At 71.2% G+C, this 54,613-nt stretch carries 59 protein-coding genes, 3 pseudogenes and 1 riboswitch (2 of these 63 only partly in view); of the genes and pseudogenes, 32 read left to right on the top strand and 30 right to left on the bottom strand.

All coding sequences use genetic code 11. From position 1 onward, the window contains the following. Positions 1–294, bottom strand: partial view of a beta-N-acetylhexosaminidase gene (locus ACO0M4_RS00525; protein WP_430367518.1) — the 5' portion only. 1,416 nt of this gene lie to the left of the window's left edge; only the first 294 of its 1,710 coding nucleotides appear in the window; its start codon is at positions 292–294; its stop codon lies off the left edge, out of view. A 134-nt stretch (positions 295–428) separates the two neighbouring features. Here ACO0M4_RS00525 and ACO0M4_RS00520 point away from each other — a divergent pair, with 134 nt between their 5' ends. From ACO0M4_RS00520 to ACO0M4_RS00500, 5 genes are all read left to right on the top strand, one after another. Next, positions 429–1,247 carry a 2-oxo-4-hydroxy-4-carboxy-5-ureidoimidazoline decarboxylase gene (locus ACO0M4_RS00520; RefSeq protein WP_430367517.1) on the top strand — a complete coding sequence of 273 codons (819 nt, stop codon included), beginning with the start codon at positions 429–431 and terminating at the stop codon, positions 1,245–1,247. Between the two features lie 182 nt (positions 1,248–1,429). Further along, entirely contained in the window at positions 1,430–1,810 is a 381-nt protein-coding gene (sdhC, locus tag ACO0M4_RS00515) for a succinate dehydrogenase, cytochrome b556 subunit (RefSeq protein WP_016574684.1), read from the top strand. 6 nt (positions 1,811–1,816) lie between these two features. Further along, on the top strand, positions 1,817–2,296 hold the full coding sequence (locus ACO0M4_RS00510; RefSeq protein WP_430367516.1) for a succinate dehydrogenase hydrophobic membrane anchor subunit: 480 nt from the start codon (positions 1,817–1,819) through the stop codon (positions 2,294–2,296). Positions 2,297–2,327: 31 nt separating this feature from the next. Beyond that, positions 2,328–4,082, top strand: a complete 1,755-nt coding sequence (gene sdhA / locus ACO0M4_RS00505; protein WP_430367515.1) for a succinate dehydrogenase flavoprotein subunit — start codon at positions 2,328–2,330, stop codon at positions 4,080–4,082. After that, positions 4,082–4,855 (top strand): succinate dehydrogenase iron-sulfur subunit, encoded by a 774-nt coding sequence (locus ACO0M4_RS00500; RefSeq protein WP_430367514.1) that lies wholly within the window; start codon positions 4,082–4,084, stop codon positions 4,853–4,855. The genes sdhA and ACO0M4_RS00500 overlap by 1 nt, the downstream gene beginning before the upstream one ends. A 78-nt stretch (positions 4,856–4,933) precedes the next feature. Here the strand turns inward: ACO0M4_RS00500 and ACO0M4_RS00495 are convergent, their stop codons facing one another. Continuing rightward, on the bottom strand, positions 4,934–5,371 hold the full coding sequence (locus ACO0M4_RS00495; RefSeq protein WP_430367513.1) for a MerR family transcriptional regulator: 438 nt from the start codon (positions 5,369–5,371) through the stop codon (positions 4,934–4,936). A gap of 74 nt (positions 5,372–5,445) precedes the next feature. Between ACO0M4_RS00495 and ACO0M4_RS00490 the strand changes: the two genes are divergently transcribed. After that, positions 5,446–6,267 carry an alpha/beta fold hydrolase gene (locus ACO0M4_RS00490; RefSeq protein WP_430367512.1) on the top strand — a complete coding sequence of 274 codons (822 nt, stop codon included), beginning with the start codon at positions 5,446–5,448 and terminating at the stop codon, positions 6,265–6,267. Positions 6,268–6,372: 105 nt separating this feature from the next. On the opposite strand, the gene ACO0M4_RS00485 is transcribed toward ACO0M4_RS00490, so the two are convergent. The 7 genes from ACO0M4_RS00485 to ACO0M4_RS00455 all read right to left on the bottom strand — a co-directional run bounded on the left by ACO0M4_RS00485 (position 6,373) and on the right by ACO0M4_RS00455 (position 11,515). Further along, entirely contained in the window at positions 6,373–6,882 is a 510-nt protein-coding gene (locus tag ACO0M4_RS00485) for an FBP domain-containing protein (protein WP_430367511.1), read from the bottom strand. A gap of 70 nt (positions 6,883–6,952) precedes the next feature. Further along, positions 6,953–8,386, bottom strand: coding sequence for a hypothetical protein (locus ACO0M4_RS00480; protein WP_430367510.1), 1,434 nt, complete (start codon positions 8,384–8,386; stop codon positions 6,953–6,955). 61 nt (positions 8,387–8,447) lie between these two features. Next, positions 8,448–8,759, bottom strand: a complete 312-nt coding sequence (locus ACO0M4_RS00475) for a hypothetical protein (protein ID WP_430367509.1) — start codon at positions 8,757–8,759, stop codon at positions 8,448–8,450. A 167-nt stretch (positions 8,760–8,926) separates the two neighbouring features. Then, positions 8,927–9,685 (bottom strand): serine hydrolase, encoded by a 759-nt coding sequence (locus ACO0M4_RS00470; protein ID WP_430367508.1) that lies wholly within the window; start codon positions 9,683–9,685, stop codon positions 8,927–8,929. Between the two features lie 95 nt (positions 9,686–9,780). Continuing rightward, positions 9,781–10,524 (bottom strand): isocitrate lyase/PEP mutase family protein, encoded by a 744-nt coding sequence (locus ACO0M4_RS00465; RefSeq protein ID WP_430367507.1) that lies wholly within the window; start codon positions 10,522–10,524, stop codon positions 9,781–9,783. Further along, positions 10,521–11,006 (bottom strand): carboxymuconolactone decarboxylase family protein, encoded by a 486-nt coding sequence (locus ACO0M4_RS00460; RefSeq protein ID WP_430367506.1) that lies wholly within the window; start codon positions 11,004–11,006, stop codon positions 10,521–10,523. The genes ACO0M4_RS00465 and ACO0M4_RS00460 overlap by 4 nt, the downstream gene beginning before the upstream one ends. A gap of 5 nt (positions 11,007–11,011) precedes the next feature. Further along, the gene (locus tag ACO0M4_RS00455) at positions 11,012–11,515 is read right to left on the bottom strand and encodes a carboxymuconolactone decarboxylase family protein (protein WP_430367505.1); all 504 of its coding nucleotides are present in this window, start codon (positions 11,513–11,515) and stop codon (positions 11,012–11,014) included. Between the two features lie 47 nt (positions 11,516–11,562). Between ACO0M4_RS00455 and ACO0M4_RS00450 the strand changes: the two genes are divergently transcribed. Further along, a complete protein-coding gene (locus ACO0M4_RS00450; RefSeq protein WP_430367504.1) occupies positions 11,563–13,002 on the top strand; it encodes a PLP-dependent aminotransferase family protein in 1,440 nt (479 codons plus the stop codon). A 30-nt stretch (positions 13,003–13,032) separates the two neighbouring features. Here the strand turns inward: ACO0M4_RS00450 and ACO0M4_RS00445 are convergent, their stop codons facing one another. Together ACO0M4_RS00445 and rocD are read right to left on the bottom strand one after the other, a co-directional pair. After that, entirely contained in the window at positions 13,033–13,947 is a 915-nt protein-coding gene (locus ACO0M4_RS00445) for a hypothetical protein (RefSeq protein ID WP_430371167.1), read from the bottom strand. A gap of 168 nt (positions 13,948–14,115) precedes the next feature. Beyond that, positions 14,116–15,321 (bottom strand): ornithine--oxo-acid transaminase, encoded by a 1,206-nt coding sequence (gene rocD, locus ACO0M4_RS00440; RefSeq protein WP_430367503.1) that lies wholly within the window; start codon positions 15,319–15,321, stop codon positions 14,116–14,118. A 374-nt stretch (positions 15,322–15,695) separates the two neighbouring features. After that, positions 15,696–15,788, top strand: a riboswitch (ZMP/ZTP riboswitch). Between the two features lie 40 nt (positions 15,789–15,828). On the opposite strand from rocD, the gene glyA reads away from it, so the two are divergent. From glyA to ACO0M4_RS00420, 4 genes are all read left to right on the top strand, one after another. Next, positions 15,829–17,106: a serine hydroxymethyltransferase gene (gene glyA / locus ACO0M4_RS00435; RefSeq protein WP_430367502.1), complete on the top strand. Its 1,278-nt coding sequence runs from the start codon at positions 15,829–15,831 to the stop codon at positions 17,104–17,106. A 187-nt stretch (positions 17,107–17,293) separates the two neighbouring features. Then, entirely contained in the window at positions 17,294–18,307 is a 1,014-nt protein-coding gene (gene trpS, locus ACO0M4_RS00430; RefSeq protein ID WP_430367501.1) for a tryptophan--tRNA ligase, read from the top strand. 104 nt (positions 18,308–18,411) lie between these two features. Further along, positions 18,412–19,002 (top strand): 2'-5' RNA ligase family protein, encoded by a 591-nt coding sequence (locus ACO0M4_RS00425; protein WP_430367500.1) that lies wholly within the window; start codon positions 18,412–18,414, stop codon positions 19,000–19,002. Positions 19,003–19,326: 324 nt separating this feature from the next. After that, the gene (locus ACO0M4_RS00420) at positions 19,327–20,241 is read left to right on the top strand and encodes a YihY/virulence factor BrkB family protein (RefSeq protein WP_430371166.1); all 915 of its coding nucleotides are present in this window, start codon (positions 19,327–19,329) and stop codon (positions 20,239–20,241) included. Positions 20,242–20,431: 190 nt separating this feature from the next. On the opposite strand, the gene ACO0M4_RS00415 is transcribed toward ACO0M4_RS00420, so the two are convergent. From ACO0M4_RS00415 to ACO0M4_RS00405, 3 genes and pseudogenes are all read right to left on the bottom strand, one after another. Beyond that, positions 20,432–21,718 (bottom strand): D-alanyl-D-alanine carboxypeptidase family protein, encoded by a 1,287-nt coding sequence (locus tag ACO0M4_RS00415; RefSeq protein WP_430367499.1) that lies wholly within the window; start codon positions 21,716–21,718, stop codon positions 20,432–20,434. A gap of 480 nt (positions 21,719–22,198) precedes the next feature. Continuing rightward, positions 22,199–22,655: pseudogene (locus ACO0M4_RS00410) on the bottom strand (branched chain amino acid aminotransferase); the annotation flags it as partial. Between the two features lie 13 nt (positions 22,656–22,668). Next, the gene (locus ACO0M4_RS00405; RefSeq protein ID WP_430367498.1) at positions 22,669–23,616 is read right to left on the bottom strand and encodes an amidohydrolase family protein; all 948 of its coding nucleotides are present in this window, start codon (positions 23,614–23,616) and stop codon (positions 22,669–22,671) included. Between the two features lie 133 nt (positions 23,617–23,749). Here ACO0M4_RS00405 and ACO0M4_RS00400 point away from each other — a divergent pair, with 133 nt between their 5' ends. The 6 genes and pseudogenes from ACO0M4_RS00400 to ACO0M4_RS00375 all read left to right on the top strand — a co-directional run. Beyond that, complete coding sequence (locus tag ACO0M4_RS00400; protein WP_430371164.1) at positions 23,750–24,241, top strand: MarR family winged helix-turn-helix transcriptional regulator; 492 nt, start codon at positions 23,750–23,752, stop codon at positions 24,239–24,241. A gap of 484 nt (positions 24,242–24,725) precedes the next feature. Beyond that, positions 24,726–25,283, top strand: coding sequence for an RNA polymerase sigma factor (locus ACO0M4_RS00395; RefSeq protein WP_430367497.1), 558 nt, complete (start codon positions 24,726–24,728; stop codon positions 25,281–25,283). A 471-nt stretch (positions 25,284–25,754) separates the two neighbouring features. Further along, positions 25,755–26,237 (top strand): peroxiredoxin family protein, encoded by a 483-nt coding sequence (locus ACO0M4_RS00390; protein WP_430367496.1) that lies wholly within the window; start codon positions 25,755–25,757, stop codon positions 26,235–26,237. 357 nt (positions 26,238–26,594) lie between these two features. Further along, entirely contained in the window at positions 26,595–27,308 is a 714-nt protein-coding gene (locus ACO0M4_RS00385) for a DJ-1/PfpI family protein (protein ID WP_430367495.1), read from the top strand. A 74-nt stretch (positions 27,309–27,382) separates the two neighbouring features. Then, positions 27,383–27,826: a MarR family winged helix-turn-helix transcriptional regulator gene (locus tag ACO0M4_RS00380; protein WP_430367494.1), complete on the top strand. Its 444-nt coding sequence runs from the start codon at positions 27,383–27,385 to the stop codon at positions 27,824–27,826. A 195-nt stretch (positions 27,827–28,021) separates the two neighbouring features. Next, positions 28,022–28,294: pseudogene (locus tag ACO0M4_RS00375) on the top strand (aminoglycoside phosphotransferase family protein); the annotation flags it as partial. 336 nt (positions 28,295–28,630) lie between these two features. Here ACO0M4_RS00375 and ACO0M4_RS00370 read toward each other — a convergent pair. Then, a complete protein-coding gene (locus ACO0M4_RS00370) occupies positions 28,631–29,125 on the bottom strand; it encodes an anthrone oxygenase family protein (protein WP_430367493.1) in 495 nt (164 codons plus the stop codon). Positions 29,126–29,163: 38 nt separating this feature from the next. After that, complete coding sequence (locus tag ACO0M4_RS00365) at positions 29,164–29,814, bottom strand: maleylpyruvate isomerase family mycothiol-dependent enzyme (protein ID WP_430367492.1); 651 nt, start codon at positions 29,812–29,814, stop codon at positions 29,164–29,166. 71 nt (positions 29,815–29,885) lie between these two features. On the opposite strand from ACO0M4_RS00365, the gene ACO0M4_RS00360 reads away from it, so the two are divergent. Both ACO0M4_RS00360 and ACO0M4_RS00355 read left to right on the top strand, forming a co-directional pair. After that, the gene (locus ACO0M4_RS00360; protein WP_430367491.1) at positions 29,886–30,803 is read left to right on the top strand and encodes a LysR family transcriptional regulator; all 918 of its coding nucleotides are present in this window, start codon (positions 29,886–29,888) and stop codon (positions 30,801–30,803) included. 186 nt (positions 30,804–30,989) lie between these two features. Next, positions 30,990–31,145 (top strand): annotated as a pseudogene (locus tag ACO0M4_RS00355) (ATP-binding protein); the annotation flags it as partial. 129 nt (positions 31,146–31,274) lie between these two features. Here the strand turns inward: ACO0M4_RS00355 and ACO0M4_RS00350 are convergent. Then, the gene (locus ACO0M4_RS00350) at positions 31,275–31,685 is read right to left on the bottom strand and encodes a RidA family protein (protein WP_430367490.1); all 411 of its coding nucleotides are present in this window, start codon (positions 31,683–31,685) and stop codon (positions 31,275–31,277) included. 424 nt (positions 31,686–32,109) lie between these two features. Between ACO0M4_RS00350 and ACO0M4_RS00345 the strand changes: the two genes are divergently transcribed. From ACO0M4_RS00345 to ACO0M4_RS00320, 6 genes are all read left to right on the top strand, one after another. Next, on the top strand, positions 32,110–32,301 hold the full coding sequence (locus ACO0M4_RS00345) for a hypothetical protein (RefSeq protein ID WP_430371163.1): 192 nt from the start codon (positions 32,110–32,112) through the stop codon (positions 32,299–32,301). Further along, on the top strand, positions 32,285–32,809 hold the full coding sequence (locus tag ACO0M4_RS00340) for a DUF6879 family protein (RefSeq protein ID WP_430367489.1): 525 nt from the start codon (positions 32,285–32,287) through the stop codon (positions 32,807–32,809). The genes ACO0M4_RS00345 and ACO0M4_RS00340 overlap by 17 nt, the downstream gene beginning before the upstream one ends. A gap of 189 nt (positions 32,810–32,998) precedes the next feature. Further along, positions 32,999–33,205: a hypothetical protein gene (locus ACO0M4_RS00335; RefSeq protein WP_430367488.1), complete on the top strand. Its 207-nt coding sequence runs from the start codon at positions 32,999–33,001 to the stop codon at positions 33,203–33,205. Beyond that, on the top strand, positions 33,189–33,713 hold the full coding sequence (locus ACO0M4_RS00330) for a DUF6879 family protein (protein WP_430367487.1): 525 nt from the start codon (positions 33,189–33,191) through the stop codon (positions 33,711–33,713). Before ACO0M4_RS00335 ends, ACO0M4_RS00330 begins: the two co-directional genes overlap by 17 nt. Continuing rightward, positions 33,694–34,098: a helix-turn-helix domain-containing protein gene (locus tag ACO0M4_RS00325; RefSeq protein ID WP_430367486.1), complete on the top strand. Its 405-nt coding sequence runs from the start codon at positions 33,694–33,696 to the stop codon at positions 34,096–34,098. The genes ACO0M4_RS00330 and ACO0M4_RS00325 overlap by 20 nt, the downstream gene beginning before the upstream one ends. A gap of 178 nt (positions 34,099–34,276) precedes the next feature. Continuing rightward, positions 34,277–34,471, top strand: a complete 195-nt coding sequence (locus ACO0M4_RS00320) for a hypothetical protein (protein WP_430367485.1) — start codon at positions 34,277–34,279, stop codon at positions 34,469–34,471. 105 nt (positions 34,472–34,576) lie between these two features. On the opposite strand, the gene ACO0M4_RS00315 is transcribed toward ACO0M4_RS00320, so the two are convergent. The 4 genes from ACO0M4_RS00315 to ACO0M4_RS00300 all read right to left on the bottom strand — a co-directional run bounded on the left by ACO0M4_RS00315 (position 34,577) and on the right by ACO0M4_RS00300 (position 36,181). After that, complete coding sequence (locus tag ACO0M4_RS00315) at positions 34,577–34,852, bottom strand: SCO4848 family membrane protein (RefSeq protein ID WP_430367484.1); 276 nt, start codon at positions 34,850–34,852, stop codon at positions 34,577–34,579. 92 nt (positions 34,853–34,944) lie between these two features. Then, complete coding sequence (locus tag ACO0M4_RS00310; RefSeq protein WP_430367483.1) at positions 34,945–35,370, bottom strand: hypothetical protein; 426 nt, start codon at positions 35,368–35,370, stop codon at positions 34,945–34,947. Then, positions 35,355–35,729 (bottom strand): hypothetical protein, encoded by a 375-nt coding sequence (locus ACO0M4_RS00305; protein ID WP_430367482.1) that lies wholly within the window; start codon positions 35,727–35,729, stop codon positions 35,355–35,357. Before ACO0M4_RS00305 ends, ACO0M4_RS00310 begins: the two co-directional genes overlap by 16 nt. Then, on the bottom strand, positions 35,726–36,181 hold the full coding sequence (locus ACO0M4_RS00300) for an ATP-binding protein (protein WP_430367481.1): 456 nt from the start codon (positions 36,179–36,181) through the stop codon (positions 35,726–35,728). The genes ACO0M4_RS00305 and ACO0M4_RS00300 overlap by 4 nt, the downstream gene beginning before the upstream one ends. A gap of 208 nt (positions 36,182–36,389) precedes the next feature. Here ACO0M4_RS00300 and ACO0M4_RS00295 point away from each other — a divergent pair, with 208 nt between their 5' ends. Together ACO0M4_RS00295 and ACO0M4_RS00290 are read left to right on the top strand one after the other, a co-directional pair. Further along, complete coding sequence (locus ACO0M4_RS00295) at positions 36,390–37,268, top strand: helix-turn-helix domain-containing protein (RefSeq protein ID WP_430367480.1); 879 nt, start codon at positions 36,390–36,392, stop codon at positions 37,266–37,268. Next, on the top strand, positions 37,265–37,462 hold the full coding sequence (locus ACO0M4_RS00290; RefSeq protein WP_430367479.1) for a DUF397 domain-containing protein: 198 nt from the start codon (positions 37,265–37,267) through the stop codon (positions 37,460–37,462). The genes ACO0M4_RS00295 and ACO0M4_RS00290 overlap by 4 nt, the downstream gene beginning before the upstream one ends. Before the next feature lie 74 nt (positions 37,463–37,536). Here the strand turns inward: ACO0M4_RS00290 and ACO0M4_RS00285 are convergent, their stop codons facing one another. Continuing rightward, positions 37,537–38,727, bottom strand: a complete 1,191-nt coding sequence (locus tag ACO0M4_RS00285; protein ID WP_430367478.1) for a trypsin-like serine peptidase — start codon at positions 38,725–38,727, stop codon at positions 37,537–37,539. A gap of 352 nt (positions 38,728–39,079) precedes the next feature. Between ACO0M4_RS00285 and fabV the strand changes: the two genes are divergently transcribed. Next, positions 39,080–40,300: an enoyl-[acyl-carrier-protein] reductase FabV gene (gene fabV / locus ACO0M4_RS00280; protein ID WP_430367477.1), complete on the top strand. Its 1,221-nt coding sequence runs from the start codon at positions 39,080–39,082 to the stop codon at positions 40,298–40,300. Between the two features lie 46 nt (positions 40,301–40,346). On the opposite strand, the gene ACO0M4_RS00275 is transcribed toward fabV, so the two are convergent. Beyond that, positions 40,347–40,559, bottom strand: a complete 213-nt coding sequence (locus ACO0M4_RS00275; protein WP_430367476.1) for a hypothetical protein — start codon at positions 40,557–40,559, stop codon at positions 40,347–40,349. A gap of 239 nt (positions 40,560–40,798) precedes the next feature. On the opposite strand from ACO0M4_RS00275, the gene ACO0M4_RS00270 reads away from it, so the two are divergent. Continuing rightward, complete coding sequence (locus ACO0M4_RS00270; protein ID WP_430367475.1) at positions 40,799–45,025, top strand: Pls/PosA family non-ribosomal peptide synthetase; 4,227 nt, start codon at positions 40,799–40,801, stop codon at positions 45,023–45,025. Between the two features lie 6 nt (positions 45,026–45,031). Then, a complete protein-coding gene (locus ACO0M4_RS00265; protein ID WP_430367474.1) occupies positions 45,032–45,781 on the top strand; it encodes a BPL-N domain-containing protein in 750 nt (249 codons plus the stop codon). A 172-nt stretch (positions 45,782–45,953) separates the two neighbouring features. Here the strand turns inward: ACO0M4_RS00265 and ACO0M4_RS00260 are convergent, their stop codons facing one another. Continuing rightward, complete coding sequence (locus ACO0M4_RS00260; protein ID WP_430367473.1) at positions 45,954–46,232, bottom strand: hypothetical protein; 279 nt, start codon at positions 46,230–46,232, stop codon at positions 45,954–45,956. A 400-nt stretch (positions 46,233–46,632) separates the two neighbouring features. Between ACO0M4_RS00260 and ACO0M4_RS00255 the strand changes: the two genes are divergently transcribed. Both ACO0M4_RS00255 and ACO0M4_RS00250 read left to right on the top strand, forming a co-directional pair. Further along, the gene (locus ACO0M4_RS00255; protein WP_430367472.1) at positions 46,633–47,688 is read left to right on the top strand and encodes a tetratricopeptide repeat protein; all 1,056 of its coding nucleotides are present in this window, start codon (positions 46,633–46,635) and stop codon (positions 47,686–47,688) included. Positions 47,689–47,710: 22 nt separating this feature from the next. Further along, positions 47,711–48,253, top strand: coding sequence for a UTRA domain-containing protein (locus ACO0M4_RS00250; RefSeq protein ID WP_430367471.1), 543 nt, complete (start codon positions 47,711–47,713; stop codon positions 48,251–48,253). A gap of 114 nt (positions 48,254–48,367) precedes the next feature. Here ACO0M4_RS00250 and ACO0M4_RS00245 read toward each other — a convergent pair whose 3' ends face one another. From ACO0M4_RS00245 to ACO0M4_RS00220, 6 genes are all read right to left on the bottom strand, one after another. Continuing rightward, positions 48,368–49,381: an ABC transporter substrate-binding protein gene (locus ACO0M4_RS00245; RefSeq protein ID WP_430367470.1), complete on the bottom strand. Its 1,014-nt coding sequence runs from the start codon at positions 49,379–49,381 to the stop codon at positions 48,368–48,370. 2 nt (positions 49,382–49,383) lie between these two features. Beyond that, entirely contained in the window at positions 49,384–51,378 is a 1,995-nt protein-coding gene (locus tag ACO0M4_RS00240; protein ID WP_430367469.1) for an ABC transporter permease, read from the bottom strand. A gap of 73 nt (positions 51,379–51,451) precedes the next feature. Beyond that, positions 51,452–51,622: a hypothetical protein gene (locus ACO0M4_RS00235; protein WP_390025435.1), complete on the bottom strand. Its 171-nt coding sequence runs from the start codon at positions 51,620–51,622 to the stop codon at positions 51,452–51,454. Then, the gene (locus ACO0M4_RS00230; protein WP_430367468.1) at positions 51,622–52,764 is read right to left on the bottom strand and encodes a quaternary amine ABC transporter ATP-binding protein; all 1,143 of its coding nucleotides are present in this window, start codon (positions 52,762–52,764) and stop codon (positions 51,622–51,624) included. The genes ACO0M4_RS00235 and ACO0M4_RS00230 overlap by 1 nt, the downstream gene beginning before the upstream one ends. Continuing rightward, complete coding sequence (locus tag ACO0M4_RS00225) at positions 52,764–54,305, bottom strand: GMC family oxidoreductase (RefSeq protein ID WP_430367467.1); 1,542 nt, start codon at positions 54,303–54,305, stop codon at positions 52,764–52,766. Before ACO0M4_RS00225 ends, ACO0M4_RS00230 begins: the two co-directional genes overlap by 1 nt. Positions 54,306–54,376: 71 nt before the next feature. Next, positions 54,377–54,613, bottom strand: the end of a protein-coding gene (locus ACO0M4_RS00220) for an aldehyde dehydrogenase family protein (RefSeq protein ID WP_430371162.1). The gene runs 1,239 nt beyond the window's last position; only the last 237 of its 1,476 coding nucleotides appear in the window; the start codon falls outside the window, past its right edge — the gene reads right to left on this strand; it ends in the stop codon at positions 54,377–54,379.

Here is a 54,613-nt window from a genome sequence, read left to right as displayed (position 1 = left end):
GCCGTTTCCGTCCGCCGGGCGGAAGTCCTGTACGGCCGGCACGATGTGCGGCGGGCCGGTCACCCTGGCCCAGCTGGGGATGGGTGCGGCGGGGCTGGAGGAGCTGGGAGCGGCCCCCGGGGGCTGGGAATCGGCCCCTTGTGCGCAGCCGCCGAGCACCAGCGCACCGGCCAGTACCGGGGCGGCCAACAGCGCACGGCGGGCCGCCGGGCCGGCGGCCGGTGCGGCCTGGAGCGGGGGCCGTGGGGAGGCCGAGGGCCGCGAAAGACGCGGCGGCCGCATCGGGTTCGACATCGTGCAATCCTCACTTTTCGGGGCGAAGGTATTGCCAGGAGTGCGGGATAGGTCGTCCACCGAGCGCGCGAAAGCTCTCTCATCCGGGTGAAAATCGCGCATCCGTCGGACAGTGGCCGGCGAGCGTCGTTAGCGTGGCCTCGCCGTCGCTCACTCCCTTCCGGGGCGCGTGGACCGCGGGAAATCCGCCGGGTGCCACCTCATGTGACGTATCACCACTTCTGCCTCATATTCCGTACATATCAGACTTTTCATCCATTTCGCCCCACCCGCCGCGCGGTTTCCGCCAGTCGCCCAGCGCCCGCCCACACCCTCCGCACGCACCCCGTCCCTTCCGATCCGTTCCGGCCCGATTCCGTCCGCCCGAGGAGCCCACGCTGTCCGGTGACACTCCGGCCGCCCGTCCGCCGGCGCGACCCCACCCGCCCGCTCCGCGGTGCGGCATACCTTGGCAGAACCGGCTCACCCGGCCGTCGACGGCCGGCCTCGACCGCTTCAACGCCCTCCCCCGCGACCGGGCCGTCGCCACCCTGCTGACCTGCTGCGGCTGCCTCCGCTGGGCCGAGCGGATCGCCGCCCACCGCCCCTATCCGGACCCGGAGTCCCTGCTGGCCGCCGGCGACGAGGCCGGCTACGACCTCACCCCGACCGAACAGGCCGAGGCGCTGGCCCAGGAGGCGCCCGCACCGCTGCCGCCGGCCCGCCCCGGCCCCGGCACCCTCGCCGCCCACACCGCACTGCGCGCCGCCCACGCCGCCTACGAAGTCCGCTTCCGGTACGCCTTCGTGATCTGCCTGGACGGCTACCGCGACGACGAGCTGATGGACCAGACGCTGCACGCCATCCGCACCCGTTTGGCGCACGAACCGGACGAGGAGCGGTCGGTCGCCGCGGACCACTTACGACGGCTGGCCCGCGTCAGGCTGGGGCAACTCGCGACGACTTGTCCCTGATGGGCTGGTTCGTGCTTGTGTGATAGCCCGTTGGTGCCTGTTTGATCACACCTAAGGACCCCCGCGCGAGGAACCGACAGCTCGTCGATACGATGACGAGCGGCCGGTGGACCGTACCCGGCCGGGCCCGACCGACAGAGAAGCCGGCGCGGCCCTAATCCCCGCTCCCGGAGGGTTCTTCCGTGCCGGCTGGAACGCTGTACCGCGGCCGGGAAGGCATGTGGTCCTGGGTGGCTCATCGAGTCACTGGCGTCCTCATCTTCTTCTTCCTGTTCGTACACGTCCTCGACACCGCTCTCGTTCGTGTCTCCCCCGACGCGTACGACAACGTCGTTGCGACTTACAAGACGCCCATCGTCAATGTGATGGAGTACGGCCTGGTGGCCGCCATCCTCTTCCACGCGCTCAACGGCCTGCGAGTCATCGCGGTGGACTTCTGGTCCAAGGGCCCGAAGTACCAGAAGCAGATGCTCTGGACCGTCGTCGGCGTCTGGGTCGTGCTGATGGCCGGTGCCTTCTACCCCGTGCTGCAGCACACGCTGCGCACGCTGTTCGGGAGCTGACGCGAGATGTCTGCTGAATCCACCACCGCGGGCACCACCGCCGCGGAGAACGTCGCGCTCTACGACGCGGACAACCCGGCACCGGTCATCGAAGCGCCCCGCAAGCGCACCGGGAAGACCCCCAAGTCGACCCGCACCAACTTCGAGCTGTACGGCTGGCTGTTCATGCGGCTGTCCGGCATCGTCCTGGTCGTCCTGGTCCTCGGCCACCTGCTGATCCAGCTGGTGCTCGACGGCGGCGTCTCCAAGATCGGCTTCGCCTTCGTCGCAGGCCGCTGGGCCTCGCCCTTCTGGCAGGTCTGGGACCTGCTGATGCTGTGGCTGGCCATGCTGCACGGAGCCAACGGCCTGCGTACCGTCATCAACGACTACGCGCAGCGGGACAACACCCGCTTCTGGCTGAAGATGCTCCTCTACACCGCCACGGTGTTCACCGTCCTTCTGGGCACGCTGGTGATCTTCACCTTCGACCCGAACATCCGCTAGGCCCCGGGCTGAGGGACTGAGGTATCCACCCATGCAGATCCACAAGTACGACACCGTCATCGTCGGCGCCGGCGGCGCCGGCATGCGTGCCGCCATCGAGGCGACCAAGCGCAGCCGGACCGCGGTCCTGACGAAGCTCTACCCCACCCGCTCCCACACCGGTGCCGCCCAGGGCGGCATGGCGGCGGCCCTCGCCAACGTCGAGGACGACAACTGGGAGTGGCACACCTTCGACACCGTCAAGGGCGGTGACTACCTGGTCGACCAGGACGCCGCCGAGATCCTGGCGAAGGAGGCCATCGACTCGGTCCTCGACCTGGAGAAGATGGGCCTGCCCTTCAACCGCACGCCGGAGGGCCGGATCGACCAGCGCCGGTTCGGCGGGCACTCCCGCAACCACGGTGAGGCCCCGGTCCGCCGGTCCTGCTACGCCGCGGACCGCACCGGCCACATGATCCTCCAGACGCTGTACCAAAACTGCGTCAAGGAGGGCGTGGAGTTCTTCAACGAGTTCTACGTCCTGGACCAGCTGATCACCGAGGTCGACGGCGTCAAGAAGTCGGCCGGTGTGGTCGCCTACGAGCTGGCCACCGGCGAGATCCACGTCTTCCAGGCCAAGTCGGTCATCTACGCCTCCGGCGGCACCGGCAAGTTCTTCAAGGTGACGTCGAACGCCCACACGCTGACCGGTGACGGCCAGGCCGCCGTCTACCGCCGCGGGCTGCCGCTGGAGGACATGGAGTTCTTCCAGTTCCACCCGACGGGCATCTGGCGGATGGGCATCCTGCTGACGGAGGGCGCCCGTGGTGAGGGCGGCATCCTCCGCAACAAGGACGGCGAGCGCTTCATGGAGAAGTACGCGCCCGTCATGAAGGACCTCGCCTCCCGTGACGTCGTCTCCCGCTCCATCTACACGGAGATCCGCGAGGGCCGCGGCTGCGGTCCCGAGGGCGACCACGTCTACCTGGACCTGACCCACCTGCCGCCGGAGCAGCTGGACGCCAAGCTCCCGGACATCACCGAGTTCGCGCGGACGTACCTCGGCATCGAGCCCTACACGGACCCGATCCCGATCCAGCCGACCGCGCACTACGCCATGGGCGGCATCCCGACCAACGTCGAGGGTGAGGTGCTGGTCGACAACACCACCGTCGTGCCGGGCCTGTACGCCGCCGGCGAGGTCGCCTGCGTCTCCGTGCACGGCGCCAACCGCCTGGGCACCAACTCGCTGCTGGACATCAACGTCTTCGGTCGTCGGGCCGGCATCGCCGCGGCGGAGTACTCGGCCACCGCGGACTTCGTCGAGCTGCCCGAGGACCCGGCGTCGCTGGTCGCCGAGCAGGTCGAGCGGCTGCGCAACGCCACCGGCGGCGAGCGGGTGGCCGAGCTGCGCAACGAGCTCCAGGAGACCATGGACGCCAACGTCATGGTCTTCCGCACCGAGCAGACCATCAAGACCGCGGTCGAGAAGATCGGCGAGCTGCGCGAGCGCTACCGCAACGTGTCCATCCAGGACAAGGGCAGGCGCTTCAACACCGACCTGCTGGAGGCCATCGAGCTGGGCAACCTGCTCGACCTGGCCGAGGTCATGGCGGTGTCGGCACTGGCCCGCAAGGAGTCCCGCGGCGGTCACTACCGCGAGGACTACCCCAACCGCGACGACGTCAACTTCATGCGGCACACCATGGCGTACCGCGAGGTGGGCGCAGACGGCTCCGAGTCGATCCGCCTCGACTACAAGCCGGTCGTGCAGACCCGCTACCAGCCGATGGAGCGTAAGTACTGATGAGCACCCCGACTCTCGACAAGCACTCCGCGGCGCTGGACGCGGCCGAGAACGACGCGTCGCACCTGATCAGCGTCACCTTCCGGATCCGCCGGTTCAACCCGGAGGTCTCCGAGGACGCCAGCTGGCAGGACTTCCAGCTGGAGATCGATCCCAAGGAGCGCGTCCTGGACGCCCTCCACAAGATCAAGTGGGACCAGGACGGTTCGCTGACCTTCCGTCGCTCCTGCGCCCACGGCATCTGCGGCTCCGACGCCATGCGCATCAACGGCCGCAACCGCCTGGCCTGCAAGACGCTGATCAAGGACATCAACCCCGAGAAGCCGATCACCGTCGAGGCCATCAAGGGCCTGACGGTGCTGAAGGACCTTGTCGTCGACATGGACCCCTTCTTCCAGGCGTACCGGGACGTGATGCCGTTCCTGATCACCACCGGCAACGAGCCGACCCGCGAGCGTCTGCAGTCCTCCGAGGACCGCGAGCGCTTCGACGACACCACCAAGTGCATCCTGTGCGCGGCGTGCACCAGCTCGTGCCCCGTGTTCTGGAACGACGGCCAGTACTTCGGCCCGGCGGCGATCGTCAACGCGCACCGCTTCATCTTCGACTCGCGTGACGAGGGCGGCGAGCAGCGGCTGGAGATCCTCAACGACAAGGACGGCGTCTGGCGCTGCCGGACGACCTTCAACTGCACCGACGCCTGCCCGCGCGGTATCGAGGTCACCAAGGCGATCCAAGAGGTCAAGCGAGCCCTGATCACCCGGCGGTTCTGAGCGCGCCCTTTGTGCCCGAACCGGCCCCGCTTCCTTCTACGGAGGCGGGGCCTTCGCCGTTTCCGGGTGCCGGGCCGCTCAGCCCGACCGCAACGCCATCGCGGCCAGCGCTTCGTCCTGGGCGCGCCGTTCCCGCATGGTCTGCGCATACGCCCCCAGGGCTGCCCGGCGCTGCTGCAACTCGGTTATTTCGGCGTCGAGTTGGGCCATCTGCCGCTCCACCACACCGCACGAGAACGTGCACGGGTTCAGCCCGGGGCCGCCCTGGGCGCAGGGCAGCAGGTCGCGGATGGACTCGGTGTTCAGACCGGTGGCGAGCAGTTCGCGGATGCGGGTGACGGTCTCGACCGCGTCGGTGTCGTAGGTGCGGTAGCCGTTGGCGTCGCGCCCGGCGCAGAGCAGGCCGCGCTGCTCGTAGTAGCGCAGGACGCGGGCGCTGGCGCCGGTGCGGCGGGCCAGTTCGCCGATCCGCATCCGGCCTGCCGGGCCCAGGTCCGTCCGTACCCCGTCCCCCATGTGATGCTCCTCTCCCCGTTTCTCCCCGTTCCGGCTTGACCTTGACACCGGTGTCACACGGCAACCTCGTGGGCATGACGCAGATTCCCGTAGCGCAGACCCGGTCCGTTTCCCTTCCACCGCTTTCCACCACCGTCGCGGGTCCGGCCGACGGCCCCGGCGTCCTGCTGGCGCACGGTGCGACCGGCAGCGTCCGCGACAATTACGGCACGCTGATACCGGCCCTGACCGCCACCGGCCACCGGGTGGTGGCACCCGACTACCCGGGTTCGGGCGACTCCCCGCGCGCCACCGGCCCGTTGGAGCTGGACGCACTGGCCGACGCGCTGGTCGCCGAGGCCGTCGCGGCCGGGTCGGAGACCTTCACCGTGATCGGCTTCTCGTTGGGGACCACGGTGGCCGTACGGGCCGCGGCCCGCCATCCGGAGCGGGTGCGCGGGCTGGTCCTGACCGCCGGGCTCGCCAAGGCGGACGCCCGCGCCCAGGTCTGGCTGGACCTGTGGCTGCGGCTCCTGGACCGCGACGACTACCAGGGCTTCGCCCAGGTGCGGGCGCTCAGCGGGCTGTCGGCGGAGCGTTTCAACGCGCTGCCGCCGGCCGAGTTGGCCGCCGTCCTGGACCCGGACCCGACGCTGCCGCCGGCCGGCTCGGCGGAGCAGGCGGCCCTGGTCAAAACCGTGGACACCACCGCCGACCTGCCGGGCCTCACGGTCCCGACGCTGGTCATCGCCACCACCTTGGACATGCTGCTGGCCCCGGCCAACTCCCGCTATCTGGCGGAGCACATCCCGGGCGCGGAGTACGTGGAGATCGCCACCGGGCACCTGCCGATGGTCGAGCGGAACGCGGAGTGGCTGGCGTTGATCGGGGAGTTCCTGGCCGCGCGGGGGCTCTGACCGGCCCGGGGATGCGGCTGCCTGGGGCGGCAGCCGGCGGGGACTGGTCCGCGGCCGGCTGCCGTCGCCTGGTCCGCCGCCGGGCCCGCCGCCGGGTCCCTCGCCTCAGGCCGGCTCGCCGTCCAGCACCTTGTCCAGGAAGGCGTCCAGATTCCGCACGGTGCGCGCGATCCGGTCGTCCAGCGGGAGGGTCTCCTCGTGCCGGCCGGCGAGTTGGGAGGTCTTGCGGCCGCGGACGTAGAGGGAGCAGGCGAGGTCGGCGCACAGGTAGGTGCCGACGGTGTTGCCCTGCCGGCCCGCGGGCCCGGCGCGGCGGGCGGCGAGCAGGCTGACCCCGGAGCCCGGGTGCCCGGTCAGACAGACCGAGCAGACCGTCGTCTTGGTGAAGCTGCGCCGCACGCCCTGCGGCACCCGGAGGGTCACGCCCATCAGGCCGTCGCCGCGCGGGGCGACCAGGTAGCTGCGGTCCGGTGCGCCCGGGTCGCGCCATCCCAGGAAGTCGAGGTGCGGCCACGGCAGTTCGGCCAGCCCCGCGGGGAGGTGGAGCCGGCTCGCCTCCCCCTTGGAGCAGTTCACGAAGGACGCGCGTATCTGTTTCTCACCAACCGGATCCATGGTTCCGGACGCTAACAGCGGGCGGCGGGGCGCGTCGTCTGGTTTTCCCGCGCCCCGCCCCCGCGCTGCCTCACTCGATCACGGACGGCGGGATCTCCCGCCGCGGGGGCGAGGTGTCCTCGTCCTCGTCGAGGTACCGGGACCGCTGGGCTCCGGGGCGGCCCCGACCGCCCTTGTCGGCCTGGGTGCCCTTGCCCTTCTCCTGGCCGGCCGTCGGGTCCGCCGGGGTGGCCCGGGCGCCGCCGCGGCTGCGGTGGAGTCCGGCGCCGCCCTGGTGGTTGCCGCCGGCCGGGCCGGTCGCCGGGCCGGTCGGCCGCACGGCCGGGGCGCCGGGGGTGCGGGGCGGCAGGGCCGCGCGGGCGGCGACCGCGTCGGGGTTGCCCGATCCGCCGTTGGCGCTGCGGCGTGCCCCGCCGGAGCCGCGGGCCGGACCGCGCGTGCCGCCGGCGGGCACTCCGCCGCCCGTCACACCGATGACGCCGGGCATGACCGCGCCGCCCGGGAAGCCGCTGCCCGCGGGGGCGGGGCCGCCCTGGCCGCCGGACGGCAGCGCACTGCCGGCGGTGTGGCCGGCGGGGGGCGCGGCGAGGGTGCCGCCGCCCAGGCTCTCCAGCCCGGTGGTCACCGGCCGGTCGGCCCGGGGGCTGTCGAAGCCGGCCGGGACCGCGCCGCCGCCCGCGCCGTTGGGCTGCTTGGCCGTGGGCGGGTGGTGCGGCTGGGGGCCGCCGGTCACCGCGGCGTTCACCGGTGGCGGGGCCGGGCTGCTGGTCGGCGCGATCGGCCAGTCCCCGGCGATACCGGGTCCGATGCCCTCCCGGAGCCGCTTCCCCTGCGCTTCGTAGTGGGCGGCCAGTTCGTCCATCACGACGACGGCCTCGATCTGGCGCTCCTTGCTGGGCGGGAGGTTGCCGCGGTTGAGCTCCAGCGCCATCCGGGTGTCCAGCTTGGGGTTGGCCATGTCCCGCTTGAACTGGCTCTCGTCGCCGGTCGGCGCCACCGGGTCGGGGGCGCCCCCGGCGAGCCGGAGCGTCACCATGGCCTTCTTGGCCTCGCGGAGGTTGTGCGCGACGCCGACCTCCGGGCCCGAGGCGCGCGAACCGATCAGGGTGGACTCGACGTTCCGGGCGTGCTGGTAGCTGCGGTCGAGCTTCGAGAGCACCTTGGCGGCCTCCCGGCGGAACGCCTCGGCCGCCGTGCCCTCCCAGTGCGCCGCGGCGTGGTCGATGGCGTCCTTGAACGCCTTGCGGATCCCGCCGTGGCCGTCGTCGCCGCCCAGCCGGTCGGCGGAGGCACGCCAGTGCCGGCCGGAGTTCTCGATCGTCTCGGGGCTGGCGTGCTCGATCATCGACCGGAGCGCGGCCAGGTCGTGCTTCTGGAAGTCGGAGGGGGACCGCGGGGTCAGCCGGTGTCCCTTGAGCGACTTCAGCTTCTCCGCCCGCTCCTGCTCGGCCCGCCGACGCTCCATCTCCTTGGAGCCGTCGTGCTCCTGCCCGGCCTCCGTCATACCGGTCCCCCTCCCTCGTCCTCGCCGTCGTCACGCCCGCCCGGGCCGGGCGGTGGACCCGTCAGTCGTGCCTCGGCTGCCGGGCCGCGTGCTCCTCGTCCTCGTAGGCTCCGCGGCTGGCCTCCGTCTTCTCGCCGAAGGTGTGGAGGAGGTCCTGGAGTGCGCCGAGCACGTCCGCCAGGTACGTCTGCATGCCGTCGTGGGCGCCGGCGAGCTTGCCGGCCTCGATGAAATCGACTCCGAACGCCGACTTCGGGATCGACGTGCTGTATTTGACGGTTTGACTGGGGTCATCCATATCGCGCTGTAGACGTCGCAGCTGTCGCACGACGACGTCCAGCTCTTCCAGGTCGACCCTGAATTGCTCGGCCATGTACCGCTTCTCCCCGTTCCCCCGCGGGCCTTGACCACCAAGCTATCAAGCCCGCCGGGCTCCCCGTACGTCCGTTCTCCTCATACCCGTACCGGGGCTGCTTCTAGCGTGACCAGAACGGTCTGGAGCGGGCAATTCGCCAACCCGAAAAGAAATCTGACGATGCGTCAGCGATGGTGGGGGGCGAGACGGTGGCGGCAGTCCCAGACGCGGGACGAGATACCGGCCAGCAGCCGGGCCGCGGGGTCGTCGACGTCCTGGCCGTTGGCGAGCGGGCCGGTGTAGCAGACGGCGAGGACGTAGGGCGGGGCGTCGTGCGGGTGGACGACGGCGACGCCGTGCCGCACCCCGGTGATCCAGCCGTTCTTGCTGGCCAGCCGGGTGCCGGGCGGTAGGCCGGCGGCCAGGTCGACGCGGTGCGCGTTGTGTTCCAGTCGGGCCAGCACCTCCGGTTCCAGCGACGTCAGCAGCCGGACCAGGTCGTGGGCGGTGACGTGGTTGGTGAGGCCGGCGGCGCGAGCCGGGGCGTCCTCGATCCCGCGCGGGCTGCCGGAGGCGGCGGACGCCCCGGCCCGCCGCCACACCTCGGCCACCGCGGCCGGGCCCACCTCGGCCAGGCAGAGGCTGCTGGCCAGGTTGGAGGAGTGGCTGACCATCCGGTCGGCGAGCCAGCCGAGCGGCGCGGTGCAGCCCAGCAGCTCCCAGGGCTCCGGGTCACCGTCGTCGGCCCGGGAGTGCGCGTAGCTGCCGCCGACCGCCGAGGGGAAGGCGTTGACGACCGGGACCTCCCGGTCGAGGTCGAGTCCGCTGCGGTGGACGGCGGCGAGCACGGCGACCTTCATGGTGCTGGCCGCGTAGTGCGGGACGTCGGCGTTCCGCAGGATCACCGGGGGGTGCTGCCAGGGGGCTACGGCGACGGAGAGCATGGCTCATCGTAGGGCGGCGGGGTGGCCGGGCCCGGGCGCGAACGCCCCCGTGCGCCCCGCACGGGCCCGACCCCACCGACACATCCGACGCTCCGTCAGTTGCCGCTCTCGGCCCGCAGCCGTTCCGCGACCGCCGTCAGGGCCGCCATCGCCTCGTGCTGGAGGCCGCCGCCGAAGGTGATCCGGGTCGCGCCCAGGGCGCCCAGTTCGCGCGGGGACGGGCCGCCGGTCTTCGCCAGGGCGTTGAGCGGGAGGGTGACCGCCGCGGCCAGTTCGGGCAACAGCTCGGGCGGGGCGAGGATCGGGTAAAGGCAGTCGACGCCGGCCGCGGTGTAGTGGCGGGCCCGCTCCAGGGCCGCGTCGACGCCCGGCGTACCGCGCAGGAAGGTGTCGATCCGGGCGTTGATGACCAGCGCGTCGCCCGCCTCGGCCCGTACGGCGGCCAGCCAGTCGGCCTGCTCCCGTACGTCGCGGAGGGCGCCGGTGGTGTGGTCGGAGTCCTCCAGGTTGCAGCCGACCGCGCCGGCCTCGGCGAGCCGGCCGACCAGTTCCTTGGCGGACAGCCCGTACCCGGCCTCCACGTCCGCCGTCACCGGGACGTCCACGGCCCGCACGATCCGGGCGACGGCGGCGAACATCTCGTCGGCCGGGGTCTGGCCGTCCGCGTACCCCAGGGACGCCGCGATGCCCATGCTGGGGGTGGCCAGCGCCGGGAAGCCGGCGTCGGCGAAGACCCGGGCGGAGGCGGCGTCCCAGACGTTGGGGAGGATCAGCGGGTCGCCCGGCCGGCGGCCGTGGTGGAGGGCGCGCAGCGTCGCCGCGGGGCCGGTGGCGGTCACAGCTCCGACCCCGGGGGCTGGCGGACCGTGACGTTGACCCGGTTCCAGTTGTTGATGGCGACGATCACGGCCAGCAGGTGGGCGAGTTCGACCTCGTTGAACTGGGCGGCGGCCCGCTCGTAGACGGCGTCCGGGACGGAGCCTCCCCCAGTCTCGGCTCCGCTCGACCGGGGGGACCCCCACGTCAGCACGGTGACCGCCTCGGTGAAGGCCAGGGCCGCCCGCTCCCGCTCGGAGTAGAGGTCGCCGGCCTCCTCCCAGGCCGGCAGCAGGTCGATCCGCCGCTGCTCGACGCCGGCCTCGCGGAGGTTGGTGACGTGCATGTCGACGCAGAACGCGCACTTGTTGAGCTGGGAGGCGCGCAGTACGACCAGCTCCGCCAGCACGGCGTCGCCCAGGCCCTTCTTGGCGGCCATGGTGAGCCTCAGCTGGGCCTGGAAGAAGGCGGGGACCTGGCTCCAGAACTTCATGCGGTGGGTCATCGCGCTCACACCTGCCCCGGGACGAGGCGGGTGGTCACGCCGAACCGGTTCCACGCGTTGATGGTGGTGATCAGGGCGATCAGCTGGGCCAGTTCGGCCTCCTCGAAGGCGGCCTCGGCCTGCGCGTAGACGGCGTCGGGGACGAAACCGTCGGTGAGTACGGTGATCGCCTCGGTGAGGGCCAGGGCGGCGCGCTCCCGGTCGGTGAAGAAGCCGACGGCCTCCTCCCAGGCGGCCAGGAGGGCGAGGCGCTCCTCGCTCTCGCCGGCCTTGCGGGCGTCGTTGGTGTGCATGTGGAGGCAGAAGGCGCACTTGTTGAGCTGCGAGGCGCGGATGTTGACCAGTTCGATCAGGGTCGGGTCGAGGCCCTTCTTGGCGGCCGCGTCCAGCCCGATCATGGCCTTGTAGACCTCGGGGGCGAGCTTGGCCCAGCGCATCCGGGGGCCGTGCTGGTGACCGGCGGCGGCCGGGGCCTGGTGTCCTGCGGTGGGTGTCGTCGCGTTCGTCATGCCCTTGACGCTACGGGGTGAGTGGCGCAGCGGTATGGTCCACTTCCATGGAGAAATCGCGGGCCACTTTCGGTCGGGATCTCGGGCGGGACCTGCACCTGGACCTGGACGGTCCGGGCGGGCTGCGGGTCGCCCTGATGACCGCACTGCGCGACGCCGTTCGGTCCGGGCGGCTGACCCCCGGCACCCGGCTGCCGTCCTCCCGGTCGCTCGCCACCGACCTCGGCATCGCCCGCAACACCGTCGCCGACGCCTACGCGGAGCTGGTCGCCGAGGGCTGGCTCTGCGCCCGCCAGGGCTCCGGTACCGAGGTCGCCGAGCGCGTCCTGCCACGCGCCACGGCGCCCCGGCGCGCCCCAGGCCCGCCGTCGCCGGCCGCCGCCGGGCCGCGCTTCGACCTGACCCCCGGCACCCCGGACGTCTCGTCCTTCCCCCGGACCGCCTGGCTGGCGGCGGCCCGCCGGGCGCTGACCGCGGCGCCCAGCGAGGCGTTCGGGTACGGCACCCCGGCCGGCCGGCCCGAGCTGCGCGCGGTGCTCGCCGACTACCTCGCCCGGGCGCGGGGCGTGCGGGCCGATCCGGACCGGATCGTGATCTGTGCGGGGTTCATGCAGGGGCTGGGGCTGCTGAGCCGGGCACTGAAGGCCCGCGGCGGCACCCCCGGCCGGATCGCCACCGAGTCCTACGGGCTGCACTTCCACCGCGACGTGATCACCCGCGCCGGGCTCGGCACCGTCCCGCTCCCGGTCGACGCGCACGGCGCGGACACCGGCCGGCTGGCGGGCCTGGACCACCTACGGGCCGCCCTGTTCACCCCCGCGCACCAGTTCCCCACCGGCGTCCCGCTGCACCCGGACCGGCGGGCCGCGGCGGTCAACTGGGCGCGCGCCACCGGGAGTTACATCCTGGAGGACGACTACGACGGCGAGCTCCGCTACGACCGGCAGCCGGTCGGGGCCCTCCAGGGGCTGGACCCCGATCACGTCGTCTACCTCGGTACCGCGAGCAAGAGCCTGGCCCCGGCGCTGCGGCTGGCCTGGATGGTGGTGCCGGACCGGTTGATCGACCGGGTGTTGGAGATCAAGGCGACCGGCGAGTGGCAGTCCGGGTCGCTGGACCAGCTCACCCTGGCCGAGTTCCTGTCGTCGGGGGCGTACGACCGGCATCTGCGCGGGATGCGGCTGCGCTACCGACGGCGGCGCGACCAGTTGGTGGCCGCGCTGGCCGAGGCGGCGCCGCATGTGCACGTTTCGGGGATCGCCGCCGGACTGCACGCGGTGCTGGAGCTCCCGCCCGGCACCGAGCAGTCCATCGTCCAGGCCGCGCTGTGGCAGGGGCTGGCGGTGCACGGCCTGCGGGAGTTCACCGACCCGGCGGCCCCCGCGGTCGCCCGCGACGCCCTGGTCATCGCCTACGGCCGCCCGCCGGACCACTCCTTCGCGGCCGTCCTGGACGCCCTGCTGCGGGCACTGCCGCCGGGGGACTGACCCGGCGGGCCGGGCACCCGGCCCGGTGCGTCAGGGGCGTTCCGCGACCTCCGCGGCGGGGCCGGGTTCGGCCGCCGGCGCGTCGGGGTGCGCGACCGGCGCCTCGCCGAACCGGGCCAGGGCCAGCGCGCCCGCGACGGCCAGTGCGAAACCGGCGACGGTCAGCGGGGTCAGGCCCTCGCGGGTGCGGTCGCCGAGCCAGGCGACGCCGACCACGGCCGGGCCGAGGGTCTCGCCGATCACCATGCCGGCGGTGGCGGTGGTGACCGAGCCGCGCTGGAAGGCGGAGGTCAGCAGCAGGAAGGCGGCGGCCCCGCCGATGAGCAGCGCGTAGGTGGCGGGGTTGGTGAGCAGGTCGGCCGGCCCGAACCCGTCGATGAGCCGCACCGCGACCTCGACGACGCCGAAGCCGAGGCCCGCGCCGAGGCCGAGGGCGGCGGCGCGGGCGCGGTCCGGGAGCCGGCCGGCCAGGGCGCCGACGGCCAGTACGGCGACCGCGAAGACCAGTACCCCGATCCGCAGTGCGGGGGTGCCGGCGCGGTGCCCTTCGGTGCCGGAGGACAGCGCCAGCAGGGCCAGCCCGCCGCAGACCACCGCGACGGCGAGCCATTCGGCGCGCTGGAGGCGGGTGCCCAGGACGGGCGCGGCGACCACCGCGGTCACCGCGAGGGTCGCCGCCAGTGCCGCGCCGACCGTGTAGATCGGCAGCGTGCGCAGCGCCACCAGTTCCAGCAGGAACCCCAGCCCGTCCAGCGCCAGCCCGAGCAGGTACCGCCACTGCGTCAGCACCCGCAGCAGCAGTCGGGCGTCGACCCCAGAGCCGCCGGAGCCGCCGGACCCGGAGCCGGAGCCGGAGCCGGAGCCGGCCGTGGTGCCCCGGGCCGCCACGGCCTGGAAGACGGAGGCGGTACCGAAGCACACCGCGGACGCGAGGGCGCAGATCATCCCGAGCAGCATGGGCTCGACTGTACGGGGGCCGCGCGCGGCGGGGCAGGGGGCTTCCCCCGGGGGCGGGACGGCGGGACCGGCCGGGGCTACGGATACAGCCGGGGCCGCGGGGCCGGGGGCGGGGCTACGGGGACGGCGGGGACTGCCGGGGCTACGGGGGCGGGGCTACGCGCCCAGGACCTCGCGGAGTTGGTCCAGGCCCCAGTCCAGGTCCTCCTTGCTGATCACCAGGGGTGGGGCGATCCGGATCGTCGCGCCGTGGGTGTCCTTGACCAGGACGCCGCGGTCCAGCAGCCGTTCCGAGACGGCCCGGCCGGTGCCGCGGGAGGGGTTGACGTCGATGCCGGCCCACAGGCCGCGGCCGCGGACCGCGTCCACCGCGCCGCCGCCCACCAGCGGCGCCAGTGCGCGGTGCAGGTGGTCGCCGAGTTCCGTGGCCCGCCGCTGGTACTCGCCGGTGCGCAGGATCGCGATGACCTCCAGGCCGACCGCGCAGGCCAGCGGGTTGCCGCCGAAGGTCGAGCCGTGCTCGCCGGGGCGGAAGACGCCCAGTACCTCGCGGGACGACACCACCGCGGACACCGGCACCACCCCGCCGCCCAGCGCCTTGCCCAGGACGTACACGTCGGGCACCACGCCCTCCTGCTCGCAGGCGAAGGTGGCGCCCGTGCGGCCCAGCCCGGACTGGATCTCGTCGGCGATGAAGAGCACGTTCCGGGCCCGGGTCAGCTCGCGCACGCCGGCGAGGTAGCCGGGCGGCGGCACCAGGACGCCGGCCTCGCCCTGGATCGGCTCCAGCAGCACGGCGACGGTGTCCGCGTCGACGGCGGCGTCCAGGGCGGCCAGGTCGCCGTAGGGGACGACGGTGAACCCGGGGGTGAACGGGCCGAAGTCGGCGCGGGCCTCGGGGTCGGTGGAGAAGGAGACGATGGTGGTGGTCCGGCCGTGGAAGTTGTTCTCCGCGACGACGATCCGGGCCCGGCCGTCGGGGACGCCCTTGACCTGGTAGCCCCACTTGCGGGCGGTCTTGACCGCGGTCTCCACCGCCTCGGCGCCGGTGTTCATGGGCAGCACGAGTTCCATCCCGCACAGGTCGGCGAGTTGGGTGCAGAAGTCCGCGAAGCGGTCGTGGTGGAACGCCCGGGAGGTCAGGGTGACCCGCTCCAACTGGGCCCGGGCCGCGTTCAGCAGGCGGCGGTTGCCGTGGCCGAAGTTGAGCGCGGAGTACCCGGCGAGCATGTCCAGGTAGCGGCGGCCCGTCACGTCGGTCATCCAGGCGCCCTCGGCGGTGGCCACGACGACGGGGAGCGGATGGTAGTTGTGCGCGCTGTGGGCCTCGGCGGCGGCGATGAACTTTTCCGTGGATGTCACGGGTGACTCCGTCCGGCGGGTCGGACCACCCGGTCCGACCGGGTGGGCGATTGCCGGCCCCCTCCGTCGTGCGCTCCGGCCTCTTCTCGCGGTCTGCCCTCATTCTCACGCCGGGGCACCGCCATCCGCAGGGCACGCGCCGGCACGGTCCGCCGGAGCCCCCCGAGCGGCCCCCGAGCGGCCCCTCCGGCCGGCGCCGGGCCGCTCCCGGCGCCGAGCCGCGTGACGGCAGGACCTGTAGGGCGTGTAGGGCTGTAGGGCCCGTAGGAGCTATCCGGTGGATCAGGGTCGGACAGGCGCTGGGCCCGTCCGGTGGATCAGGGCCGGATGCGTCGTGGGCCCGGCGTGATCCACCGGGCAGGCCCTAGACTTCCGGTGCGCACCGCGACTGGCGTACGGGGAACGGACCCCGAGGGAGCGGTGCGCGGCCACACGCCTACGAGGTGCCGCCCGCCTGGGTACCCCGGGACCACGACCGACCATCGATCGATCGCCCCGGAGGACGCCATGACGGCACAGCCCACCGCCCATCCCGCCCTGCACGCCGCCGACCCCGAACTCGCCGCACTGGTCGGCGCCGAGGAGCAGCTCCAGGCGGACACCCTGCGGCTGATCCCCAGCGAGAACTACGTCTCCGCCGCCGTCCTGGAGGCCACCGGAACGGTCCTCCAGAACAAGTACAGCGAGGGCTACCCGGGTCGCCGCTACTACGAGGGCCAGCAGAACATCGACCTCGTGGAGACCCTGGCCGTCGAGCGAGCCAAGGCCCTCTTCGGCGTCGAGCACGCCAACGTGCAGCCGTACTCCGGCTCGCCGGCCAACCTCGCCGTGTACCTCGCCTTCGCCTCCCCCGGCGACACCGTGCTGGGCATGTCGCTGCCGATGGGCGGGCACCTCACGCACGGCTGGGGCGTCTCGGCGACCGGTACGTGGTTCAACGGGGTGCAGTACGGCGTCCGGGCCGACACCGGGCGGATCGACTTCGACCAGGTGCGCGACCTGGCCCTGAAGGAGCGCCCGAAGATCATCTTCTGTGGCGGTACGGCCGTCCCGCGGACCATCGACTTCGCCGCCTTCGGCGAGATCGCGCGGGAGGCCGGCGCGGTCCTCGTCGCGGACATCGCGCACATCGCGGGCCTGGTGGCGGGCGGCGCGCACCCCTCCCCCGTGCCGCACGCCGACGTCGTGGCGACCACCACCCACAAGACGCTGCGCGGTCCGCGCGGCGCCATGCTGATGTCCCGCGCCGCGCACGCCAAGGCGATCGACAAGGCGGTCTTCCCGGGCCTCCAGGGCGGCCCGCACAACCACACCACGGCCGCCATCGCGGTGGCGCTGCGCGAGGCGTCCGCGCCGTCCTTCCGGGAGTACGCGCACGCCGTCGTCGCCAACGCCAAGGCGCTCGCCGAGGCGCTGCTGGCGCGCGGTTTCGACCTGGTCTCCGGCGGCACCGACAACCACCTGGTGCTGATCGACCTGACCTCGAAGGACGTGCCCGGCAAGGTCGCCGCCAAGGCCCTGGACCGGGCCGGGATCGTGGTGAACTACAACACCGTGCCGTTCGACCCGCGCAAGCCGTTCGACCCGTCCGGCATCCGGATCGGCACCCCGTCGCTGACCTCGCGGGGGCTGGGCACGGCGGACATGCCGAAGGTCGCGGAGTGGATCGACCGGGGCGTACGGGCCGCGGGCAGCGGCGACGAGGAGGCGCTGACGGGGATCCGCAAGGAGGTGGCGGAGCTGATGGCCGCCCACCCGGCCCCGGGTCTGCCCCTCAGCGACTGAGCCGCGGGGAATACCCCCGCCGCCCCCACGTCGGGAATACCCCCGCCGCCCTCACGTCGGGAATACCCCCCACCACCCCCACGTTGTGGCCCCGCAGGGGGCCTTGCCATCCCCTACGGGATGTGTTCGGCCACCCCCTGCGGGCCTCCACGCCCGGGCTCCCCGCGGACCTGAGAGAATGCATGCCATGGCTCTCGAACGTCCTCGTGTGCTCTCCGGTATCCAGCCCACCGCCGGCTCCTTCCACCTCGGCAACTACCTCGGTGCGGTGCGCCAGTGGGTGGCGTTGCAGGAGTCCCACGACGCCTTCTACATGGTGGTCGACCTGCACGCGATCACCGTCCCGCAGGACCCCGCGGAGCTGCGCCGCAACACCCGGGTCGCCGTCGCCCAGCTGCTGGCCGCCGGCCTCGACCCGGAGCGCTGCACGCTCTTCGTGCAGAGCCACGTGCCCGAGCACTCCCAGCTCGCCTGGGTCATGAACTGCGTCACCGGCTTCGGTGAGGCGTCCCGGATGACGCAGTTCAAGGACAAGTCGGCGAAGCAGGGGACGGACCGGACGACGGTCGGCCTGTTCACGTACCCCGTCCTGATGGTCGCCGACATCCTGCTCTACCAGGCCGACCAGGTCCCCGTCGGCGAGGACCAGCGCCAGCACCTGGAGCTGACCCGCGACCTCGCGGACCGCTTCAACACCCGGTACGGCAACACCTTCACCATCCCGAACCCGTACATCGTCAAGGAGACGGCGAAGATCTTCGATCTTCAGGACCCGTCGATCAAGATGAGCAAGTCGGCATCCTCGCCCAAGGGCATCATCGACCTCCTCGACGACCCCAAGGCCACCGCGAAGAAGATCAAGAGCGCCGTGACGGACACCGACACGGTGATCCGCTTCGACCGCGAGGCCAAGCCCGGCGTCAGCAACCTCCTCACCATCCTGTCCACCCTCACCGGCGAGGACATCCCGTCGCTGGAGCGCTCCTACGAGGGCAAGATGTACGGCGCGCTCAAGACCGACCTGGCCGGGGTGATGGTCGACTTCGTCACACCGTTCCGGACCCGTACGCAGGAATACCTCGACGACCCGGAGACGCTGGACACGATCCTGGCCAAGGGTGCCGAGAAGGCCCGCGCGGTGGCGGCCGAGACGCTGGCCACCGCCTACGACCGGCTCGGGTTCCTGCCGGCCAAGCGCTGACCGTCCGCGGAGGGCCGGGACGTGCCCGTCAGGGTCCGTCCCGGCACACTGAGAAGGGTGCGCGCCCGCGCGGCGCGCGCACACACGTCAGGAGGGAGAACGCAGTGGGGACCGTAACGCTCGGCGTTTCGCTCGCGGTCCCGGAGCCGCACGGCAGCTTCCTCCAGCGGAGGCGCGAGGGCTTCGGGGACCCGGCCGCCCGCGGCATCCCCACCCACATCACCCTCCTCCCGCCGACCGAGGTGGACGCCGCGGCGCTGCCCGACATCGAGCGGCATCTCGCCGAGGTCGCCGCCGGCTGCCGGCCCTTCGCGCTCCGCCTGGCGGGCACTGGCACCTTCCGTCCGCTCTCGCCGGTGGTCTTCGTCAAGGTCGTCGAGGGCGCCCGCGGCTGCGCCGTCCTCCAGGAGCGGGTCCGCGCCGCGTCCGGGCCGTGCGCCCGCGAGCTCCAGTTCCCGTACCACCCGCACGTGACCGTCGCGCACGGCATCGACGAGGCGGCCATGGACCGTGCCCAGACGGAGCTGGCGGACTTCTCGGCCGCCTGGACGGTCGGTGGCTTCGCGCTCTACGAGAAGGGCGACGACGAGGTCTGGCGGCTGGAGCGGGAGTACCCGTTCGGGGCCGGGAGCGCGTCGGTGACGCTGCCCCGGCAGGCCGCCGAGCTGTCCCGGCCGCCGGCCGCGTCCTACTGAGGCACCGCCCTCTCGACCGCCGTTGCGCCCGTGCCCGGTGCGCCGGGTGATTGCCGGCTTGCGGGGTAGCCGGAAGCTAATGTTCCGGATCAACTGGGGCAGCCGGCACGGGAGGGCGGTACGGGGATGACGGGTGGACGGGGCACTCAGGACGGCGGGGACGCCGGGGACGACGGCGACTACGCGGGCACGCCCAAGAACGACAACGAGAACGAGAACGCCAACCCGAACGAGCACAAGGGCAACGGCGAGGCCGAGGAACGGGCCGAGGAACGGGCCCAGGAGCCGGCCGAGCAGCAGGACAAGGCCGCCGAGGGCGGTCCGTTGGGCTGGATCACCGGGCTGCCGGTCGTCGGCCCCCGGCTCGCGCCCGCCGTCCGCTGGGTGCTCGCCACCCACCTCTGGCGCAGCTTCGACCGGATGCTCCGGGTCCACTGGACCCGGCTGGCCGCAGCCATCACCTTCACCAGTTTCATCGCGCTCTTCCCGCTGCTGACCGTCGCCGCCGCGATCGTCGCCGCCACCATCGGGGACGCCCAACTGCGCACGTTGGAGGCCAAGCTCGCCGAGCAGGTCCCCGGCATCTCCGCCCAGCTCGACCTCGCCGCGCTGGTCAACAACGCCGGCACGGTCGGCCTGATCGCCGGTGCCGTGCTGCTGTTCACCGGCATCGGCTGGGTGCAGTCCCTGCGCGACTGCCTACGGGCCGTCTGGGAGGCGCCCGACGACGACACCAACTTCCTGCTCGGCAAGGTCCGTGACGGCGGGCTGCTGCTCGGCCTCGGCGGGGTCGCGCTGGTCTCGGTGGGCTGCTCGACGTTCGCCTCGGCGGCGGTCGGCCGGGCCGCGAAGGAGATCGGGCTGCCCGAGGGCGGCGCGGCCAGCATCCTGCTCACCATCGCCGGGTTCTGTATCGCGGTGCTCGCCGACTTCGTGATGCTGGCCTACGTGCTGACCAAGCTCGCCGGCGCCCACCCGCCGCGGCGTGCCCTGGTCACCGCCTCGCTCATCGGCGCGATCGGCTTCGAACTGCTGAAACTGCTGCTCAGCGGCTATCTACGGGGCGTCGCCGCGCGCAGCATGTACGGCGCGTTCGGCACCCCGATCGCGCTGCTGCTGTGGATCAACTTCACCGCGAAGCTCCTGGTCTTCTGCGCGGCCTGGACGGCCACCCAGCGGACGACCACCCAGGGGACGACCACCCAGCGGACCGAGCCCGCGCCCACGGCCGGGACGTGACGACCACGGGAACGTGACGACCGCCGAGGCGTGACGACCACCGCAGCATGACGGCCGCCCGAACGTGAGCCACCGCAGCATGACGGCCGCCGGAGCGCGACAGCCACCAGAGCGTGACGGCCGCGCCGAGGGTGCCGGGCCCGGGCCCGCCGGACAGGCGGCGGGCCGGCACCCTCGGCGCGGCGGACGGTCACTTCTTGCGCCGGCTCCTCCCGGCGCCGCCCCGGCGTCCCTGAACGGCCTCCGGCAGCGGCCGCCGCCTGCGGATGAACCACGCCACCGCACCCAGCAGCACCACCGCACCGCCGCCGATGCCCGCGGCCGTCCACGGCCCGCCCCAGCCGCCGCCGGAGTCCAGCCCGGCCTGGGCCTGCTGATCACCGTTCTTCGCACCGGCGCCGGACCCGTTGTCCGAGCCCTTCGGCCCGACCAGGTGGCCGACCGCCGCGACCTTGCCGTCCGCGGCGAAGCCCCAGTCGAAGAGCTTGGCGGCCTCCCGGTACGCCTCGTTGTGCTGCCTCTTCTCCGGGTTCATGACGGTGACGAGCAGCTTGCGGTCGCCGTGCTGGGCGACCCCGGTGAACGTGGACCCGGCGTTGGTCGTGGACCCGTTCTTCACGCCGGCGATGCCCGGGTACGGCTTGATGTCGTAATCCCCGCTGAGCAGCCGGTTGGTGTTCTGGATGCCGAAGGTGGCCCGCTTGCCGTCCTTGCCCGTGTCGCCCGGGAACTGCGCACTCGCCGTGGAGCAGTACTCCCGGAAGTCCGCGTTCTGGAGCCCGGCCCGCGCGAACAGGCTCAGGTCGTAGGCGCTGGAGACCTGCCCCGGCGCGTCGTAGCCGTCCGGCGTGATCACGTGCGTGTCGGTGGCGTTGAGTTCCACCGCCCGCTTCTGCATCTCCTTGACGGTGGCCTCGGTGCCGCCGTTCATCGCCGAGAGCGTGTGCACCGCATCGTTCCCGGACCGCAGGAAGACCCCCAGCCACAGGTCGTGCACGGTGTACGTGAGGTTCTCCTTTATCCCGACGAGGCTGCTGCCGGTGCCCATCCCCGCCAGGTCGGCCGGCTTGACCGTGTAGGTCCGGGTCTTGGGGAACTTCGGCAGCACGGTGTCGGCGAACAGCATCTTCAGCGTGCTGGCCGGCGCCAACTGCCAGTGCGGGTTCTTCGCCGCCAACACCTCACCGGACTCCGCGTCCGAGACGATCCACGAACGGGCCGTCAACTCCTTGGCGTCCGGGAGCGCAGGCGCACCCGCCCGGGGCTGCACCTGGACGCCGGCCTGGCCCAGCCGGTCCCCGCCCACCTGCGACATCTTCGCGGGGGGCACGGGCGCCTTGGGCGGTTGCCCGCCGTCCGCGGGCGCGGCCTGCGCGGTGCCGGCCAGCAGCGGCGACACCAGCAGCACGGAGGACGCCAACGCGGCGACGGTTCGAACGGCGGACGGGGACGCGGAGGCATTCAAGGTCGTCGGCACGTTCGTGAACGTACCCGCCCGCGACCGCCTCCCGGAACGCGCCCCACGGAAGAGTGCCCCTCCGAACGGCCGGATGGAGCCGCGCTCGACGTCCGGGCCGGGACCCTCGAAGCCCTCTCGCCCCGTGTCCCGGTTCCCGCTCGCCTTCGGGGGGAGCTGGTGCATCTGGTTCACCTTTCACAAACAACTCACTGTCACAACGTCAGGACTGGGCGAAAGAGCAGGTCAGAGCAGCTGACACCGTTCCCCGTCGGTGGGCCGCCAGAACCGGGAAACCGTGCGCGTCGCCGGGTGCGCCCGGTAGTCCACAGCACGCCCCGACGCCGCGGAAGCGTCGCCCGCACCACAGGTCGCCGCCGGTGAGGCGCTGGCCGGCAGTTGGGGTTGGCAGGTGGTCCACAAGGTCAAAGACGGTGACCGGTCCCCTGGGGATCCACCAGCGGCCCGTCCGGGATGTGAATCACGTATGACGCCGTACACGCCGGTTTCCTCGATCCAGGCGCGCGATCGCGTCCAGCCGCACCACCTGGTCGCGACCGTGCTTGATGGCCTGGGCCTGCGCGACCGGCGAAGTGGCTTAGTTGCCCGCGCACTTGACTGCACCGGCGCCACCGGGCGTGACCCGAAGGTGTGCCTCGGAGAGCCAGATGGACACCGGCTTGACGCCACCGGGGAAGTACGCCCCCGCGGGGAAGGCGATCACGATGATCACGTACTCGTGGGCGGGCCTGACGCCAAGACCGACCTCGGCGGCGAAGCTGAACGGCCGCAGGTAGAGCGACTACTCATCGGCCGTCGGCACCCCTGCCTTGTCCTGCTTGACCAGCATGTCGACCGCCTCGATGAACGTCTCCACCGGCAGCTCCGGCGTGGCGAGGCGGCGCGCCGAGGCATGGAAGCGCTTGGCGCTCTCCTCAGGGCGGATGGTGGCGACCGAACGGGTCGTCGGCTCAGCGCGTGGCGAGGCGGGGGAAGAGCACCTCGGCGTTGGCGCGGTCGATGGCGTCGGCCTGCCCAGGGGCGAAGTCGGGGTAGGTCTCCAGGAACCGGTTGTAGTACGTGCCCGCCTCCTGGGGGGCGAAGGGCCAGTCGCTGCCGTACAGGACATGGCCGGGCTCGGCGAAGGCGAGTAGGGCGGGCAGGGCGCTGGGGCTGGCGGAGAGGGCGGTGTCGAAGTAGAACCGCCTGAGGTCGCGCAGGATGTCCTCGGCACTGCGGTCCGGGTAGACAACGGTGGAGGTCAGCCCCGAGAAGCGGTAGGCGACGTAGGGGAGGAAACCGCCGCCGTGGGAGAGGATCACCCGCACGTTCCGGTGCCGGTCCATGACGCCGTTCAGCACCAGATTGAGCGCGGTGCGGGTGGTGTCGAAGGGGTAGTCGGCGAGCGGGGCGGGGGTGCCGGGCAGCATCGGCGTCGGGGGCTGGTCGGGGTGGATGAACACGTTGGCGTGGCGGCGGTCGAGTTCGGCCCACAGCGGTTCGAAGTCGGGGTCGCCGAGGTAGCGGCCGTGAGCGTTGGACATCAGCACCACGCCGTCGGCGCCCAGGATGTCGAGGGCGTGTACGGCCTCGGTGACGGCGCCGTCGATGTCGGGCAGCGGGATGCTGGCGAATTGGCCGAAGCGGTCGGGGTGGTCCTTGACCACCTCGGCGCCGTACTCGTTGACGGCGCGGGCGAGGGTGCCGGCGTCCCGGTCGGTGTCGAGGTGGACGCCGGGCGTGGTGACGGACAGGACGCCGGTGGCGATGCCCTGGTGGTCCATCATCGCGATCGCGCTGCTCGGACTCCACGCCGGGATGGCCCAGCCGCCGGCGTCAAGGCCGCGCGCGTCCAGGGCCTGGGCCCACACGGGCGGGACCATGTGCTGGTGAACGTCGATGCGGGCGGGGAACGACATATTGCTTGCCCTTCTATTAATTAGCTAGCTAATTAATTTATCTAGTAAGCTAACAGTCGTGAGGGAAACAGGCAAGCACGCACGTCGCCGGGCTACCGCGATCGAACCTGACGAGGGCACCGCGGTGGACACCATGCGAGGCCACGAGGGAGAACACAGCGGTGTCGAGGACGTGGCGCGCGCAGCAGACCAGCTCTTCTACGCCATGCGCCGCGCACGGGCGGCCACCGCCGGCCAGGCGGCAGAGGGCCTGTCCCTGGCCCAGACGGCCCTGCTTACCCCTCTGACGGAGGGTGGCGCGCAGGAGACCGGTCTGCCCGTCGGGCGGCTGGCCGCCGGCGCCGAGGTCAGCGTCCCCACGGCGACCCGGATGCTCAAGCAGCTTGAGGCCAAGGGCGTGGTGACCCGACAGCGCTCCCCTGAGGACGAACGCCGGGTCATGATCCGCCTCACCGAGGAAGGGGCCCGTCGACTCACGGCCATGCAGCGCGCGCTTCAAGAACGCCAGTCCCGAGCGCTGTCCCACCTCACACCACAGGAGTGCCGCACGCTCGCCGCGCAACTGCACTGGCTGGCCGACGTCATTGCCGACTCGTCAAACGACGTCGCATCCGACGAAGGCTGAGCCCGGATTCCCGTGCCGTTCAGAAACACGCGATCGTCGGAGGAGGCGGACCCGGTCCGGGCGGTGGCCGAGTGCCTGCCTTCGTCGAGGCCGCGGCCGCCTCAACCTGAGACAGGGGACCGCCGGACCGCCGCAGAGCCACCGCCCGTCGGCCGGAACGGAATCAGTTGTTCCGTCAGCGCGGCCTGGAGTTCCGCTGAGCATCGGCCGTCGGCCAATCCGGCCGTGCCGCGCACGTTCCACCACGTCTGCCGGACGCCGGCACAGACGCCGCACACGGTTGCGGCTCCGGGGCCCGGCCGCAGGAAAAGCTTGCGGCCGGGGTGAATCCTTTCCGGATGTCGATGCCTCCTATGTGAGTGTCGCGCAGGCACTCGGAGCCGGATGTGGAGGTTGGAATGGTCATGGTTGTCGTCGCGACCGTTGTGGTCGCGTTGACGGGGGCGTCCAGCGTGACGTCAACGCACCGGTGGGGGGCGTTCGCATGGCTGAGTGGAGCTGGGCCAGCGAGCGACTGATCGACGCCGCTCAGCGTGGTGATGTCGAGTCGATCAACGCGCTGGTCTACGACGCCCATCCGCACGTGCAGCGATTCGCGCATGCGCTGTGCGCCTCACCCCAGGACGCCGAGGATGCCGCACAGGAGGCGCTGATCGTTCTCTATCGCAAGATCGGCTCGCTGCGGGCGACGGGGGCGTTGGCGTCGTGGATGTTCCGGATCGTGCGCAACGAGTGCCTGCGCCGGGCACAGCTGATGGCCCGCCGGCGTGAACACTCCACCGATGCCGAGATGCTGCCGCTGGAGGACGAGGTCCTCCAGCGCCTGGAAGCCGAGCGGGTCGCCCGAGCTATCGGTGATCTGGCCGAACTGCAGCGGCGGGTTCTGATCATGCGCGACGTCCAGGGGTATCCGGGGCGGACGGTCGCCGACACGTTGGGGCTGAGCGTGGCCGCGATGAAGTCCCAGCCGCACCGCGCGCGCACGGCGGTGCGGCTCGCCCTGCACACCGGATCCGATGCCAGGCCCGGAGACGCAGGATGACCGGGGACAGGAGCTTCGCCAGTTCCTCGACCCCGCGTCACCTCGCACGCGGAGTCCTCGGCTTCGGTGCCCTGATCGGGGCAGTCGCGTTGCTCCCGGCCCTGGGGCCGGCGAGTCTGCTGCTGGCCCCGGCCGGCGCCATCGCTCTGCGGGGGTGCCCGATGTGCTGGGCGATCGGTCTGGCTCAGACCGTCTCCCGAGGCCGACTCGAACGCTCCTGCACCCAGGGCCGTTGCAAACCCACAGTCGCGCCACGCACCAGCGCGCCACGCCGCTCTGGATGATCACCCGCTTCGGGACCAACCGCCGCCTGAAACAGTCCCACAACTCGACGCCACTACACCCCGTACCGCTCAACGCACCAATCCAGCAAGGCCCGTTGGCCCCTGCCCGCGATGCCTCCGCGGCACACCGGCGCCATCGGTTCACGTCACAACGAGTCCACTTTCATGTCATCCGCAAGGAGCCCTCATGCTTGAGATCGGAACAACCGCACCTGACATCGCCCTGGAGGACACCGCCGGGCGCCCCGTGCGCTTGGCCGACCACCTCGGACAGCACGGCGTACTCGTCTACTTCATGAGGTCGACGTCGTGCCCGGTCTGCAACGGCCACGTCAAGGACCTGGCCAAGCACAGCGCCGAGTTCGCCACCAACGGCGTTCGCGTCCTCGTCGCCGTACCGGAGGGACGCCAGGAGGCCGCCGCCTGGCAGACCCGCAACGACCTGCCTTTCCTCGTCGTCACCGGTCGAGAAGGCAGCCCCCACGCGGCCGTCGGAATGATGAAAAAGGTCTTCGGGGCTATGCAGCAGTCCGGCAGCATCCTGGTCGACAGCCACGGCATCATCCGCCACACCCACAGCTCCACCCTGCCGACCGGCAGCTACGACAAGAAAGGCATCGCCCGAGCGATCGAGGAACTGCGCGGTCGGGATGCGGCCGTCGGAAACTGACCTCGGTCTCTGATGCCGCCCCAGCGGCGGGCCTGCGCCCAGGACACCGCCGGCTGGTCCTACGTCTGACCAGCCTGCATCCATCACGGCTGGATCGTTGGCGAGTGTGCGCACCTAGGGCGCTCCTGATGACTCTTGGGCGGATGAGCCGTCACGCGAAGAGGTTCGTGAGCCGATCCGTGCCACGTCCACCCCACCCGTGACCGGCGCAAGCGGATTTCACGAGCCATCAGAAACGGCCTGGAACGGAAGGCGGAGGAGCCGGGGCATTCGAGTGTGGGCAGCCCCCTTAAGGCAGCCTTACAGTCAGGCTTGTAGTCTGCCTGTAAGTACTGTCGAGGCGAGAGAAGAAGGAACATGACCGATGAACTGCGCAAGCTCGAAGTCGCGATCCTGGTGTGCCCCGGGTACCTGCCGGTCGATGTCATCGGATTCCACACGCTTCTGGGCTTCCAGCCGGAGGTGAACGTGCATCTCGTCTGGAAGGACCTGGACGAGCTGACGGGCTTCCCCCTCTTCCCCACGCGTGCAACCACCACGTTCGAGGACTGCCCGGCCGACCTCGACGTCCTGCTCGCGGGCGCGGTGCCCGCCGGGATCTGCGAGGACGCCGAGACACTGGAGTTCCTCGCCGACCGCGGCAGCCGCGCGAAGTGGGTCGCGGGTGTCTGCCTGGGCAGCGTGCTGCTGGGCGCGGCCGGGCTGCTCCGCGGGTACCGGGCCACCACCAACTTCCACGCGTACGACCTGTTGCCGTACTACGGGGCGACCCTGGTGCCGACCAACCGCGTCGTGGAGGACCGCAACCGCATCACCGCCGGCCCGGCGACCGGCGGACTCGAAATCGCGCTGCGGCTGATCCAGGACCTCCGGGGCACCGAGGCCGCGCGCCTGTCCGAACTGAACTGGGAGTACGCCCCGGAACCCCTGTTCGGCGTCGGTACGCCGGAGCTGGCCGGGCCCGAGCTGGCCGGGGCGTCGATGAGGAACTTCGACGGGGAGCACGCTGCCTTCCGGGAGCTGTCCAGGCGGGCCGCCGAGCGGCTCGGCGTCGTGGTGCCGCCGGCCTGAGCGGCGGTCGGCGGTGGCCTGGGACACTGAACACCGGGGGTTCCCGAACGTAGAGCCCCGGTAGGGAGTCACAGGTGAGCAAGGCGCCGGAGGGTGCGCTGCCGACCGTCGTACTGGTGATCGCCGCCGGGCGTCGTCTGCAGGAGCAGATGGAGGCCCGGCTCGTCGGCATCGGTCTGTCGGTGCGGCTGTTCAGTGCGCTCGGACATCTCTCGCGCGACGCCGAGCTGTCCTACAGCGACCTGGCCCGCCGTGCGGGGGTCACCAGTCAGAGCATGCGCGCCACCGTTCTCATGCTGGAGGAGATGGGGGCGGTGGAACGCAGCTTGCAGGGGCAGGGGCACCGCGCACGGCTGGAGCTGACCGACGAGGGGCGCGCGCTCCTCGCCAGGGCGCGGGACCTCGTGTCGGAACTGGACGCGGAGTTCCTGGCGGATGCGGACGAGGACCTCAAGGGGGCACTGGAAGAGGCGTGCCGACGCGCACTGGGGGGCTCGTTTCCGGTCAGACCGCAGTAGCGGCGGAGCCCTGCTGGAGCGATCGGCCGGTCGGCGAGGGAGCGTCGGCGCCTCGCGATGTCGCCCCCAGCCGAGAGCGCGGTCCCGATCTGGAGAAGCCGGCCGCTAGAGCGCTTCTGATGGCTCTCGGGCAGATTCGGAGCCGTCACGCGAAGAGGTTCGTGAGCCGATCCGCTCCACCCGTGACCGCCGCAAGCCTACGACGGCGGCACACTGCTGAAGTCCCGCGCGCTGAAGCTCCTCGAAGCGGATGACCTGCACAAGGCTGTCTGCCGCGTCTTGGACGTCTTCACCGAGGCCGCAGAACTCGACCGTGAACGCGTCCGACGGTGGGCCCAGTTCCATGCCGCCCAGACTGCGTTCTGGGGCCGCCGCCACGGGTTTCGTATCGCCCGCACTGGACCACGGCTGGACTGGCTCACCGAATTCGCCGACCGCCTGGCTGAGTTGCTCACCGAACGCTCGTAGAGCGGTACTGGTGCTGGCCGGGTCCGGTGAGTTGGCTTTATCGAGCAGTAGTGGGACCAGGCACAAATTCCGTGAGGACGATCAATGGGGTTTGGTCTCGGTGACGTAGCGTCATCGGGGACCGTGGTCGACGTTCAGGACGTGCTTACCGAAGCGAGCCTTGCTCGTCGACGAACCATGCCGCGGGCGAGTGATGTTCCTGGGTTTTGGAAGCGTGAAGGTGCGTGCCGCGGGACGTTCGTTGTGCGGTGCAAGGAGCCCGATCAGCTGTCCAGTTCCCGCCCCCGAGCGAGCCCCGGCTCCGCCGCACGGACAGCGCTGGCACTGGCCGCGAGTTCAGACCGTTTCCTGCGGCTTATCTGCCGTCGGGTATGGAGTGGTCTTCCGCAGGGCGAGGAAGGTGAGGAGGGCGAACGCCACCACGGCGGTGAGGGTACGGGCGTCGTTGAACAGCTCCCAGCGGTGCAGGATGCTCGCGTGGTCGGCCGGCGGTGCGGTGGCAGCCCACTGCTTGATGCGGCCGTTGATCGGGACGTTCCCGAACCGGGTGATCAGGAAGGACGCGACGGTCAGGAACCCCGCCGCGGCCGCGAGGACTCGGGGCCTGCCGCGTGTGAGGGCGGCCAGGGCGAGGGTGCTGAGGGCGGAGACCGCCATGGCCCCCTGCATGGTGATCCCGTTCATTTTCATCAGCTCGGCATGGAAGTGGAGTCTCATATCGAGTGGCACGGCGTTGAAGGTCGGGACGAGGTTCGCGGCGCCGTAGCCGAAGGCACCGGCAAGCAGGCCGGTGGAAAGCAGGGACAGTCCCTGGAGGAGTCGGGTGCGCATGATGGGGCCTTTCTCGGGGACGCGAGCGGTGTCCGCGTTCAGACGGCGGTGAAGCGGCTGCTCGGTTCGCCCCGGAGCCGGCCGGGTGGAAGCCTGCGGCCGAAGGCGAGCAGGAGGAGGTCCTGGGCGGCGCCGTACACGGGGGAGCCTGATCCGTACGACCAGTCCAGGTCCTCGGCACACAGCCGTACTCCGCCGATGTCGGCGCCGAAGAACCTCAGGCCGCTGGGCCGAATCCCGTCGAGCAGCACCCGCAGCCGGTCCTCGGGGACACGCCGGTCCAGGCCGAGGGCGACCGTGATGTCCAGGCCGTGCACCACGTCGTGGCCGAGCGCGGCTTGGAATCCACCGACCGGCGGAGTCCAGGGGTGGTGAGCGCCCTCCCGCAGGAACGCGGCGAGTTCGGCGGTGGAATGGGCAGCCGCGTCCCTGCGCGCGACGCGGTCGGTCATGCGGTGCAGGTTTCCCCGGGCCCTGGCCAACTCGCCGAGCGTCGCGGGCAGGGAGAGACGGAACCCCATCGACATGTGGGCTGTGACCTCACGGATCCGCCATCCCGCGCAGAGACTCGGCTCGTCCCACTGGGCGGGCCGCAGGCCGTCGAGCAGGTCGGCCAGCTCCTGGCGTTCCGCCGCGATCAAGGTCCTGACCTCGGCGTCCCTGTGCTTGCGAGATGTCGCATTCTCCATGTGATCAACCCTGCGGCCAGCCGAACCATATGTCCAATAGATGGATGTGCTGCGATCTAGAATCAACGCTTATGGAGCTTCGCCAGCTGCGCTACTTCGTCACCGTCGTCGAGGAGGGCGGCTTCACCCGCGCCGCTGCCCGGCTGCATCTTTCCCAGCCGGGGCTCAGCGCCCAGATCCGCCAGCTTGAGAAAGAGCTCGGGCAGCCTCTCCTTGAGCGGTCCAACCGGTCAGTGACGCCGACCGAGGTGGGCCGGGCCGTCCTGCCGTACGCGCGAGCCGCGTTGGCTGCCGCGGACGCGGTGCGACACGCCGTGGACGAGCACGCCGGACTGCTGCGCGGCCGGGTCACGCTCGGACTGGTCTCCGGTGCCACCGGCCACGCCTTCGACGTTGCCTCGTTCCTCGCGGACTTCCACGACACCCACCCCGCCCTGGAGATCGCGCTGACCGAGGACACCTCGGAGCGGATGCAGGCCGCGCTACTGGCCGGCGAGATCGACATCGCCCTCCTCGGACCCACCGGAACAGAACCTCCTCCCGGCCTCTCCTACCGGACGGTCATCGATGCTCCGCTCGGCGCCGCCGTTGCACCCGGCGACCCACTCCTCACCCCAACCGACCGCACCGGCGTCCCCCTGGCCGATCTGCGGGACCGCCCGCTGATCTGCCTACCGCGCGGCACCGGAGTCCGGGAAGCCCTTGAACGCGCCTGCGCGCAGGCAGGATTCCGGCCTCGGGTCGCCTTCGAGGCGGCGGCCCCCCACGTGCTCGCGCAGCTCGCCACCCGGGGCCTGGGCGTCGCCGTGCTGCCCCTCGACGAGGAGGCGCCCGGTCTTGCCGGACCCCTGCGAGCCCTGCAGATCGTCCAGCCCCGGATCCGTGCCCGCATCGTCCTCGCCTGGCCGGCCACCGGACCCGCGAGCCCCGCGGCCCGGGCGCTCCTCGACCGCATGCGCGATGCCCTGCCGAAGGCACCCACGCTGTAGGGCGGGTACAGGCCGCCTCCTCCGGATCTTGCCTGCCCCGTACGCCCGGCAAGATCCGAATGGGACGGCCTACCCCGACACACCGAAGGTGCGCTCTCGGAACTCCCGTTCAAGCCGGTGATCGACGAGATCCTGCGGGCTGATCTGGACGCGCCGCGCAAGCAGCGGCACACGGTCACCCGGATCTTCGGCGGCTGGACGAAGACGTTCACGGACCCGCGGCTCTGCGCGGCCATTGTCGACCGCCTGACCTTCAACGGCACCATCATCGAGACCGGCACCGACTCCTACCGCCTCGCCTCCACCCGGGCACGAGCCGAGGAGCCCGCCAAGACCGGCTGACCTCAGAGAGCTTCCTGCCTCGATTGCCGGCCGCTCTGACAGGCGGCCGGCGATCCCCGCATCAGCGGTGCTGCTGCCAGGCACTTCCGGTTCAGGCCGCGCTCAGCCGCAGCATTGTGTCAGTTGACGTCAAGAGTCGAGCACGGCGGCGACGGCCTCGATCTCGACGAGCTGGTCCTTGTAGCCGAGGACAGTGACGCCCATCAAGGTGCTGGGGACGTCATGGTCAGAGAACGAGTCCCGGACTACCTCCCAGGCAGCCACCAGATCCTCCCGCCGGGCCGATGCGACAAGAACCCTTGTACTGATGACGTCCTGGAGTGACGCACCGGAGGCAGCAAGAGCAGCCTCCATGTTCTCGACGGCTTTCAACGCCTGACCCGCGTAGTCCCCGATCGCTGCCGTCGAGCCGTCATCGTTCAGGGGACACGCCCCAGCGAGGAAGATCAGGCGGGAGTCGGCGGGCGCCGTGGCTGCGTAGGCGTACTCGGCGACATCGGACAGAGAGGCGGAGCGAATCAGAGTGATGGCACGAGCCACGGTCGTCAGGTCCTTTCCCATCGAGTGTTGAGCGCGGACATCCTGCCAACAACCCGTTGGCACCCGCCTTCCCTTTTTCTCGCCGCGCCCACGGCAACGCCGTCATTACGGCCGGATGGAGCCGCGCTCGCCGTCCGGGCCGGGACCCTCGAAGCCCTCTCGCCCCGTGTCCCGGTTCCCGCTCGCCTTCGGGGGGAGCTGGTGCATCTGGTTCACCTTTCACAAACAACTCACTGTCACAACGTCAGGACTGGGCGAAAGAGCAGGTCAGAGCAGCTGACACCGTTCCCCGTCGGTGGGCCGCCAGAACCGGGAAACCGTGCGCGCCGCCGGTTTCCCGTTTCTGCAACTCTGCCTCCTTGCCTCACATGCGCCGTTGCCGGAACGATCGAACGGGAACCAGAACCGCGAAGAAGGGGCGGCTGTGGAAGTCACCGTGCTCGCGACATCATGCGACAAGAAGGACTGCCCAACGATCTACAAGACGGACCGGAACACCCTCCTGGTGCAGGGTGCGACCCCGACCGATCACGGGTTGCGGATTCCTGCCCACGAAACCTTGGTGGAGATCCCGCTCGAACTGCTCCAGAAGGCCATCAGTGACAACCTCATCTAGAACGCTGGGCAGTCTCTTCGACACCTTCGACCGGGAGGCATTTCGGCTGGAGACCCTGGACGACTACAGCCGATCGGGCAGCGTCGACGCGTACCGGGCCTTCCTGGCCGGCCAGGACCGGCCCGACGGTTACAACGCCGACTGGCTGGAGGAGGTCAAGGGACTGGTGGATTCCGGGCGACGGATATACCGCGTCCACGTCCTTACGCGCCCCCTGACTCCGTACCTGCGATTCGAACTCGGGTGGGGCTACGTCACGAACGCGACGGCAGGAGAGGAATTCTTCATCCTCGACGCCACGGATCGCCCCAACCCCCTAGTCGGCGTAGGGGACTTCTGGCTGTTCGACTCCGTCACGGCCGCGCCGATGAGCTATGACCACGAGGGAAAGTTCCTCGGGGCCGACGTGCTGCCCGACGACCGCGGCCCTGAATACGTCACCCACCGGGACACGGCACTCGCTCATGCGGTGCCCTTCGCGAACTGGTGGGCAGAACACGGCGAGTGAACCGTTCGGAGCCGGGTGCGGCGCTGCGGGTGCTGCGACAAGCTCACGAAAACGGTCCGCTGCGCTTGCCTCCATTTGGGTTTATGCCAGGACGCGCATAAGGAGCGTGGTCGCATGGACGCCTGCGGACGGCCCCCGTACCGTCATAGCCAGTTGACCCAACCAAGGTCATAAGCAAGGGGGTTCGACATGCCGCGTGAGGAACTGACCCGGCTTACCGGCAACGGCAACGGCACCTGTGGCGATGAGGACTGCCCGAACGTCTACCGGACGGCGCGCGGCTCCCTCGTCGTCCAGGGAAGTGTTTCGGGGGCGTTCACGCCGCCGTCCGGAGAGGCTTTGGTGGAAATTCCGGAAGAGGTCCTGAGGGAGGCAGTACGTGCTCTTGGATGGTGACGAGTGGCGTCGCCGATTCACGGAGATCAATCGGGAGGCGTGGCGGCTGGAGACGCTGCCGCAGTACCTCATGCCGCATGAGGTGGAAGAGTTCGCGGCCTTTCGTGAGGGGCGGCCGCCGACCCCGCGCGCAACCTCCGCATACACCGAACGCGTCGCACGTCAGCGAGCGGAGGGGAAACGCAACGGCCGGGTGCACATCGTGACGCAGCCGCTCTCCGAGTATCTGCAGTTCGAGTTCGCGCGCTATTACAAGGCGCATGCCCAGGCCGGGGACGACATTCGCATTCTCGACGTGACCGATCGCCCCAACCCCCTGGAGCGGGTCCAGGACTTCTGGATTTTCGACCGCGCAGAAGTCGCACTCATGAACTACGAGGCGGATGGCAGGCAGATCAATCGTGAGGTCTTCGAAGGAGACGTGTCTCCGTTCATCGAATATCAGCGGATCGCGGTGACCGAGTCGGTCCCCTTCGAGGAATACGTGAATGGTGGCCATAGAGCCTGACCGGCTTGGCCAGTCCGGTCTGGAACTGGCAGCCATGCTCAAGCACCTGCGCAACCAAGCTGGGCTCTCCGGAGTCCGGCTTGCCGCGCGTTGCCATATGTCACAATCCAAGATCAGCCGCCTCGAAGGGAACAAGCTCCGCCCTTCCTTGGTGGATGTTGAGCAGATCTTGAGAGGAGTCGACGCCTCCCCCGCCGTCGCGGCCGAAGTAATGGCCATGGCTCGAATAGCTCAGACGGAATGGCAGGACCGTAAGGCCCTGCACCGAAAAGGGCTGGACAAGAAGCAGCTGGAGCTAGCCGGACTGGAGGCGGTCACCAGACCTACGCGCCCAAGGGCCAGCGGTGCTCCGCTTGTCTGGAGCCGATCCAGACGTTCGAGCTGACTCGCCGAGGTCGGATCGAACGCACCTCCGGCCCGTCCATGGTGATCTACCGGCATGCCGGTACGTGCCCGAAGCAGCCGGGGCGGGGCGGGGCACCCAACCGCGGGAAACCCTGCGGGCCTTCGGGCCGTGTCTCCGACGGTACGGGCACGGCCCCTCACGAGAGTGGAGTTGGTCGATGAGCGCTGTGGCGGTCGAAACGATGGACACACGCCCGCGCGACGCCGAGGGCTGGCCCGGCGTCCCGTTCCGGCACCCCCGGGACCTGGAGGTCGTCACCGAGGACGACGGCGGGAAGCACGATGGCGGACCCATGCCGCCCGAGGCGCCCCGCGATCCCGCTCCGCAGCCCAGCGGCGGAGAGGAAGAGTGAGCCGATGACGGCCTGGACCTTCCCCTACCGGTGATCGTTCGCACCCACCGCAGCCCCCGTCCCATAGCGGGGGCTGCCTGGGGCAAGGAGGTCTGCCGCGGCCCCTCAGACCTCCGTCGCCGCGCCCTCCACCGCGCCCGCCGCCGTCTCGCGGCGCAGGGCGCGCAGGCCCCGGAATCCGAGTACGCCGATCGCGGTGCCCAGGAGGAAGGACACGATGGCCAGGGTGAGGTGGATCCAGAAGTACGTGGTGGGGTTCCCGTGATCGAAAGCCAGCCCGCTGGCGTCCTTGATCAAGTTCTTGACGAAGGTGACCCAGACCACCCACGACCACGCGCCGAAGGCGAGGAGGAACCAGGAGACCGGGCGACTGAGCTTCATGGGGTGTGTCCTCTGCTGCGGGGGAGCCTGCCTTGCCAGTATCCGTGATCGAATTTCGGGGCCGTCCGCGCCCTGCGCCCTGCGCCGAGCGATCACCACAGGGCGCCGGCACCGAAGCCTTCCGCCCGGCCGCCTCCCTGGCAGCGCCGCGGCCCGGTCCGGCTGACGACCGGCAGGAAGAGCACCGGGAGGGCCGACCATTCCACCCACGTTCCGGCGCAGTTGAGCGCCAGCCCGCACGGCTCCCCGCGGTGCAGCGCGGACACCGCCCCCAGGCATCCGTCCCCGTCCACCTCGCGCAGCGCCCGCTCGCGCGCCCGTCCGGACAGACCGGCGGCCAGCCGGCGGGCGTCCGCGGCGATCTCCCGTACGGCCCGCAGCGGAGTGCCGACCGCGAGGGACGTCCAGGACGCCACCTCGTCCGCGTGCACGGAGCGGTACACCGTCCGCTCGCACCAGATCCCGGGCACGGCCAGTTCCGTCTCCGGCCGGCCCGGCCACGTCACGCCGCCAGCCACGTCGCCCCCTGACTCTGCACGGTGCCGTTCTCGTACGCGCCGACGGCCCCGCCGCCAGGCCGGGCCACGAGGGCGTACGCGCACCCTTCGGCGTCAACGACGGTCAGGGTGACGGGATTTCCGGCCATCAGCCCGCCCACCGCCCGGCCGAAATCGACCTGGTCGCCGAGCCAGCCCCACTCCCCCACCCCGGGCGGCACCCCTAACTGCTGCGCGACCTGCTCCGCCCGTGTCCGCACCCATCGCACGGCCCGGCGCGGCGAGTACGTCACCACGCCCCCGAGGTCGATCGACGGCCCGGACGGGCGGTGGACGACCAACTCCGCCCGGTAGACCGCCACGTCCCCCTCGGCGGTCACGACATCTCCCTTACAGGCAAAGGGAGTTCGGCCCACACCACTTTTCCGGTGTCGCCCCGGACCACACCCCAACCACTTGCCAAGGCGCCCACGAGCACTAAGCCACGACCACATTCCGCTTCCTCCTCGACCCCCGTCGACTCATTGACCACTGGCTCCTCGTCGCTCACGTCGTGCACCTCCAGCCGCAGGCGGTCGTCCGACCGCACGAACCGGACTCCGATCGCGGGCACGGGTGCCGGCCGCGCGACATGCGCCCGCACCGCGTTGGTGACGAGTTCCGACGTCAACAGCTCGGCGGATGCGGCGAGTTCACCCCCGATGCGCCATGCGCGGAGTTGCCGCCGCAGCTCCCTGCGGGCCCACCCGACGCTGCGCGCATCGGCCGGGAGCCGGTAGGCGACTGCAGAAGCGACGGGCGAAGTTGCTACGAACCGGGCGCGTGCGGACATGGCTATCCCCTTGGTGCGCATGACGGAGCGGCGTCATTACGCAATGCACTGATGCGCATGCATTGCGTGACGACCCTCACGGTAGGGCGTCATGCGATCCGCGCGCAAGCCATGTCAGCGCAAGTTGCGATTGCAGTGTGTGAGCGCGCAGACTGGTTCCGTTACGACTCAACGCGGCACACTGAGGCCATCGTTGAAAGGAGCGCTCATGCCCGCAGGTGGGAGGCCGACGGTGCGCAGCCGCAGGCTCGGCAACGCACTGAGGCGCTATCGGGAGGCGGCCGGCCTGGATCAGGCGGACAGCGCCGAGGCCATCATGAAGTCCGTCTCGAAGGTCAGCCGTTTGGAGAGTGGGCAGACGACTGCGTCAGCCCTGGAGGTCCGGACGCTGCTGGATCTTTACGGAGTGAAGGACCCAGACGAGCGGGCCAAGCTGCTCGAATGGGCACGGAAGAGCAACGAGCGGGGCTGGTGGATCGACTATCAGGAAGCAGTCGGGGACGGTTACGCCCACCACATCGCCCTCGAACATGAGGCCACGTACATCAGGGTCTGGGAACCCGTGCTTGTTCCGGGCCTCTTGCAGACTCCCGAGTACACCGAAGCCGTCATGGCCACAGGGCCCAGATGCATCCCGCGCGAACAGGTTGCTGAACTGACGAAACTCCGCCAGGAACGACAACGGCGGATCGAGGAGGGTGGAGCCTACTTCACGGCGATCATCTGGGAACCAGCCCTAACGGCACTGCTGTCTGAACCGCTCGTTGGCACTGGTCAGTTGGCACACCTCCTGGAAGTGAGAAAGCGGCAGAACGTCACGATTCAGCTGCTCCCGGCGTCGGCGAGCCTGGTTGCTGGCATGTCGAGCGCCTTCTGGGCCTTCTCATACGGGGGAGAAGCAAACGTAGAAGCCGTAACGCTCGACAACCCCGCGCACACCAACGTTGTGGAAGCGCCGGAAGATCTCGCCCGCTATGTCAACGTCTTCGACCAGCTACGCTCGGCCGCACTGCCGCCGGACAGAAGCGCCGAGCGCATCCAGAATCTCCTTGAAGACGGAACGCCGCACAAGGAAGTGAAAACATGAAGCCCGAGCCCATAGGCGCGTTTCGGAAGTCCTCGTACTCGAACCAGGAAGGAGCCTGCGTGGAGGTCGCCCCCACCATCACCGGCGGCCACGCCGTCCGCGACAGCAAGAACCTCGCCGGGCCCCACCTCGTCTTCCCCTCCGACGCCTGGGGCGCGTTCACCAAGGCGCTGAAGGACGGCGACCGCGTCTGACACCGGCGAGCCCCCGGACCCGCTCAACAACCGCGGGTCGGGGGCTCGTTCCGTAATGGTCGGGACGCGCTGTCCTACTGCCCCGCGAACTTCCGACTGACCGTGTCGAAGACGCGTTGCGCCTCCGGGCCCAGGTACGGGCCGGCGAGCCAGGTGTGGGCGTTGGAGCTGATCGAGGTGTTGGAGATCAGCGTGAGTTTGCCGTTACGGCCGACGAACCAGCCGCCGCCGGACGTGCCGCCGGTCATGGTGCAGCCGATCCGGTCCATGGCGGGCGTGCCCTGCTGCATGGTGAGGCGGCCGGGCCGGTCGAGGCAGGCCATCATGCGGGCGCCGTCGTAGGGCGGCGCGGCCGGGTAGCCGAACGCCTTGACCGAGTTGATGCGGTCGGCGTGCGGGGCGTTGAACCAGACCTGGGCGGCCGCGCCGACGGTCTCCTGGAGGGACTTGCCGCCGCCGTTCTCCGGCCGGACGTGCAGCACCGCGAAGTCGTACGCGGAACCGCCGTTGCCGGACTCGGTGCTGCCCATGTTGATCCACTCGCCGGACGTGCTGATCCAGTCCGCCCAGAAGCGGCCGTAGGGGGTGACCTGCTGGGTCGGGGTGGTGCCGACCTGGCTCATCGGGACGCCGGTGTCGTTGTACGACGGGACGAAGACGATGTTGCGCATCCAGCCGCCCTGCCGGCCGGAGTGGACGCAGTGGCCGGCGGTCCACACCAGGTTGGACTTTCCGGGGTGCGCCGGGTCCTCGACGATGGTGCCGGAGCAGACCATCGGGCCCTTGGGGCTGTCGAAGAAGATCTTCCCGACCGGGGCCATGTTGCGGTGGTAGGGGCGGGTGACCTCTTGGGCGTTGATCGGCCGGGGTTCGGGGTCGCTGGCACCGTAGCCGCCGACCGCCTCGCCGGCCCGGACGCCGACGTCGGGGGCCGCCTGGGCCTGCGCCAGCCGGTCCGGCTTCCAGTGGTCCTTGATGATCGGGTTGGCGAAGTCTTGGGCCTTGTGCGCCCACTTGTCCCAGTTCTTCCAGCCGCCGTCCTTCCACTTCTTCAGGTCGTCGAGGCTGGTCGGCGCCCCGTCGGGCAGGTGCGGGCCGCCGGCCTTCTGGTTCCCAGCCGCCGAACTCCCGCCCGCGGCCGCGGTGTTGTCGGGGCCACAGGCGGTCGCGGTGGTGGCGAGCAGCACGGCGGTGGCCGCGGCGGCGAGTCCGACCCGGCGGCGCCGGGAGCGGCCCCGGGGTGCCCGGGACGGCGTGGGCGTCATGGGCGGCGTGGACGGCGTGGACGGTATGGACGGTATGGACGACGCGGAAGACGCGGAAGACGTAGACGACGTAGACGACGCGAAAGACGTAGAAGACGTAGAAGACGTGGACGACGTGGACGACGTGGACGGCATGGTGTCGTTCCCCCCTGGTGCGTATGAACGTGCCGGTGCGGCGCGGCACGGTGGTGGCGCCGGCACCGGTTGGTACTCCCCTGCTGGCTGTCATGCCCCTGCTGGGGCCGCGCTCTACTATGCCGTTCCGCCGCTCCGGGCGGGGCGAGGGGTCGTGCCCGTCGGAAGATCGAGACAATCACTGTTGTCCTGTCCGAACCGTCCCAAGGACCCCAACGTGACCGATCGCGTCATCGACCGTCCCCGCAGCCGCGGCTTCCTCTTCCTCGACTCCCACCCCGCCGGGTGCCGGCAGTTGGTCTCCGACATGTGGGAGGCCGTGCCCGCGCCGGCCGCGACGCCGCCGGCCGACGGCCCGGTGGCCCTCGTCATCGGCTCGTCCGCCGGCTACGGCCTGGCCGCCACCCTGGCCGGCCTCAAGCGCGCCGGGATCCGCGGCATCGGCGTCTGCTTCGAGAAGCCGGGCAGCGCCCGGCGCACCGCCACCGCCGGCTGGTACCGCACGGCCGCGACCGCCGAGCTCGCCCACGAGGCCGGCCGGGACATGGTCTTCGTCAACGGGGACGCGTTCTCCGACGAGATCAAGGAGCAGGTCGCCGACCTGTTGGAGCAGCGGTTCGGGGGGCGGCTGGACCACCTGATCTACTCGGTCGCCGCGCCCCGCCGTACCGACCCGGAGACCGGCACCACCTACGCCTCGGTCCTCCAGCCGATCGGCGCGCCGTCCCGTACCAGGACCCTGGTCTTCGGCGACGCGGGCGCGCCCGAGGTCAAGGAGGTGGAGACCGCGCCGGCCGCCGAGGTGGACATCGCGCAGACCGTGGCGGTGATGGGCGGCGCCGACTGGGAGCGGTGGATCGACCACCTGGCCGGCCGCGGTCTGCTCGCCGACGGCTTCTCCACCGCGGCGCTCTCCTACATCGGCTCGTCGCTGACCGAGGCGATCTACCGCAAGGGCACCATCGGCGCGGCCAAGGCCCATCTGGAGGGCACCGCCCGGGTCCTCGACAAGCGGCTGTCCGAGCTGGTCGGTGGGCGTGCGGTGACCTCCGTCAACGGTGCCGCGGTCACCCAGTCCTCCACCGCCATTCCGGGGATCGCGCTCTACGTCGGGCTGCTGCGCGGCGTCCTCGGCGAGCGGCTGGTGCCGCCGACCACCCAGCTGAGCGACCTGTGGGACCAGCTCACCGGGGCCCGTCCGCTCGACCTGGACGAGGCGGGCCGGGTCCGCCTGGACACCTGGGAGCTGAACCCGGAGGTGCAGGCCGCGGTCGCCGAGCGGTGGCAGGCGGCCACGACGGAGAACATCGCGGAACTCGCCGACCTGAGCTGGTTCCACAGCGAGGTGCAGCGCCTCTACGGCTTCGCGGTGCCCGGCGTCGACTACGGCGCGGCGGTGCCCACCGAGGTGCCGTGGCCGGGGCAGCAGCCGGCCTGACGGTCGGCGCCCCGCGGCACGGGGCGCATCGGCGGGGGCGGGCCGGTCAGCAGGGGTGGGCCGGTACTCGGGGGTCCCGGTGGCCCGCCCCTACCCCGTGTCGGTACTGCTCGATCTGGTCACGGGTCGGGTACCACTTCTTGTCGCAACGATGGCACCACCAGCGCCAGTTGTCCCAGTGGACCTCGGTGGTGGTGGTGTCCTTCCACAGGCGGTCGTGGCACTCGGGGGTCGGGCAGTGCGGCGGCGGCAGGGGCATGGCGGGCCGGGCCTTTCGTGCGCCGGGGTGGATCCCCGGGCGGGTCTGGGGCGCCTCCCAGCCTGGAGCGCCGCGGGGTGCGCGAGGGCCCGGCGGGTCCGCGGCCATACGATCGGGTGACCACCGGCACCGTGGCTGACACGCCCGAGCCGCCCCGGACTTCCCATGAAACGCGCAGGTCAGGTGGGCCTCCCGGGACCGGACATGCGATCACGGGTGATCGGCGATGCGATGGAGTCATGGCCACGATTAGGCGGGGCGCAACGCGGCTACACCGCCTCTTCGAGTCGACCTGCGCCCGCATGCCGTCGGCAACGGCGCTGGAGTGCGGGCCGCGCGTCCTGACCTACGCCGAACTCGACGCCCGCGCCAACCAACTCGCCCACTACCTCCGTGGCCTGGGCATCGGCGCGGGGTCCCGGGTCGCGATCCTGGTGCCGCGATCGGTGGACATGTACGCCGCGCTGCTGGCCGTGGGCAAAGCGGGCGCGGCGTTCGTCCCGATCGACCCGGCGGCGCCCGCGGACCGGGTCGCTTTCATCGCGGCGGACGCCGAGGTGGACGCGGTACTGACGGTGTCGGAGCTGGCCGCGGCGGTGACCGGCCGCCGGGCGAACGTGGTGCGACTCGACGCGCGGGCGGCCGAACTGGCCGCCGCCCCGGTCACCCGGCCGGAATCGCCCCCCGGGCCGGACCCGACCCCGGGCCGACTGGCGGCACCGCCGGGCCCGGGGGCCGACAACCCCGACACCCCCGACGACCCCGCCGACCCCGCCGACCCGGCCGACCCCACCGACCCGCTCGCGTACATCATGTACACCTCAGGCTCCAGCGGCCGCCCCAAGGGCGTGGCCATCGCGCACTCCAGCATCTGCAACTTCCTCGCCGTCGTCCCCGACGTCTACGACGTGCGCCCGGACGACCGGGTCTACCAGGGCATGACCATCTCCTTCGACTTCTCCATCGAGGAGATCTGGCCCACCTGGGCGGTCGGCGGGACCCTCGTCGCGGGGCCGATCGGCGCCGGCTCGCGGCTCGGCGCCGAACTCGCCGACGTCCTGGAGGAGTCCGGGATCACGCTCTTCTACTGCGTGCCGACGCTGCTGGCGACGATCCCCCGGGACCTGCCGGCGGTGCGCAGCATCGTGGTGGGCGGCGAGCCCTGTCCGGCCCGGCTGGTCGAGCGGTGGAGCCGGCCGGGGCGCCGGATCCTCAACACGTACGGGCCGACCGAGACCACCGTCACCGCCACCGTCGCGGAACTCCGGCCGGGCCGGCCGGTGACGATCGGCCGCCCGCTCCCCACGTACACGACGGTGCTCCTGGACGACCTGCGCCGGCCGGTCCCGGACGGGGCGGTCGGGGAGATCTGCGTGGGCGGCCCGGGCGTCGCCCGCGGCTACGTGCGGCGCCCGGAGCTGACCGCGGACCGCTTCATCGCGCACCCGTTGGCGCCCCGGGGCGGCCGGCTCTACCGCACCGGCGACCTCGGCCGGATCACCGCGAACGGGGAGATCGAGTTCCTGGGGCGGGCCGACGACGAGGTGAAGGTCCGCGGCTACCGGGTCGACCTCGGCGAGATCGACAACGTCCTCCTGGAGGACCCCGGGGTCGCCGAGGCGGCCACCGCACTGGTGACGCTGCCGGACCGGGACGGCGCGGACGACAACCGGGAGCTGTCCGCGTACGTGGTGCCGGCCCCGGACGATGCCGGGCAGGCCGGTACCGCGGGCGGGGACGCCCTGGTCGCCCGGCTGCACCAGCGACTGCGACACCGGCTCCCCGCCTACATGGTGCCGCCCTTCCTCGACATCCTCGCCCGGCTGCCGGCCCTGCCGAGCGGCAAGGTGGACCGCCGCCGGCTGCCCGCGCCGACCGGCCGGCGGTTGGGCGGCGGCGGCCAGGTGGCGCCGCCGCGGGACGCCTGGGAGAGACGGGTGCGGGACGTCTGGGCCGAGGTGTTCGGCATGGGCCCCGACGCGCTGTCCACCGAGGCGGACTTCTTCGGCGACCTCGGCGGGCACTCGTTGCTCGCCGCCCAGGTCGTCTCGTTGCTCCGCAGCCGCGACATCGACGGCGGAGCCACGCTGCGCGACGTCTACGCCCATCCGACGGTGCGCGGGCTCGCGGCCCACCTGGGTGCGGTGAGCGGTGCGGAGACCGGGACCGCGGCCGGGGTCGGGGCGGGCGGCGGACCGGGCGGCGCAGGGCCGGGGAGCGCTGACGGTGCGGGGAGCGGCGGCAGCGGTGCCGACCCCGCAAGCGACGTGCCGGTCCGTCCCCGCCCGCTCCGACACGGCAGCCCCCGGATAGCCGCCGCCGGCCTGGTCCAGGCCGGGCTGATCTACCTCCTGCTGTTCGTCCTGACGCTCCCGCTGGCCTCCGTCTTCATCTGGGAGAACGGCGAGTTCACCGGCGGGTCCCCGGTTCCGGTGCGGCCCGTACTTGCCGTGCTGGTCAGCTACTTCGGCGTCCGCTGGCTGCTGCCGGTGGTCCTCGCCCGCCCCCTGTCGGCCGGCATCCGGCCGGGCCGCTACCCCTTGTGGGGCGCGACCTTCCTCCGCCTGTGGGCGCTCAGCCTGCTGCTGAGCGTCAGCCCGCTCCCCGTACTGAGCGGCTCCCCCCTGATGGGCCGCTATCTGCGGCTGCTCGGCGCCCGGATCGGGCCGCGGACGACCATCGCCACCGGCGTCATCCCGCTGCCGTCGCTGCTCCGGATCGGCGCGGACGCCTCGATCGGCTACGGCGTCACCCTGCGCGCCTGGCGGGTGGCGGACGGCTGGGTGACCGTCGCCCCGATAGACATCGGCCCCTGCGCCTACGTAGGAGCCCACGCGGTGTTGGAACCGGGCGCCCGGATGGCGGCGGGCGCCGGACTGGGCGAGCAGTCGGTGATCGGGGAGGGCGAGGTGGTGCCGCCCAGGGCCCGGTGGGCCGGCTCCCCGCCCGCCCCGGTGCCGGCGCTGGCCCCCCACATCGAGGACATGCTGCGGGCCGGTGGTACGACCGAAGACGGCCGGCCGTGGCACCTCGCCGCCGCGGTGCTGGGCGTCGCCCTGCTCGAACTCCTCACCCTGACCGTCCTGGCACCGGGCACCGCCCTGGTGTGGTGCGTCTGGCTGGCCTGGGGCAGCGGCCCCGCCGTCGCGGCCACCGTGGTCCTGGCCGCCCCCCTCTACGTGCTCTCCGTATGCACCGCGATCGGCTGCGCCAAGCGACTGGTCCTGCACCACACCCCGGTCGGCACCCACCCGGTCCGCTCCGCCCTCGGCGTCCGCAAGTGGCTCTCCGACAAGCTGCTGGAGTCCAGCCTCACCTTCACCAACTCCCTCTACGCCACCCTCTACACCGTCCCCTGGCTACGGCTGCTGGGCGCCCGGATCGGCCCCGGCGCCGAGGTCTCCACCGCCGCCCACCTCGACCCGGACCTGCTCACCCTCGGCGAGGGCAGTTTCGTCGCGGACATGGCGGGGGTCGGTGGCGCGGCGTTCGCCGGCGGCCGGCTCGTCTGTCGCCGTACCGAGGTCGGCCGCCGCGCGTTCATCGGCAACGCGGCGTACCTACCGGCCGGGACGCGCACCGGGCCGGGCTCCCTGGTCGGTGTCGGCACCGTCCCGCCCGGGGAAGAGGTACCCCCCGGCACCTCCTGGCTGGGCTCCCCCGCGATCCACCTCCCGCAGCGCCAGAGCAGCGGCACCTTCCCCGAGGAGCTGACCTTCCGCCCCACCCGCAAGGCGGTCCGCCGCCGCCTGGCCATCGAGTACTTCCGCGCCACGATGCCGGCGTCCCTCCTGGGCGCCGCCGCCTTCCTGTTCCTCCTCGCCCTCTCCGGCGTCGCCCACAGCCCCTCCCCAGCCCTCCCGCTCCTCCTCGCCCCGCTCCTCCTCATGGCGTCCGGCCTGACCGTCATCGCCGCCTGCGCCCTGCTCAAACTCCTGGTCATCGGCGACTACCGGCCGCGCGTCGAACCCCTGTGGAGCTGGTTCGTCCGCCGCACCGAGTTCATCACCGGCCTCTACGAGGCGGCCGCCGTGCCGGCCGGGCTCGCCACCCTCACCGGCACCCCGTTCCTGCCGCCGGTGCTGCGGCTGTTCGGCGCCCGGATCGGCCGCCGGACGTGGCTCAGCAGCACCTTCCTCACCGAGTTCGACCTGGTCGACATCGGCGACGACGCGGCGATCGGGGCCGGCGTAAGCTTGCAGACGCACCTCTTCGAGGACCGGGTCATGAAGATGTCGAAGGTCACCGTCCGGGCCGGCGCCAGTGTCGGCAACCGCGCGGTCGTGCTCTACGACGGAATCGTCGGCGAAGGCGTCTGGCTCGACGCGCTCTCCCTGGTCATGAAGGGCGAGTACCTCACGCCCGGCACCGCCTGGCGCGGCATCCCCGCCCAGGGCCTGGCCCGCCGGTCCGCCGACCACCCGTCCTCCACCCCGACCCCACGCCCCACCAGCCCTTCACGGTGAGCGCCCATGTCTCCCCCCACCCGCTTCCTCGACTCCCTCCGCCGGGCCTTCGGCACCCGCGACGAACCGGAAACCCCGCCGCTCCCCACCCCGGACGGCCGCCGCCTGGCCCTCGTCTACCGCGGCCCGGCCGCCCGCCCCGCCGGCTGCTCCGAGGCGGTCGCCGCACTACTCGCCGCCGGCCCCTGGAACCTCGACGTCCGCTACATCGGCCCGGCCGAGGACATCCCCCTCTCCGCCGCGTCACTGGCGCACGCCCACCTCTACGCCCAGCCCGGCGGCGGCTCCCTCGCCCCCGCCTACCGCCGGCTGCGGAAGCACGGCGACGAGATCCGCAACTACGTCCAGGCCGGCGGCCGCTACCTGGGCTTCTGCCTCGGCGGCTACCTAGCCGGCGACGACCCCGGCTTCGACCTGCTCCCCGGCGACACCGACCAGTACATCGTCACGCCGGGCGCCACCGTCCACCACGACGGCGACACCGTCGTCGAAACCCGGTGGCGCGGACTCCCCCGCAGCGTCTACTTCCAGGACGGCCCGCACTTCATCCTCGACCCGGACGCCAACGCCACCGTCCTGGCCACCTACCCCAACGGCACCGTCGCCGCCGTCGTCGCCCCCTGCGGCGCCGGCAAGGTCGCCGTGGTCGGCCCCCACCCCGAGGCCACCGACGACTGGTTCCTCGACGAGGGCCTCCCGGTCCACCAAACCAACGACCTGGCAGTGGACTTGGTGGACGAACTACTGGGGGACTGAACGGCCCGTCACCGGCCGGGCACGTCCCCATCCGACGCCGGCGCTCGGACCGGTACGTCGTCATGCTGCGGGTGACGCCGGCGCAATACGCGGCAGTCGACGGCCTTGGCCTTGTCGCCCGACTCCTCAGCGGCCCGTAATGCCGCGGTGAGCCGTTCGCACTCGGAGCAGTTCACGAGCGCCCCCGCTCACGGTCCCGCTGAAGTTTGGCCAGCGCCGCCAGCTGCTTCTTCTCCCATTCCGTGCCCGGACGCAGCCTGGCGTACGGCACTTCCCAGGCGAGATGAGTGGGCCGCTCCATACGCATAAGGATCCCGGCGGCGCCACACACCACGCCAACCATGTCGGAGTCCCGGTCGTACACCACCGACCCGATGGCGATCTCCTCCGGAGAAAGGAAGAACTGCCCGGTACTGCCCCGCGCCACCGTCCGTTGATGCGGATGGCTCACGATTTCGGCATGACGACTTCGGACGACCGCGGCGCTCCCTGCCGCGCGGGCCAATTCCCTTTGTCTGGCAAGCGCCCGGCACACATCGCACCCGGGCACCGGAACGGGTTCCAGCAGCGCCGCTTGCGCAGAGGGCACTGTCCTCGCATTCTGACGAGAGCCGACCATTCGGCCTCCTTCCCCTCATTCGTTCACTCCAGGCAATCGGACGACTACTCACAGCGGTACCTTTGGGGCAGCGAGAGGAGTTAAGAGCTTTAAGTGCCGGGCCGAAACGAGGAGTTGAGCGACCGATGGCGAAGACCGGACCGAACCTGAATCTGGAGCACGTGTACCGCCAGACCGGCTGGAGGCGGGATTCCCCAAACCGACGGGAAAGCCGAACGTCCGTCCGAGTACCGTGGAAGGGCTGGTCGACCTCGGGAGGTACGACATGGATCCGTCCCGCCGCAGCGTGATCGGTGCCGGGCTCTTCTCCGTGGCCCTCACCGTGCCCAACTGGCCAGATGTCGTTGGCCGCATGGAGGCCGCGCACACCGGTCAGGTTCAACGCGTGGGAATGCCCGAGGTGCACGTGGTCACCGCAATGACCGAACGCATCTCGGAACTCGACGACCAATTCGGCGGCCGCCACGCACGCCCGATGGCAGCTGCCTTTCTCGTGAACACGGTGGCACCCTATCTACGGGCCGATGCTCCACCGCCGGTCCGAAAGGCGATGCTGTCGGCCGCCTCCGATCTCTGCTACCTCACCGGCTGGATGGCCGTGGACGAAGGAACGCATGGGGTAGCCCAGCAGTACTACCTCAAGGCCCTGGAACTCGCCGGAGCGGCCGAGGACCACCTGACGTTCTGCACCACGCTCCGGGGGATGAGCGTCCAGGCCGTTGACCTGGGCCACGGTCGTCAAGCGATGCGGCTGGCCGACGCGGCGTCCGCCGCTTCCCCACAGGCGGGCCCTCGCATGCGTGCCTTCCTGGCCGGGCAGCAGGCGCACGCCGCCGCCCAGACCGGCGAGCACGGCAGGGCGCTCAAGCACCTCAGGGAGGCCGAAGTGGCCATGGAGAAGGCGGAATCGCAAGCGAAGGCGCTCGGTTCGTACGACCCTGCGGCCTTGCAGTACCACAGCGGCCAAGTGCGTTACGAGATGGGAGATACGCGGGGCGCAATCGAGGCGCTACAACAGGCGGACAGGTTGCGCGATGGCGTTTTTCGGCGCACCCGGGTGCATAAGCGGGCCCTGCTGGCGGAACGTCAGCTGTCCATCGGCCACTTGGAGGCAGCCTGCGCCACGTGGGATCAGGCCCTGGACGACTACCCCCTCGTCCAGTCCGGACGCGCCGACGACCACATGCGCACCATGCTCACCCTCCTCCGCCCCCATCTCAGGAACCGCACCGCCCGCGCGCTGCACGAACGCGCATGTACGGTCGTCCCCGTCACCCAAACCGCTTGACTCCACGCCGCAGGAGGACACCGTGAGCACCAGCGAGTGGGTCAGCACCTCGATGCCGTACGTGACGCCCTGGGGCAAGGGCCCGTCAGACCTCTGGGGCGCCGAGACCGCGGCCAAGGGCCGACGCGGCCGTCAGCGCATCATCCGCGCCGAGGAGATCGCGGCGCCGTCCGAGGTGGCCGAGTTGCTCGGGACCCCTGAGGAAGAGGTGGTGGTCGTACGCCGTCGCCTCATGTATCTCGATGACGAGCCGTGCGAGTTGACGGACACCTTCTACCCGGCGCACATCGCCCGTGGCACCCGGCTCTCCGGGACGGCCAAGATCCCCGGGGGCGCGGTCACGCTGCTCGCCGAGCTCGGTCACGTGGGCGTCCGGGTCCGTGAGGACGTCATCGCCCGGATGCCGAGCGAGGAGGAACGAGCAGCGCTGCAGGCCGGACCGCTCGAACCCGTACTCCAGCTGACGCGGCTCACCCTGGACGGTGACGACCGGCCGATCCAGGTCGACGTGATGGTCATGCCCGCACAGCGCCAGCGACTGCGCTACGAACTCAGGATCGGATGACCGCCTCGAACGCGACCGCGCAAAAGCCGCTGCACCCAGAAGAAGCCGAAAACCATCGGGCGGGGCCCTCAGTAACTGACGGCCCCGCCCGGGTGCGTTACGACGACAGTGCGGCTACTTCTTCGAAGTGTTCGGCAGCCAGCGCTTCCACACGTCGGGGTGTTCGTCCACCCACTTCTTGGCGGCCTCGTCGGCCGGGAGGCCGTTGGAGGCGATCAGTTGGGAGACCTCGTTCTGGTCCTTCTTGTCCCAGTGGAAGTTCTTCAGGAACTGCGCCGCGGAGCTGCCGCTCTTGGCGAAGTCGGTGTTGAAGTACTTCTGGAGCGGGGTGGTGGGGTACGCGCAGTCGATGGACTGCGGGTCCTTGGTCCCCTTGGCCGCGCAGGCGTCGGTGTACGGAGGGAGTTTGACCTCCACCATCGGCACCTGGTTGAAGAGCCACTGGGGCTCGTACCAGTAGGTGAGGAACGGCTTCTTCTGCTTGGCGAACTGTTGGATCTGGGTGATCTGGGCGGCCTCGGAGCCGGCGAAGACGACCTGGTAGTTCAGGCCGAGGTTCTTCACCAGCGCCTTGTCGTTGGTGACGTAGGACGGTGACCCGTCCATCAACTGGCCCTTGTCGCCGCTCTCCGAGGTGCGGAGTTCCTTGGCGTACTTGTTGAGGTTCTTCCAGTTGGTGACGTCGGGGTGCGCGTCGGCCCAGTACTTGGGGACCCACCAGCCGATGTGGCCGGTGACGCCGTTGCCGCCGCCCGCCGTGATCGTCTTCTTGTCCTGGACGTAGCGCTTCTCCTGGTCGGGGTGGCCCCAGTCCTCCAGGATGGCGTCGACCCGGCCCTGGCTGAGCGCGTCCCAGGCGGGGATCTCGTCGACCTGGACGGTGTCGACGTGGTAGCCCAGCTCGTGTTCCAGCAGGTACTGCGCGACCGCGACGTTCGCCTGGGCGCCGACCCAGGTCTGCACCGAGAGGGTGACGGACTTGGAGCCCTTGGCGGCGGCGAACGGCGATGCCTGCTTGGTCATGTCGGCCTTGCCGCAGGCGGAGAGGGACACCAGCAGGGCGCCGGTCGCGGCCGTCGCGGCCAGGGCCTTGGTGAGCGTGCGGGCGCGTATCGGTGTGCGGGACATGGTCAGGCTCCCTTCCCGGTCGTGCGCCGTTCCGTGGGCTGGGTGACCCGGTCGAGCATCAGGCCCAGGCAGACGATGGCGACGCCGGCGACCAGGCCGATGGCGAGGTTGCCGGTGGCCAGGCCGGTGACCACGTCGTAGCCGAGGGCACCGCCGCCGACCAGGCCGCCGATGATGACGACGGCGAGGACGAGTACCACGCCCTGGTTGACGGCCAGCAGCAACGCCGGCCGGGCGAGCGGGAGTTGGACCTGCCGGAGGGTCTGCCAGCGGGTGGCGCCCAGCGAATGGGCGGACTCCATGGCGCCGGGGTCGACCTGGCGCAGGCCCTGAGTGGTGATCCGGATGACCGCCGGCAGGGCGTAGACCACGGCCGCGGCGGCGGCCGGCGCACGGCCCACCGCGAACAGCGCCACGACCGGGATCAGGTAGACGAACTGCGGCATGGTCTGCATGACGTCCAGGATCGGACGCAGTACGGCCTCGAAGCGCTTGCTGCCGGCCGCGAGGATGCCGACGCCGATGCCCAGCACCAGGGTGACGACCAGGGCGGCGAGGACCTGGGAGAGGGTGTCCATGGACGGCTTCCAGACGCCCAGCACGCCGATGGCGGCCATCGCCAGGACGGCGGTGAGCGCCGTGCGCCAGGTGCCGATGAGCCAGGCGAGTGCGGCGACGACGAGCAGGACGCCGTACCAGGGGAGGGCGGTCAGGCCGTCGCGCAGCGGGTTGAGCACCCAGTTGGTGAAGTGCGCGGCCCAGTCGGCGGTGCCGCCGACGACCGGGACGCCGGAGTAGAGGTGGTTGACCATCCACTCCTTGACGTCGTTGACGGGGCGGGCGATGGCGAACGTGGCGCCGGCGGGCCAGCTCGCGGAGCCGGCCAGCCGGCCGACGAGCGCGACCACCGCGGTGATCGCGGCGATGCCGGCCCAGGCGGGCCAGCCGCGCAGCAGCCGCGGGCCGGCCGCGGACGGGTCCGCGCCGAGCTTCTCGCCGGCCGCGGCGGTGGTGCGGTCCATGACGATGGCCAGCAGCACGATCGGGATGGCGGCGGCCAGCGCGGCGCCGACGTCGACCGAGGCGAGCGCCTGGTAGACGCGGTCACCGAGGCCGGCGGCGCCGATCATCGAGGCGATCACGGCCATGGACAGCGCCATCATGATCGTCTGGTTGACGCCGAGGAGGAGTTCCTTGCGGGCCAGCGGGAGCCGGGCGGTGAGGAGGCGCTGGCGGCCGGTGGCGCCGAGCGAGGAGACCGCCTCCAGGACGCCGGCGTCCGCGCCGCGCAGTCCGAGCGCGGTGAGCCGGGCCATCGGCGGTGCCGCGTAGATCACGGTGGCCAGCAGTGCGGCGGGGACGCCGATGCCGAAGATCATGACGACCGGCAGGAGGTAGGCGAAGGCCGGGAGCACCTGCATGGTGTCCAGGACCGGCCGCAGGATCTTGAAGAGCCGGGGGGAGAGGCCGGCGGCGAGCCCGAGCAGCGCGCCGACGACGACCGAGGCGAGCACCGCCACGATCATCAGCGCCAGCGTCTGCATGGTCGGGACCCACATCCCCAGGGCCCCGCTGACCAGGAACGACACCAGTGCGACGGCAGCGATCCGAAGGCCGGCGACGCGCCAGGCCAGCAGCGTCACACCGGCCGTCACGCCGGCCCAGCCGAGCGCGAGCAGCAGCAGGTAGACGCCGCGGACGGAGAGCACCACGGCGTTGCTGAGGTGGCCCAGGACGTAGACGAACAGCCAGTGACTGTCGCGGTTGTCGATGATCCAGTTGCTGGCGTGGTCGAGCGGGCCGGAGAGGTCCACGGTCAGGCCGCCTGGCCAGGCGGCGCCGGGCCAGGCGGTCGCGGCGAGCGGGACCAGTACGGCCGCGGCGACGGCGAGCAGCAGGAGCTTGGCGAGGCCGCGGCGACGCAGGAGGCCCTGGAACGGGCGGAGCTTCCCGGCGCCGAGCGCGCCGGGAGTCGTGGGGGGTGCGGCGGTACTCATGCTGACACCTCGCTTCGCGAGGCCCTGCATTCGCACGGCACGCACCTCTTGATGATTCGCTCGCTTTGCTCGCTCATGCGCGGCCCCGCTTCACCGTGCCGACCGGCACGTTCAGCGCGGCGGCCCGCTGGGCCTGGCGCCACTGGCGGAGCAGGGTGGCGCGCAGCCGGGCCCGGGGGCTCGCGGCGGGCGCGCGGGGGACGACGGCGCGGGCGGCGCCGCGGTGCGGAGCGGCGGCGTACATCACGCGGCCACCTCCCCCGACGCGTCGTGGTGCGGCTGGGATATCCGGGCCACCACGTTCAACAGGCAGACGCTGTCGACGACGCCCAGGCAGCGGCCGTCGTCGACGATCCGGGCCGGGCCGCCAGAGCGGGCGACCGCCTCGATGGCGTCGCAGATCAGGGTGTCGGGGGTGAGCGCGGGACCCGCCTCGGCCTCCCCGGCCTCGGCGGGGCGCATCGCGCGGCGGACGGTCAGCACCTGCTCGCGCGGGACGTCCCGGACGAAGTCGCGGACGTAGTCGTCGGCGGGCGCGCCGACGATCTCCTCGGGGGTGCCGAGCTGGACGATCTGCCCGTCGCGCATCAGGGCGATCCGGTCGCCGATCCGCAGCGCCTCGGCGAGGTCGTGGGTGATGAAGACCATGGTCCGCCCCTCCTCGCGGTGCAGGCGGACGACCTCTTCCTGCATATCGCGTCGGATGAGCGGGTCGAGCGCGCTGAACGGCTCGTCGAACAGCAGGACTTCGGGGTCCACGGCGAGCGCGCGGGCCAGGCCGACGCGCTGCTGCTGGCCGCCGGAGAGCTGGCCGGGCCGGCGCTTCTCCAGGCCGGCCAGGCCGACCTTGTCGACCATCTCGGCGGCCTTCTCGCGGCGATCGGCCTTGCTCATGCCCTGGATCTCCAGGCCGTAGGCGACGTTGTCGACGACGGTGCGGTGCGGCAGCAGGCCGAAGTGCTGGAAGACCATGGCGGCCCGGCGGCGGCGCAGTTCGCGCAGCGTGGTGCGGTCCATGGCGCGGACGTCCTCGCCGTCCATCTCCAGTGCGCCGCTGGTCGGCTCGATCAGCCGGGTCAGACAGCGGACGAGGGTGGACTTGCCGGAGCCGGAGAGCCCCATGACCACGAAGACCTCGCCCTTGTGGACGTCGAAGGAGACGTCGCGGACGGCGGCGGTGCAGCCGGTCTGCTCGCGCAGTTCCTGGGCGCTGAGCCCGGCGACCGCGGTGTCCTCGGGGATCCGCTCGGCCTTGGGTCCGAAGACCTTCCACAGGTTGCGCACGGAGAACACCACGGGCTGCTCGCCCGTGCCGTCCGCCGCGGAACCCGCCCCGTCCTTACGGGGGTTGGGGACGGCCGTGGTGTCGGCAGAAGTACCAGTCATCACGCATCACCTCCTTGAGTCGGGGCTCCCTGGAGCAGTTCGGCGCACTTCTCCCCCACCATCAGCACGCCGAGCATCGGGTTCACCGCGGGCATCGTCGGGAAGACGGAGGCGTCGGCGATCCGGATGCCGCTCAGGCCCCGGACCTTCAACTCCGGGTCCACGACGGCGAGTCGGTCGTCGGCGGCGCCCATCTTGCAGGTGCCGGCGGGGTGGTAGACGGTGTGCGCGGCCTTGCGGACCAGCTCGCTGATCTCCGCGTCGTCGGTGACGTCCGGGCCGGGGAACACCTCCCGCTTGAGCCACTTCTTGAACGGCTCGGCCTGGGCGACCTTGCGGGCCAGCTTGATGCCGTCGACGAGGGTCTGCCCGTCGTAGTCGCCCTCATCCTCGAAGTACTTGAAGTCGAGGGCCGGCTTGACCTCGGGGTCGGCGGAGGTGAGGTAGAGCCGGCCGCGGGCGCGGGACTTGGGGATGTTGGGGGTCATCGAGACGCCGTGCTCGGGGCGCTCGTAGCCCAGTCGCTCCGGGTTGTCGGTGAACGGGATCTGGTAGAAGTGGAACATCAGGTCGGGGCCCTTGTGGTCCGGGTCCCGCTTGATGAACAGACCGGCGTCCGAGTCCATCGCGGAGTTGCCGGGGATCGGCCCGTTGGTCTCCCAGACGATGACCGACTCGGGGTGGTCGATCAGGTTCTCACCGACGCCCGGCAGGTCCAGTACGCAGGGGATGCCCAGCGCCTCCAGGTCCTTCTTGGGGCCGATACCGGAGTGCATCAGCAGCCGCGGGGTGTCCACCGCGCCGGCGCACACCAGCACCTCGCGGGCGGCCTCGACGTACACCTCCTCGCCGTCCTTGGTGCGGACGTGGACGCCCTTGGCGGTGGTGCCGTCCAGCTCCAGCTTGTGCGCCCAGGTCTCCAGCATCAGCGTGAGGTTGGGCCGGTCGCCGGCCTCCATGTGGGGGTGGAGGTAGGCGACGGAGGCGGAGGACCGCTTGTTGTTCTCCGGGTGGTAGGAGAGGTCGAAGAAGCCGACGCCCTCGTCGAAGGGCCGGTCGTTGAAGCCGACGACCTCCGGGACGCCGAGCGCCGTCTTCGTGGCCTCGATCCAGTCCGTCGCGATCTGGTTCTGGTCCTTCTTGGCCACCCGCACGATGTTGTTGCGGAGCTTGCCGAAGTAGGGCTCCATGTCGTCGGCGCCCCAGCCAGTGGCGCCGGCCGCCGCCCACTCGTCCCAGTCGGACGGCAGCGGCTTGAAGGAGATCAGGGTGTTGTGCGACGAGCAGCCGCCGAGGACCTTGGCGCGGCTGTGCAGGATGTGCGAGTTGCCGCGGGGCTGCTCGGTGGTCGTGTACTCGTAGTCCAGGTCACCGCCGAGCAGGCCGAGCCACTTGCGCAGCGTCAGGACGTCCTCGCGGTCGATGTCGGAGGGGCCGCCCTCGATCACGGCCACGGTGGTGTCCGGATCCTCGGCGAGGCGGGAGGCAATGACGGAACCGGCGGTACCACCGCCGACGACGACATAGTCGTACACGGGCATGGGGGGGTGCTCCTTACTGCGAAGTGCGCGCGGGGCCCGGGCGGTGGCCGCCCGGGCCGGGGACGGACCGGTCAGCCGGCGAACCAGCGGACGGGCTGGGGCCGCAGGTTCTCGTAGATGTGCTTGCTCTCCCGGTACTCGTCGAGTCCGGACGGGCCGAGCTCGCGCCCGATGCCGGACTTCCCGAAGCCGCCCCATTCCGCCTGCGGCAGGTAGGGGTGGTAGTCGTTGATCCACACGGTGCCGTGCCGCAGCCGGGCGGCGACCCGGCGGGCGCGCGCGGTGTCCGCGGAGAAGACCGCCCCGGC

The organism is Streptomyces sp. RGM 3693 (genome assembly GCF_050471125.1).
Classification (GTDB): domain Bacteria; phylum Actinomycetota; class Actinomycetes; order Streptomycetales; family Streptomycetaceae; genus Streptomyces.
Note: the sequence above shows the minus strand (reverse complement) of the source record. Positions and strands in the feature narration are given on the sequence as shown.

Coding starts and splice junctions, on each gene's coding strand:
- trpS (WP_430367501.1), top strand. CDS start 17,294: ATGGCTCTCGAACGTCCTCGTGTGCTCTCCGGTATCCAGCCCACCGCC.
- ACO0M4_RS00455 (WP_430367505.1), bottom strand. CDS start 11,515: ATGACGAACGCGACGACACCCACCGCAGGACACCAGGCCCCGGCCGCC.
- ACO0M4_RS00320 (WP_430367485.1), top strand. CDS start 34,277: ATGAGCGCTGTGGCGGTCGAAACGATGGACACACGCCCGCGCGACGCC.
- ACO0M4_RS00265 (WP_430367474.1), top strand. CDS start 45,032: ATGTCTCCCCCCACCCGCTTCCTCGACTCCCTCCGCCGGGCCTTCGGC.
- sdhA (WP_430367515.1), top strand. CDS start 2,328: ATGCAGATCCACAAGTACGACACCGTCATCGTCGGCGCCGGCGGCGCC.
- ACO0M4_RS00405 (WP_430367498.1), bottom strand. CDS start 23,616: ATGTCGTTCCCCGCCCGCATCGACGTTCACCAGCACATGGTCCCGCCC.
- ACO0M4_RS00500 (WP_430367514.1), top strand. CDS start 4,082: ATGAGCACCCCGACTCTCGACAAGCACTCCGCGGCGCTGGACGCGGCC.
- ACO0M4_RS00485 (WP_430367511.1), bottom strand. CDS start 6,882: ATGGATCCGGTTGGTGAGAAACAGATACGCGCGTCCTTCGTGAACTGC.
- ACO0M4_RS00230 (WP_430367468.1), bottom strand. CDS start 52,764: ATGACTGGTACTTCTGCCGACACCACGGCCGTCCCCAACCCCCGTAAG.
- ACO0M4_RS00445 (WP_430371167.1), bottom strand. CDS start 13,947: ATGATCTGCGCCCTCGCGTCCGCGGTGTGCTTCGGTACCGCCTCCGTC.
- ACO0M4_RS00360 (WP_430367491.1), top strand. CDS start 29,886: ATGGAGCTTCGCCAGCTGCGCTACTTCGTCACCGTCGTCGAGGAGGGC.
- ACO0M4_RS00400 (WP_430371164.1), top strand. CDS start 23,750: ATGCGAGGCCACGAGGGAGAACACAGCGGTGTCGAGGACGTGGCGCGC.
- ACO0M4_RS00475 (WP_430367509.1), bottom strand. CDS start 8,759: ATGGCCGAGCAATTCAGGGTCGACCTGGAAGAGCTGGACGTCGTCGTG.
- ACO0M4_RS00285 (WP_430367478.1), bottom strand. CDS start 38,727: ATGACGCCCACGCCGTCCCGGGCACCCCGGGGCCGCTCCCGGCGCCGC.
- ACO0M4_RS00495 (WP_430367513.1), bottom strand. CDS start 5,371: ATGGGGGACGGGGTACGGACGGACCTGGGCCCGGCAGGCCGGATGCGG.
- ACO0M4_RS00270 (WP_430367475.1), top strand. CDS start 40,799: ATGGCCACGATTAGGCGGGGCGCAACGCGGCTACACCGCCTCTTCGAG.
- glyA (WP_430367502.1), top strand. CDS start 15,829: ATGACGGCACAGCCCACCGCCCATCCCGCCCTGCACGCCGCCGACCCC.
- ACO0M4_RS00290 (WP_430367479.1), top strand. CDS start 37,265: ATGAAGCCCGAGCCCATAGGCGCGTTTCGGAAGTCCTCGTACTCGAAC.
- ACO0M4_RS00510 (WP_430367516.1), top strand. CDS start 1,817: ATGTCTGCTGAATCCACCACCGCGGGCACCACCGCCGCGGAGAACGTC.
- ACO0M4_RS00240 (WP_430367469.1), bottom strand. CDS start 51,378: ATGAGTACCGCCGCACCCCCCACGACTCCCGGCGCGCTCGGCGCCGGG.
- ACO0M4_RS00460 (WP_430367506.1), bottom strand. CDS start 11,006: ATGACCCACCGCATGAAGTTCTGGAGCCAGGTCCCCGCCTTCTTCCAG.
- ACO0M4_RS00450 (WP_430367504.1), top strand. CDS start 11,563: ATGGAGAAATCGCGGGCCACTTTCGGTCGGGATCTCGGGCGGGACCTG.
- ACO0M4_RS00275 (WP_430367476.1), bottom strand. CDS start 40,559: ATGCCCCTGCCGCCGCCGCACTGCCCGACCCCCGAGTGCCACGACCGC.
- ACO0M4_RS00395 (WP_430367497.1), top strand. CDS start 24,726: ATGGCTGAGTGGAGCTGGGCCAGCGAGCGACTGATCGACGCCGCTCAG.
- ACO0M4_RS00300 (WP_430367481.1), bottom strand. CDS start 36,181: ATGTCCGCACGCGCCCGGTTCGTAGCAACTTCGCCCGTCGCTTCTGCA.
- ACO0M4_RS00225 (WP_430367467.1), bottom strand. CDS start 54,305: ATGCCCGTGTACGACTATGTCGTCGTCGGCGGTGGTACCGCCGGTTCC.
- ACO0M4_RS00235 (WP_390025435.1), bottom strand. CDS start 51,622: ATGTACGCCGCCGCTCCGCACCGCGGCGCCGCCCGCGCCGTCGTCCCC.
- ACO0M4_RS00245 (WP_430367470.1), bottom strand. CDS start 49,381: ATGTCCCGCACACCGATACGCGCCCGCACGCTCACCAAGGCCCTGGCC.
- ACO0M4_RS00390 (WP_430367496.1), top strand. CDS start 25,755: ATGCTTGAGATCGGAACAACCGCACCTGACATCGCCCTGGAGGACACC.
- ACO0M4_RS00325 (WP_430367486.1), top strand. CDS start 33,694: ATGGTGGCCATAGAGCCTGACCGGCTTGGCCAGTCCGGTCTGGAACTG.
- ACO0M4_RS00490 (WP_430367512.1), top strand. CDS start 5,446: ATGACGCAGATTCCCGTAGCGCAGACCCGGTCCGTTTCCCTTCCACCG.
- ACO0M4_RS00295 (WP_430367480.1), top strand. CDS start 36,390: ATGCCCGCAGGTGGGAGGCCGACGGTGCGCAGCCGCAGGCTCGGCAAC.
- ACO0M4_RS00370 (WP_430367493.1), bottom strand. CDS start 29,125: ATGCGCACCCGACTCCTCCAGGGACTGTCCCTGCTTTCCACCGGCCTG.
- ACO0M4_RS00480 (WP_430367510.1), bottom strand. CDS start 8,386: ATGACGGAGGCCGGGCAGGAGCACGACGGCTCCAAGGAGATGGAGCGT.
- ACO0M4_RS00315 (WP_430367484.1), bottom strand. CDS start 34,852: ATGAAGCTCAGTCGCCCGGTCTCCTGGTTCCTCCTCGCCTTCGGCGCG.
- ACO0M4_RS00365 (WP_430367492.1), bottom strand. CDS start 29,814: ATGGAGAATGCGACATCTCGCAAGCACAGGGACGCCGAGGTCAGGACC.
- ACO0M4_RS00335 (WP_430367488.1), top strand. CDS start 32,999: ATGCCGCGTGAGGAACTGACCCGGCTTACCGGCAACGGCAACGGCACC.
- ACO0M4_RS00385 (WP_430367495.1), top strand. CDS start 26,595: ATGACCGATGAACTGCGCAAGCTCGAAGTCGCGATCCTGGTGTGCCCC.
- ACO0M4_RS00470 (WP_430367508.1), bottom strand. CDS start 9,685: ATGCTCTCCGTCGCCGTAGCCCCCTGGCAGCACCCCCCGGTGATCCTG.